Genomic DNA, 55,483 nt, shown 5'->3' on the forward strand with positions numbered 1-55,483 from the left:
GAAATGACGAAAGTTCACCCTGCCTTTTATTTAAACGTTATTCACAAAGATTTTAGTTTATTAACACCCCCCGGACCCCCCATTTCAACAATAGTGATAGCTAATAAATATTCTTTCATTGACCAAAGGAAATGACGTTAATTTATCGTCATTTCGCAGGAGGCACGACGGAGAAATCTGTTGCAATGAAAAGGAACTTGATCTGAATTACTGCCGATAGTCATGAGATTTCTCCACCTTTCAAAGATGCTTTTCAATTAAAATATAGAATAGGTGATCGTGACGTTAATATCCCAAACTCCAAGGACGGGTGAGCCTGAATGTATAGTTTTCTCAATGCCTTTGGCAAAAACACAACCGGGGATTACTCTACTTTATACCGATATATAAATCTGGATAAATTACCATCAATGTCAGTGCCTTCAACTATGGCTTTATAGGTTCCTTTGTTATCGCCATTATAAAATTCCAGGGCCATTGTTCCATCCTTATCAGTAAATACTCTTGGGTTCCAATAGACTGTGCTGCGATAATCAGCTCCGGCAGTACGGCTTGCAGGTGTTAGATATTTAGGAGTATAGAATTCTCTTTTTTTAATATATCCCTGTGGGTTGAAGGTCAAAACATTGCTTTGAGGAAATAGTTTTCTCAGATCTTCTGCAGTAACTGCCGAACCTTTTGCAGTTTTCTTTGAATTTATGACAAGTACCCCGTTCGTATTGTAAGTACGGCTCACCAATCCAAGATCATCCTTCAGGAAAATCTCAACATTTTCAACATCCGCAGACTGTATGTTATTCAGATAGTTGGCATCTACTGGCATTCCATCATAAAATATCTGCACAGGTACTTTTAGCCCGCTATTAAAAACTCTGGTTACATAAAAGTTATTGTCTGAATAAGTAAGTCCTGTAGCCGAACTTTGTAAACAATTCAAAAATACCACACAGCCTTGAAAACGATCTGATTCAATCAGATGATCAGGAACCGTTGCCAATCCTGATAATGCAGGATGATCCAAATGGCTTGCTTTCTTGATGGCAGTAGCTTTAACTACAACCTCCTGCAGCATTTGGGTGATCATGCGGTATTGTCTTTTACTATTGTCCAGGTAAGGTGAAAGCACGCTGTCGATATTTAGTTTTTCTTCAGCAGCATTTTTATTCTTGATTATGGAAGGGAATGCACTGCCATTCAGCATGATCATCATATTTCTTGCTGCTGTTGGGCTTCTGGCGCTTATCGTAGCTTCTGCAGAGTCAGGTATGATAACCTTTTCGAATTTGAATTCGCCTTTCAGGTTGGATCTTGTTTCGGCATAAAAACGACTTTCCGGAACAACAAGTTTCAGGCTCCCATTAGAAACGGGCATGCCATTAGATGTTCTGAGTGTTCCGGCAAATTCTATTCCCTGCTCAGGCAGGACACTGATCACAGGTGCATTTCCGGCAAGGATCTGTTTGTATGAGAATTTACGGTACCCCTGGGTCATCATTAACAGGTCGAGGTCAGCCGTTTTTTTATCATTGATCTGGTGGAAATAGTAATTTGGTTTTTCTATAAAACCCTGCAGCTCGGAAGAAATTAAGAAAGAACTTAAAATGGTAGTTTCATCATCTTCATTATACGGTACCTTTGATTCATTAATGACGGAAATTGAGAAATTACCCTCCACAGGAATGTTATTAGACTTAGCCAATACATTCATTTTAACGGCCTGTCTTGTTCCATAGACTTTCTTGTCTGAACTCAGGTTCAAAGAAGAAATATTAGCATGTTTTATGAATACCAGCCGCTCGGCCAGTGGTTCTCCTTTTGTAGAAAACACTGTAATTTGTACAATACCATCCGGAAATTTATTCTTTGGAATAGAGGCTCCAATGGTCATGGTGTTTAATGCTGCCTGTGCAGCGAAAGCTATAACACCTTTACTTCGTGCAACCAGATAATAATTCTTGTCCTGATTTGCATTGTAATAGGCCTGATTCGCACTGATCTGTATCATAATGCTGCTGGGCGTTGAATTGAGAACCGATATGGTGATTCCTGAGGATTTAACGGCCGGCAGAGGAATTGTTTTCTTTATTCCATTTGCAAAGGTCAGATTGGCTGAATAAGATTTTCCTGATTCCGGCAATAGAGAAAATGCACCCATCCCCAGATGCTGGGATTCCAGTTTACTGATCACTTTTCCGGTATTGTCTAATACTTCGCCCTTTACGTCTACTCCTAGTCCCTTTTCCTGAATAGCCTTGAATGCAATCTTTGTATTGATATTTTCAATTAGCTCTCCTCCTTCAGGAAAGAATTGGATATCAGTATCTGCAAATGCATTTTTAAGAGGAAATATAGATGTGATCATCCTACTTGGATCTACCTCAAGCACAGTTTCAAGAACGCCGGTGTCTAAAGCAGCTTTTTGATTTGCAGATAATTTTAAGGCTAATCGTCCTGATTCATCAGTTGTTTCCCTCCCCCGTGCAATAGTCTCAAATTTGGAGATCAATCTCCAGCTGACCTTTTTATTGGCGAAGGCCTTTCCATCGGGGTCCTGGTATAAAATACTGGCATTTATCGATGGTGATGTCCCAGCATTCTCACCGTTCAGAGAAATGTTGGTAATGATCTTTCTGTTTATGGCATCACCAATAGGAAGGTTTTTAGTGAAGAATAGATCTTCGCTGAAGTTCAGCATCCAATAGGTGTATGCCCTTATTCTGTAATTGCCTGATTTATAGGCCAATGGATCGAGTGTAATACTGCCATAAGCAGAGGTGTTTACTACAGGAAGCTTCATGGCACGCACCAGTGTGTCATTTTCAGATATCAGATCCACGTATAGAACCTTACTCAGATCTGATGGCTGGTCTTGCCCGGTAGCCACATAGGCCTTAAACCAGATCGTATCACCAACAGCGTAATATGGCTTATCAAAATGGAGATAAACTTTCTCATAAGGGTATTCCTGAATAATCTTCTGTGATTTATCTATTAGATTATTCAGACTGATCGTATCCTGTGAAAACAGCTGACCTGCCTGAAAAACGCAAAGAAAAGCAATAAATAGTGAACGTATTATTTTCATTCGTTTGATTAAAGGTGGAATATATTGCTAATATAGTTTATAAGAACTTTTTTACCATGCTATGTTGAAGGTTTAACATTATTTAGCAAAGAAGTATTTGAAGAATGATGCCTGAGGTCTGACTTTAAACCTCAGGATTTAGCTTAACAACTTCAGTCCCTTAGTTTCTGAAGCCCGAATTTACAGGCGATCTCATTCAGATCATTGCACACTTCCTCAATCAGAGGAATACCATGTTTACGACGTTCTATTTCAGCCTGAAGTTCAGGCTGACCAGGGATAATAACTTTTTGTTCTTCGTTGATAGGTTTGGCAGAGCTGAATCGTTCAATCCAATTGTCGAGATGTGACTTGAATTCATCAATAGGTCTAAAGCCATCAACACGCATAGCGCCCAGAAAATGCCCGATCCCTTTTCCAACCGGATCACTGGACGGTTCCATGAAAGCCACGAATGGAGGCACCCATGGTCCATAGTTTGCTCCTGAAAGTACTGCAGAGAGAATATCAACTGTGGCGCTCAGGCCAAAACCTTTATGACTGCCATGATCTCTGTCGCTGCCCAGGGGCAGGAGTGACCCTCCCTTTTTTAATTCATGAGGGTCAACTGATGGATTTCCATTGGCATCCTGAATCCAGCCTTCAGGTACAGGTTTTCCCATACGCTGAGCGATCTCCAATTTGCCATTTGCCGCGGCAGAAGTCGCCATATCAACAATAACCGGAGGATATTTCCCGGCAGGAAAAGCATAACACATAGGGTTTGTTCCCAATAAGCGTTCATTAGCGAAAGTAGGGGCAACCAGCGGACTAGCATTGGTCATTGCAAACCCGATCATGTCTTTTTCAACAGCCATCATCGTATGATAACCTGCAATGCCAAAATGATTTGAATTTCTTACTGAAACCCAGCCAGAACCGTATTTCTCAGCTTTTTCGATCGCCACTTTCATTGCAAAAGGAGCAACCACAAGGCCCAGACCTGCATCGCCGTCAACTGTTGCCGTAGTTGGTGTTTCATGAACAATTTTAATGTCAGGCTTCGCATTGATGCGACCCTTTTCCCATAAACGTACATAGCCGGTAAGACGGGCAACACCATGAGAGTCAATACCCCTCAGATCTGATTTAATGAGTACATCGGCTGCCAGATCTGCATGTTCTGCAGAACAGCCCATTTTTTCAAAAATGGATCTTGTAAAGTCTCTTAACTTACTTTCTGTAAAGGTATGATAGGTCATTTATCTTTTTCTACTCCTCTAAGATCGTGAATTTCAGATCCAGAGGTTTGAAATTTTCAATAAGTGTTTGAATGAAATTCTTTCCATGCTTCACATAGAACAATCCAAAATTTTCGGAACGTTCCTGAAGTCCGCCTTTAGGGAAAAGCTTTGTTTTCACCAGGTCGATCTGTGAAAGGGCATCAGAAAAATTTCTCTTCTCTGCCTTCATTAGTTTGACCTCCAGATTTTTAATCGCCCGGTATAATCTTGCTTTTACAGCTTCTGAACTAGGACTAAGGCTCGGATCAATTTTATAGGTGCGGAGTTTGATCTTTTCAAAGATCGAACTTAGCTCCTGCCATTCATCATGAAGGTTTAGCGAATGTTCTGTATGGTTCAAAACCCATTCTTTTTTCAACTCTTCGACATTTTTAAAGATGTCTTTCATGCCAAGGTCAAGTCGGTTGAGTTTGTTCTCCAGGTTTAGAGAACTGAACATGGCTGAATTTCTTAAAAGTAGTACCGGGAAATCTACACCGTAATGATCGAAATTCTGTTTCAGCTGCAGCCAATAAATAACTTCTGCGCCTCCGCCAATATAGGCCAGGTTGGGCAAGATCACTTCCTGGTAAAGGGGACGCATCACTACATTCGGACTAAAGCGCTCTGGATGTTCATTGATCTCCTGCTTCAGGCTTTCCTCGCTGAAGCTGATCTCTGAATTCAGGATACTGTATTTCTCGTTTTCAAAAACAATACGCTCTCTCAATCCATCAAGCAGGTAGAAAAAGTTGATCTCTCTCGGGTTTACCTGTGCTTCAATTCCTTTTTCTGCCAGTTTGTTATTGGCTTCAGTAATATTTTTGAAGCTGTTCTGCTGGATGATGTCATCGGCAATGATCGAAGAAAATTGCTTTTTTAAGCGTGAATCATCTGCATCCAGGATGAGCAAACCATAATTTTCAAATAAAGTATTGACAAGGTATCGGCTGGCATCTGCCAGATTTTTGTGCTCAGTATATGCTTTTCTGATCAGATTGCTCAGGTATTCTGCATTTTCAGAAATGCCAAGAACAGCCTGATATTCTTTGATTGCTTTTTCAATACCAGCAGTTTGCAGCCTTCCTGTTGCGCCGGCAGCTTCGTGTTCCCAGCTGATCTTTTTTCCTGAGATATAGGTGTGATTGATCTCAGCAAAATCATGATCTTCCGTTGCCATCCAGTAAACGGGTACGAAATTTTTATCGGGAAAATTGCTTTTTAATTCTTTTGCCAGGTTGATGGCAGTCACGATCTTAAAAATAAAGTAAAGCGGACCTGTAAATATATTTAACTGATGGCCAGTGCAAACGGTATAGGTATTGTCATTTAGGAGCAGTTCAATGTTTTGCTGAACTGAGGAGTGAGCAGGATGGCCAATTCTTGAATATTGCTCGTTCAATACCCCTACCAGTATATCTCTTCCTGCAAGTGTTTTTTTTCTGTTTATTAAATTTCTGAAACCCTGTATATCGGCCCTTTCAGAACTGAAGGGCGCTAATTCCGGATCATTAGCCAGATAACGTATCAGGCCTTCGGAAAAACTGCGGGTTTCACTGTAATCAATATAAGTCGCCTTCATTTGGAACGAAATTAGAGGAATTTACGGAATTCCTCTTAACAGATCTATATTTTGACAATCTGACCATACAGATCGAAATCTTCTGCCCGGTCAATCTTAACCTGAACGAAAGTCCCTGGTGTTGCATAGCTAATCCGTGCATCAATTAAAACTTCATTATCAACCTCTGGAGAATCAAATTCAGTCCGGCCGGTCAGGTAATTGCCTTCTTTTTTATCGATAAGTACTTTATAGGTCTTACCAACCTTATCCTGATTGATATCAAAAGAAATTTCCTGCTGAATATTCATTATATCTTCGACACGTTGTTGTTTTACTTCTTCTGGAACATCATCGTTTAATAGATGGGCATGTGTCTTTTCTTCATGTGAATAGGTGAAACATCCAAGACGATCAAAGCGGCTTTCGGATACCCATTCTTTCATTTCTTCAAAATCTTTTTCCGTTTCTCCGGGATATCCGCAGATAAGTGTTGTCCGCAGAGCGATATCAGGCACTTTATCACGGATCGAATTAACAAGATCTATTGTTTTTTGTCTGGTAATTCCACGTCGCATAGAGCTCAGCATATTATCGCTGATATGCTGTAAAGGCATATCCAGATAATTGCAGATGTTGGAGCGCTCGTTCATAACATCCAGAATATCCATTGGGAAGCCCGAAGGGTAGGCATATTGTAAGCGGATCCATTCTATACCGTCTACGTCCGACAAGTTGCGCAGCAGATCGGCAAGATTCCTTTTACTGTAAAGGTCTAGTCCGTAATATGTCAGATCCTGAGCAATAAGGATCAATTCTTTTGTGCCGTTTTTAGCCAGGTATTTAGCCTCTTTGACCAGGTCATCAATGGGTTTGGAAACGTGCTTTCCTCTCATTAAAGGGATCGCACAAAATGAACAGGGCCTGTTGCAACCTTCAGCGATCTTAAAATAAGAAAAATGAGAGGGGGTGGTCAGTAAACGTTCGCCTACCAGTTCATGTTTATAATCTGCACCGATCGAGCTTAACAGATTCTGAAGGTCATTGGTTCCGAAAAAGGAATCAACATTTTTTATTTCAGCTTCAAGTTCAGGTTTGTAGCGCTCGGAAAGGCATCCGGTTACGATAACCTTTCCTACCTTGCCCTGATCTTTTAATTCGCTGTACTGCAATATAGTATCGATGGATTCCTGTTTTGCATTGTCAATAAATCCACAGGTATTGATCACAATAATATCATCCTTATTCAGTTTTTGGGCTTCGTGTACAACATCCATCTGATTACCGCGCAACTGACCCATCAGAACTTCGGAGTCGTGAATATTCTTTGAACATCCAAGTGTAATAACATTTACCCTTGGCTTAACCCTGCTAACCTCTTTACTGCTTTTTGTTTTCATTCTTATCTTCCCTGTTATTTAAATAGGGAGTCCACAAACTCTTTTTTATTAAATAGTTGAAGGTGTTCTATGCCTTCACCCACACCGATGTATTTCACCGGAATTTTAAACTGATCGGATATTCCGATAACGACCCCGCCCTTTGCAGTGCCATCTAATTTTGTAAGTGCAAGCGCATTCACTTCAGTTGCCTGTGTAAATTGCTTGCATTGTTCTATTGCATTTTGACCGGTAGAAGCATCCAGAACTAGAAGTATTTCATGGGGAGCACCCGGAACTACTTTTTGCATGACCTGTTTGATCTTGGTCAGCTCATTCATTAAAGCGACCTTATTATGCAAACGGCCGGCAGTATCAATAATTGCAACATCATCGCCATTGGCAACGGCCGATTGTAATGTATCGAAAGCTACAGATGCCGGATCTGACCCCATTGGCTGAGCAACTATACGTACGTTCACCCGCTCTGCCCAAAGTTTTAGCTGATCTACTGCTGCTGCTCTGAAAGTATCTGCAGCTCCTAAAACTACTTTATTGCCTGCAAGTTTCAGTTTGTGGGCTAGTTTTCCGATGGTGGTGGTTTTACCGACGCCGTTAACACCTACAACCATGATGACATAAGGCTTATGATCGCCATATTCAAAATTTCTGAAGTCATTGCTGTTATTCTCTGAAAGCAGGCTTTGTATTTCTGCACGAAGTATCTCATTCAGCTCAGAGGTATTGATGTATTTATCACGTGCAACACGTGCCTGTATTCTCTCAATGATCTTTAATGTGGTTTGAACGCCTACATCTGAATTGACCAGGATCTCTTCCAGCTCATCAAGAACATCATCATCAACGGTTGATTTCCCGACAACAGCTTTGGTGATCTTGGAAAATAAACCTTCCTTGGTTTTCTCTAAGCTCTTGTCCAGTTCAACCTGTTCCTGTACGTTGCTTTCTTTCTTTTTGAAAAAGTCAAATAATCCCATAGGTCTGAATTTAACTAAACCTGCAGATGCAGGCAAAACATTTGTATTGCAATGAAAGATTCACTAGCCTGCCTGCCTCAGGCAGGCTTCAAACCCTTTCAAAAACAATTATACTCTAATGAAAAAAGCCACCCGGCGATTATACGCGGGCGGCTTCTGTTAATACAATGTGAAAATTACTTAGAGGTATTAATTCCTGCAATAGCGTCTTTCACGTGATCGTTATGAACGATAATTTCTTTGAATGAATAAGCACCAGTTTTTGGTGATTTGTTCATTGTAATTACTTTAGAGTACTCTTTACCAGCACCTGTTTTCAGGGTTGCAACTACTTTCTTTGCCATTTCTGTATATTATTTAAGTTTTAGGTTGTAAGTTTTAGGTTGTAAGGTCTTTAATAAAATACTTATAACTTAAACTTATAACTTATTACTAATTATTTAATTTCTTTGTGAACAGTCACTTTTCTCAACACCGGATTGAATTTCTTCAACTCCAGACGTTCTGTAGTGTTCTTTTTATTTTTTGTTGTTACGTAACGAGACATTCCAGCCATGCCACTCTCTTTGTGCTCGGTACATTCTAAAATAACCTGAACCCTATTACCTTTCTTAGCCATTGTATTATTTTTTACGTTGTAAGTTGTAGGTTATAAGTTGTAAGTTTTGTGATATTCTCTACTTAAAACTTATAACTTAATACTTATAACTATTATATGTATCCTTTTTTAAGGAATTTATTAATTACAGCAGTGATGCCATTTTTACTGATGGTTTTGATCGCTGAGGTAGAAACCTTCAACGTGATCCATCTGTCTTCTTCAGGAATGTAAAACTTTTTTACATGCAGGTTAGGATAAAATTTACGTTTGGTTTTTACGTTCGAATTAGAAACGTTGAAACCGTTCATCGCCATTTTTCCTGTTAAATCACAAATTCTCGACATGACTATATGTGTATCTTATTATTTAATTCAATTCTCTAAAGAGTTTGCAAATATCAGGAGAAAAAATCAGATACGCAATACTTTATTAATAAATTTAGTCTTTCAGTTTAAAAGCAGCCGTAGTTCATGATTTTATGTAATTTTTTTGCATCTATATTAGGCTAACAGGTCTGAATATGATATAATTGTATTCTGAAATTTATTAAAAACATACCGAACAAAAATTAAAAAATGGATCTCCGTATTAATTCCTTTGACGATTACAAACGCGTTTATGATTACAGTGTAGCTGAGCCTGAAAATTTCTGGGGTTCTGTTGCTGACACGTTCTACTGGCAGAAAAAATGGGACAAAGTTCTGGACTGGAACTTTACAGAACCCAATGTGAAATGGTTTATTGGTGGAAAGTTAAACATAACGGAGAATTGCCTGGATCGTCACCTGGAGAAGAATGCTGATAAAACAGCTATGATCTGGGAGCCAAATGATCCTGAAGAACATTACCGCTCATTTTCGTATAAAGAACTTCACTTTAAAGTGGTTCAGTTTGCAAATGCACTGAAAAACAATGGTGCTAAGAAAGGCGACAGGATCTGTATCTATATGCCAATGGTACCTGAATTGGCCATTGCCGTTTTGGCTTGTGCACGGATTGGTGCGATCCACTCAGTTGTTTTCGGCGGATTTTCTGCCCAATCTATAGCAGACAGGATTAACGATGCTCAGTGTAATTTGGTGATCACCGCAGATGGTGGCTTCCGGGGCAGCAAGGACATTCCACTTAAAAATATAATTGATGATGCCATTGTACAGTGCCGTTCTGTAAATAGGATCATTGTTTTGACTCGTACCCGTACTCCTGTGTCGATGATCAAGGGACGTGATGTATGGTGGGAGGATGAAATTAAAAAGGTTGAAACTCAGGGTAACCCTGATTGTCCGGCAGAACCAATGGACTCAGAAGATCCTTTGTTCATCTTATATACATCCGGTTCAACCGGAAAACCAAAAGGGGTAGTTCATACCTGCGGAGGTTATATGGTTTATACAGGATATACTTTTAAAACTGTGTTTCAATACCAGCCAGGTGAAGTGCACTTCTGTACTGCCGACATTGGATGGATCACCGGACATTCGTATATCGTATACGGGCCATTGTCACAGGGAGCGACTACCCTGATGTTTGAAGGTGTTCCTACCTGGCCTGATGCTGGACGTTTCTGGGATATCGTTGATAAATACAAAGTAAATATTTTATATACTGCTCCAACGGCTATTCGTTCATTGATGAGCTTTGGAGAAGAACCTTTGCAAGGGAAACACCTTAGTTCATTAACAAAACTTGGTTCTGTAGGTGAGCCGATCAATGAAGAAGCATGGCATTGGTACAATGAGAAGATCGGTAAAGGTAAATGCCCGATCGTAGATACCTGGTGGCAGACAGAGAACAGTGGTATACTGATCTCTCCGATAGCCGGCATCACTCCAACAAAACCTGGTTATGCAACACTTCCATTGCCTGGTGTTCAGCCTTGCCTGGTAGATGAAGCAGGTGCAGAACTTATTGGGAATGGGGTAAGCGGTAATTTATGTATCAAGTTTCCGTGGCCGGGTATTATCCGTACTACTTATGGAGATCATGAGCGTTGCCGCCTGACTTATTTCTCAACCTATAAAAACATGTATTTTACAGGTGATGGTTGTTTGAGGGATGAGGATGGATATTACAGAATTACCGGCAGGGTGGATGATGTGATCAATGTTTCTGGTCACCGTATTGGTACCGCTGAGGTTGAAAATGCCATCAACATGCACGCTGATGTGGTTGAAAGTGCCGTTGTTGGATATCCGCATGATATCAAGGGACAAGGAATATATGCTTATGTGATCCTTGGTACTTCCACTCACGATCATGATCTTACAAGAAGAGATATTCTTCAGACCGTTGCACGTATCATCGGTGCAATTGCCAAGCCAGATAAGATTCAGTTTGTATCAGGTTTGCCGAAGACCCGCTCAGGAAAGATCATGAGAAGGATATTAAGGAAGATTGCAGAAGGTGATATCGCCAATCTCGGAGATACCTCAACCTTATTGGATCCTAATGTTGTTGAAGAGATCAAACAGGGTGCCGCCGACCTGTAATTTTTAAAACCTTTTCGGTTGCTGTTTGTTATTCTTTAACACAAATTAGAAAACAGCATCATGGATAAGTTAGAATTAAAGGGAAAGTGGAATGAGTTAAAAGGCAAAGTGAAGCAGTCTTATGCCGACCTTACAGATGATGATCTGAAGTATGAAGAGGGAAAAGAAGATGAACTCTACGGAAAGTTACAACAGAAAACAGGTAAGACACGCGAAGGTGTGATCGACTGGCTTAAAAGCTTATAGAATACAATGAAACCCCCGCTGATCATATCAGCGGGGGTTTTTTATCCTCTCCCTTTGGTTGGTGTTCTCCTTTAGCACAAGCTAATGTGCCTGAAAAAATTAAATCAAACTAAAACGAATGTCATTCCGAATCCTGCCCTTTAGCAGGTGAGGAAACTTTGTGAGTAAGGCACAAAATTGGCTCTAGGTTTAGGTTAAGAAAGAATCTTTCTAAGACGCAAAGACGCGATTGCAGAATATAAAACGAATGTTCATGAATAATCTGTAAACCTTTGCGCCTTAGCGTCTTGGCGAGCCACCCTGTCGGTAGGTTTTCCTGCGGTCGGTGTTTTTGCAACGTACTGTCGGTCGAGTTAAGCGCAGCGACGGATTTGCAAATGAAGAGGAATCTTCGGACTCCTCTATGGAGATTTCTCTTTAGTTGAAGTTTTCATCAACAAAAGCCTCACAAATGGGGTGGTTGCTGAGAACACCAACCACTGGAACCGTAAGGAACCACCGGAAAATTTCGTATTTTCGTACCAATGAAAAAATCAAAACCAACCATACTGGTCGTGAACGACGACGGAATTACAGCTCCCGGAATAAAGGTCCTGATTGAAGTTATGCAAACTATTGGCAATGTAGTTGTTGTGGCTCCTGATGGCCCGCAATCAGGTACAGGGCATGCTATTACCATTGCCAAGCCATTACGCCTTGATAAGGTTGATCTGTATGAAGGTGTGGAAATGTATAAATGTTCAGGAACCCCGGTAGATTGTGTGAAGCTTGCTGTGAACAAGGTTTTTAAGGGGAAGAAGCCTGATCTTTGTGTGTCGGGAATCAACCACGGACTTAACAATTCCATCAATGTGCTCTACTCCGGCACCATGTCGGCAGCAGTTGAAGGAGCTATAGAAAGTATTCCTTCCATCGGGTTTTCATTTGATGATTTTTCATATGAAGCCGACTTTAGCAATTGTATAAAATATATTGAATCCATAACCAAACAGGTATTAAATCACGGGTTGCCATTAGGGACTCTTTTGAATGTGAATTTCCCGAGAGGGGAAGGCATAAAAGGCATCAAGATCTGCAGACAGGCAAATGCCAAATGGGCTGAAGAGTTTGACGAGCGTACCGATCCGAACAGAAGAAAATATTACTGGCTGACAGGAGTATTTCAGAATAACGACCATGGTGAAGATACCGATGTATGGGCATTGGATAATGGCTTTGTATCGGTAGTTCCGGTACAGTTTGATATGACTGCGCACCATGCTATTCCGCTTTTAAATACATGGGATTTTTAATTATTCCTGCCCATGAATTATTACCTAATTGCTGGTGAAGCTTCAGGCGATCTGCACGGGTCAAACCTGATGAAAGCATTGAAGCAGCACGATTCCGAAGCTGAATTCCGATATTTTGGGGGCGATCTGATGAAGGCTGAAGGTGGAACCCTGAAAATGCATTATTCAGAAATGGCTTTTATGGGTTTCATTGAGGTGATCGCGAATTTGGGCACTGTCCTGAAGAATATCAAATTGGCCAAACAGGATATCCTGGAAAATAAACCGGATGTACTAATCCTGATCGATTTTCCTGGTTTTAACCTGAAGATCGCTGACTTTGCAAAAAAACAGGGTATCCCTGTGTTTTACTATATCTCCCCGAAAGTTTGGGCCTGGAACCAAAAGCGGGTTCTTAAGATAAAAAAGATTGTCGACCGTATGTTTTGTATCCTCCCATTTGAGGTAGAGTTTTACAGAACATGGGGTATGGAAGTTGATTATGTTGGAAATCCAATTCTTGATGCAATTGAATCTAACCAACCTGATTCACAATTCAGGCTTTCTAATGGCCTGGATGAAAGGCCTTTGATTGCCCTGCTTCCAGGGAGCAGGAGGCAGGAGCTGGACAGGGTTTTACCTGAAATGCTGAAGACCGCCGATCGCTTTCCCAATTGTCAGTTTGCCATTGCCGGGGCGCCATCGTTCTCTGAAAAGGATTATCAGAAATATCTGGGCGATAAAAAGATACCTGTCATTGTTAATGCAACCTATAATTTATTAATGAATGCTGAAGCCGCGGTAGTTACTTCCGGTACAGCTACCCTTGAAACAGCGCTTTTGAAAACTCCTCAGGTTGTTGTTTACAAAGGTAATCCAATATCAATCGGCATTGCCCGTATGCTGGTCAATATCAAATACATTTCACTGGTCAATCTGGTAATGAATGATGACGTGGTGAAAGAACTTATTCAGGAAGATTGTTCCGGTAAAAAGATCGGTGATGAACTTGATCTTATTTTACATGATCAGAAGTATCGGGCAGCTATGATGCAAAAGTATGATAAGCTGGCAGTTCGTATGGGTGCCCCGGGTGCCTCCGGTCGTGCAGCAGAACTGATGCTTAAGTATCTGCAGGGATCAGCCAGATAATTGCCTGAAATTCGTTTTTTATTTGCCTTCAATTTCTGCTTGAATCAATTTCGACCGACTGTTGATTTCCTGTTCTAAAACTATCAGGCTATTTGCCGGCTTAGGTATAGTCATTTATTTTCCTAAGCAACCTTTTTAATCAGGCAACCTAAACTCCATTTTATCAGTAATCATTATGCCGCATTCAATAATAACTTTGCATCGGAAAATCTTCGTAAATTAATGTATTCATTATGCGGATGATTTTGCGGCCATTTGACGCAATGCAGAGCTATTTATAAAATTGAAATGTTCAAGAGGCTGTTAATTCTGATTCTGCTTATGCTTGCCCTGCAAAAGGTACAAGCTCAGGTAGTTACAGAATGTCCGCAGAATATAGGTTTTGAATCTGGTACCTTCGCGAACTGGGAATCTTATTATGGTGAAATCTCCGGTACAGGAGAACGCTTCATCAATGCAGTCAGACCTCCAATAGTTTCACTTAATTTTAGCGGTTCAGTTCCAGGGCAGCATACCCTGATCAAAAGGACAGACCGCAGGGATGACTACGGTAATTTTTCATTGAATGCCCCAAATGGCAGTGAATATGTAGTGCAATTAGGCAACGATCTTACTGGAAGAGGGGTCGAACGTATCAGTTATACCATCAGTGTTCCCTTAAATGTGGAGTCATATTCTATCATTTTTAGTTATGCGGTCGTATTTCAGAATCCGGGTCATGATGAGGATGAGCAGCCAAGATTTACAGCGCGTGTTTTTAATCCTTTGTCAGATCGTCCAACGGATTGTGGTTCCTTTGAGTTTGTGGCCCAGGGAGGCTTGCCGGGTTTTAAGGTATCATCCCGCGATCCAAGGGTACTATATAAACCATGGGCACCCGTTTTGGTCAATCTTTCCAGTTACCGCGGACAAACAATACGCCTCGAATTTACTGCTAATGACTGTTCCCGCGGGGGGCATTTTGGATATGCCTATATCGATTTTAATGAAAATTGTTCCATACCTGTAACCGGGAATATTACCTGTCCCGAAACCAGTTCCATTACCCTGAAAGCACTTTCGGGATTTTTCGGGTACCGTTGGTTTGACGAAGCTACTCAAACTGATCTTGGAACATCGGATAGTCTGGTTATTTCACCAGTGCCACCAATTGGGACAAAGATTGGCATTGAGATGGTGCCTTATCCTGGCTTAGGGTGTACGCAGACCCTGTATACGGTCATTCAGGGCATGGAAATGAATATCCGTGACCCATTACCCCGATGTCTTGCTGTGGATCTTACAGACATTGCATTAAAAGTGGGTAATAGCTCCGATCTGTCTTATACATACTGGAGGAATAGTCAGGCGACCGTACCTTTACTTTATCCCAATGTGGTCTCTGAAAGTGGAATATATTATGTTAAAGGGCGCAGTTCCTCAGGATGTGAGCTGATCTTACCTACAAAGGTGACCATTGTTGAAGTGCCCGCTGTTACTTTTAACAAAACATTGACCGCTAATTACCCTGAAACTGTGGATCTGACTACTGCCTATACTCCTTTGCCTGACCTGATCTATTCATATTGGATGGACCGTGCAGCTACAATACCACTTCGGACTCCGGACAGGATCTATAAGGGTGGAACTTATTTTATTCAAGCTGCCAGCAATGGAGGCTGTATCAGTATAACACCTGCTGTTGTTGAAATTTTTGTACCCGAAATTGCAATACCCAATGCCTTTACGCCCAATGGTGATCTGGTGAATGATGAATTAACGGTATTGATAAACAGCGAGATCAAGGTCAGGGAATTTAGAATATTTAACCGCTGGGGAGATGTAGTTTATACTACTCCTGATATCAATAATTACTGGAAGGGATTAAAGGAAAATACCCAGGTGCCTACCGGCGTGTATTATTGGGTATTTGAAGGAATTCGGAATTCAAAGCTATATTCAAAATCAGGCTATATAACACTGATCAGATAGCAATTTAATAACCATGAAACCCTGACAATCAGGGCTTCATGGAGTTTTAATTATTTTACATTGAAATTTACCTGGTGGTCGCCCCAGATCAGAGAAACTACACCTGTTTTGGCGATCTTGAAGGTCATGCGCTCAGAAAAACTTGCTGATTTACCAGGCTTCACCACAACACGCATTACATCACTAGCCTGGTTGTATTCTGTTCCGCTAATGTTTGATTTGCTGTTAAAGATGATGGTCCATTCTTTTTCTCCGGGAATAGTCCAGATACCATATTTACCAGCTTTCAAGGCTTTACCTTCAACCTTTACATCTTTACTAACTTCCATCCAGGTAGCTTCGTTAGCGCCTGTACGCCATACTTTACCGAAAGGAGCAATATCTTTTCCGATGGTTCTTCCTTTTACTGCCGGCTGGCTGTAGTCGATGGTGATCTTTACACCTGCAGTGGTGGTTTCAGAAACTTTAGCCGCTGGGCTAGGTCTTTGTGCACATGCTGTGAATGCACTGAAAAGACCTGTGATCATTAATAAAACGATTGCTTTTTTCATGTTTATTTATTGGTTTTTAACAAATATATACAAGGAGAATAATATTATGGAAATACAATGAGATTATTACATGGAAATGGGTTTCTGATTCATTCTGACCAGAAAAGCTGATCCTCTTGATCTTTTATGCTGAATTATATGTTAACATATCACCAGGAAATCAATCCTATTTAAACTTTTGGTACTTGCCAGCCATTATTATAGCGGGCTTTCATCAACTGATTAGCTTCAGCATCTGTAAATTGATTTTTTGCGGCATCCCAATACACTTTTTTACCTGTTTTATAGGCTATATTTCCCATTTGCGCATTGATCGCTGCAATACTTCCTGTTTGGATGCCGCATTTTAGGCGAGAAATATCATTGTTTGTAATGGCATCGACAAAATTGACAGCATGTGATTCATGAGCGTTTGTAATTGGCTTACTATGAGGAACTTCCTCTGTTTTATTGACACGTTTACCATCTTTATTTTCTGTTTCCGGGATGACTTTCCAGCCTCCGCGATTGACCACCAGTGTTGCATTGTTTCCTATAAATGCGATGCCTTCCGTAGAACCATAATTGCCTCCGTCTATGCCTGTAGCATGTTCCCACAGCATGTTAAAACCTTCATATTCATATACTGTTTGTAATGTGTCGGGAGTTTCGGAAGCATCATCGGGATAAGCGAACTTCCCACCCGAAGCCATCACTGATTTGGGTGCTTTTACACCCATTGCATATAAGGCAATATCAATTTCATGAACACCCCAATCAGTCATCAAGCCACCGGCATAATCCCAAAACCACCGGAAATTAAAGTGAAAACGGTTTTGGTTAAAGTCACGTTTTGGTGCAGGTCCTAACCACATCGTATAATCTACTCCTGCCGGCGCCGGACTATTGGCAACCTGCGGTACCGGTTTCATCCAGCCCTGATAGGCCCAGCACTTCACCAAACGGATCTGCCCTAATTTGCCTGATTTTACATAGTCGATAGCTTCGGCATATTGCGATCCGGAACGTTGCCACTGACCTACCTGCACTATTTTTCCATATTTCTGTTGCGCCCTGACCATGATCTGGCATTCTTCGATGGTATTGGCGATGGGTTTTTCTACATACACATGCTTGCCTGCTGAAACAGCATCAACCATATTCAGGCAGTGCCAATGATCCGGAGTGCCGATAATTACCACGTCAATGTTCGGGTCTTCAAGCAATTTGCGATAATCTTTGTATTGCTTCGGACGCTTTCCGCGAAGTTTAAATACATCTTCCGTCCGCTGATCAAGTACACTCTGGTCAACATCTGCCAGTGCCACACAATTTACCTGAGGAAGTTTCAGATGTGCATTCATATTTGACCAGCCCATTCCTTTACAGCCAATGAGACCGAAATTGATTTGATCAGATGCTTTGATAGTTCTGGTAAATAAGCCAAAATCTGAAGCGCTCAGTATATGTGGCATGCTGATCCCTGCTCCAATGAGCATGGTGTTCTGAATGAATTTTCTTCTGGAATTGTGCATGGTTGCTTTTTGCTTATCTGTTTAAGACCTATTGTGCTTGCTTTTAAAGATATTCCTAAATGCTTAATTATTAAATTTAGAAATATTCTTCGTAAAAATTTAAGTTCAGGAAAATTGCAGAAGAATGCGAAAAGGGATTGATTGATTAACAAATATCATATCCTGATAAAAGGATGTAACATAAAATATGGGCTAATTCTATTAACGGAGGGGTTTATCATTTAACATTGAATGTATAAATCTGCCTCCCAAATCTGCCTAGATAATCTAAACCTTCAACAATAGCTTGGTATTTTCCAGACTTATCTGGAGTATAGAACTCAAGTGTCAATGATTTACCTTTGTTAATGAACAAATCAGGATTCCAATAAACAGTAGATCTTAGATCTTTAATATCCCCTTTATTATCAGGTGAATTATAATCCGGTGAATAGAATTCACGAGTGATCGTATATCCTACGGGTGTAAATTTGATAATTCCCTTTGGTTCTTGAATGATATCTGCAGGTAATCCTGCAAATAATTTAGTAGTTACTAATATTACTCCTCCGAAACCATTATTGCCATATATTGCTCCATTTGCCCCACCCTTTAAGACTTCAACCATGGCTATATCACTTACATTTATGGCATTTAAATCATCTCCCCAATCTGCCCCATCTACAAACAATCGCATCGCAGGGCTTTTATTTAACAAATTATTCCTGGATAACGATGCAGTTGTTTTTTTGCTTCCGGGGTCATATTTTATATTTAGTCCCACAATTTTACCTTCTAATGCCGACCCTAGTTCACTACCTGACAAATCCTCCTGCCTGAACACGAAATCTGCAGGTGTTGATCCCAATTTGCTGGAGCCTTCAATATTTTTGTAATTCCTTACTGCTTTCACGACCACTTCATTCAGCATTTTGGTCCGAATCATTATTTCCTTCTTATTAAACCCCTCCAATTCATCTCTGTTATCCTTCAAATAGGTCAGAAACTCATTATTTACTTTATTTTCAATCCCAAAATAATTAAAATTGGTGCCTGCTTCCTGAAATGGAGTTTTGTCAAGCCTTATCTGCATATTGTCCTTTTCTTTTGAGCTTCTGGCTTGTAAGATAAAGCGTGTACTATCTGCAAAAACTAAGTTTTCAAATTTAAATCTACCTTCATGATTTGTTACGGTATCGAGAAAAATACCACCTTCAGGTGTAAATAAACTCACTTTTCCACCTGCCACTGTATTTCCTCTCATGGTAACTATGCCACTGATATTTATACCCTTTTCTGCCTGATATGAACTCCTGGCTAAAGTATCATTATTAAATATCTGCTTTAAACTGATATTACGCCATCCCTGAGTAAGTAACAGATTGTCAAGATGCTTTCTTCTTAGGATAGAGGTGTCCTGAAAGTAATAGTTAGGTTTTTCAACAAATCCTTTCAGTTCAGACTTGATCAAAATATTTGATAAGATTGTATTTGCATCCAACTCTGAAGTTGGAACATGATTCAGATCTGTTACCGAAATAGAAAAACTTCCAATTATTGGCTGACTGCCTATTGCAGAAGCACTCAATTCCATCACCACTTTTTCTCTTTGCTGGTAGAGTTTTTTATTTGAAGAAAGAATCAGTTTAATTTGATCCTGATGCTGAATAAATACCAATCTCTCGGCTCTTGGAATACTGTGTTGATCAAATAAGGTTAATTGACTGATACCTGTCGGTAACTCTTGTTTTGGAAAAGTTACATCAACAAACTGATTACTGATATTGAATTTGGATAGGTTATAAATCTGTGAACCACTCTGCGCTACCAGGGATAACTGCTGATTGCGGTTTTTATTGAAAATACTATTACTTCTGCTTACCCTTATAAACAAATTGTTATCGTCTTCTTTCAAAACAGTGAGCACATAACCTTCCTTCTCAGCTTTGGGTAGCATGATCCTAAACTTTTCACCATTCAACGCAATAACTGCTGTATGACTTGTACCATATGGAGTTAGCCTGAATTTCCCCATTCCGGCGTGTTCTGATTGGAAATCAGCAACTCTTGTACCCTTCTCATCAAGTACATAGCCGATAAAATCAATGCCAAGTCCATTAGGACCGGTAGCTTTGAAGGCCACATTTGAGCGTATGCTGTCGACTAAATTTCCACCTTCAGGGAAGAATTGAATCTGGATTATATTTGAGGTGCTTTTAAAAACAGAAGATTTATTAATGCTGTTTTCAATTTGATTCGAACTTCCAAAAAGTGTATCTGATTTAACTGATTGGGTGATGATATCTTCAAAAAGTATATTACCAACGTATATAGTTTGGTTATAAAAGGCAGCTTCTCCGAAGTTTCTCATCCATTGTGTGTATGCTCTAATTCTATAATTACCGGTTTTTAGGGTGTCAGATAGCCAGATGTCCCCAGTAGCAAGACCTGCACTTATTGGAAGCTTAAGTGATCTTATAATGCTATTTTGACTATCAATTAAATCCACATATAGAATCTTACTCAATGTAGAAGGACGCTTATCGGCATTTATTAGATACGCCTTAAACCATACCGTCTGGCCCGATGCATAATAAGGCTTGTCTAAATGGAGATGAACCTTTTCAGTTGAAACTGAATTAAGAATCTTGTTTGAATAGTCTAATTGTTCTTCTATTGTCTTTTCCTGACCAAAGCTTTCACCAGTAAAAATTCCAAGAAGAAAAGTAAAGAGGAGGCGATATAGTTTTAACAGATTCAATGATCAGGTAATTTGATATAAATTGAATTTAGCATTTTTTTACTAAAGGTAGAGACGCTGCGTTAAAACTGTATAGCAGTTTGATTCGTTGTTCTGAAAAATCAATTTTGGTAGTCGGTGGAAACTCAACAGACAGTTCGGTTGATTATTTATTATGATCTGAGGAGTCAGGAGAATCCTCATTATTTGAAAATCCGTAGAGTGCTACGCTAAACTCGACGGATAGAGCGAGATTTCATTTTATTGGAAATCCGAAGCCGCTGCGCTAAACGACGTAGAGTGCGAAAATATTCAGAAATCTTAAGAATCGGTTCTGGTAATTGCTGTTTTCAGCTTAATTAAAGTCTTATGTTATCTTCGATCTTAGAAAGTAAAATGTCTATATCAAAAGGTTTTGCCAGAAAATCATTTGGTGAACCTGTTTTATCAAGGATATTGGCAAGATCATGTGAACCGGACATTAGGATGACCGGTAGCATAGCTGTATGAATATTTTCTTTGATGTCTTTGCAAATTTTCAGGCCATTCATATTAGCCAGCATTACATCCATTAATAGTAAGTCGGGTTGAAATTCTTTTATCTCTTCAAATACCCTCTCTCCGGAGCTTAAAGGTTTTGCCTCATAGCCGAACTCTGTTAAGAGGAGTGTTAGAATTTCGAGAATGTCTGTATTATCATCCAAAATCAGGATTTTTTTTCTCATATTAAAATGTGAACTAATCGTTCAATAAATTGCTATCTGGCTCCGTATTCTTTTAAAAATATAGATAACCTTAATTAAAAATGTGTTTATGCCAGATTTTTAGCTTCTGTTTTTAAATGTATCATGAAATTGGAACCTTTCCCCGGTTCACTTTCAACAATTATTTCCCCTCCTGTTGCATTTACAATTTTCTTAGCGAGATAAAGCCCTATCCCATGTCCTTCAACGCTCTGGTTCAACCGGCCATACATGTTAAATATTTTGTCTAAGTCATCTTTAGAGATTCCTATGCCCTTATCTTTTACCGATATAACAATGTTGTCACCCTGTTTCCATGTATGAATTGTAATTTCGGGAGCTTTGCCACCATTGAATTTTATAGCATTTGAAATCAGGTTGAATAGAATGCTTCTAAGGTTCTTTTTTGAAAAACGGATTTGTCTGATTTCCAGATTTTTTGTAATTACTGCGGATGATGCTTTGATCTTATCTTCTAAGCTCCATTCTATATTGGCTATTACATCATCAAAGTCAACCATTTCCATTGCGGTCATCTCACTCTCAACCTTGGCAATAGTGGCTATTTCTGTAATCAGTTCGCGGAATTTTTTTACAGAATTATTGATGACCTTTAAAAAGTCCATCAGCTTTGCATCTGTCAATGTTATTTTATTCATAATGCTGATACTGGTTTCAATATTAGCTAGTGGAGCTAATAGATCATGAGACGCAGCATGAATAAAATGATCAAGGTCTGTGTTAATTCTGAGCAAAATTATATTCTTTTTATCAATTTCAAACTGCTTGTTTTTCAACTCTGTAATGTCATTGAAAGTAATGATTGCACCAATGTTGTTATTGGTAGCTTGTTCTACATATGGCATAGTCATAATTTGATACCACTTGCCATTATTAGTCTCGATCTCTTTAGTAATGATATTCCCATCTTTTAATACCTGCTTAACATCATCAATAATGGTTTCAAATTTTATGTTTGTTGATATGTTACTTAGAGGTCTTCCAATATCCGTGCCTAAAAGGTTTATTTGCTTTACAGTGCCGGGTGAAAATTTCATTAACTCAAGATTCTTGTTAATAAATAGCTGTCCGTTGATGTTACTCCGGAAATAATTGTTCAGGTCATCATTCATTTCCAGCAGCTCTTTGTTTTTCAACTGGTAATCAGAATTAATGGTATGCAATTCTTCATTTACTGATTGCATTTCTTCATTGGTACTCTGCATTTCTTCGTTGGCCGAAATCAGCTCCTCGTTAAAGGATTGCATGTTTTCATTTAATGCATCAAGCTTTTCGTAGGAAGAATTAAGCTTGTCTTTTAATTCCTTGACCTCTGTTTCCAGGCTTTTAGTATATTGATCAAGATAAATGGTCTCATCGTATTCGATATCATTTTTTATATCAACGCTGTGATCTTTTGTAAAAATTACCATTAATAATTTATGTTCATCTTTAACTTCCAGGGGACTAACAGACAGATTAACTTTGAGAATTTTTTTGCCTTGTTTTATCTTGACTCCCCTGACTTCTACTTTTTTATTTTCTTTTAGTGTATTGATGCTTAGTGTTTTATAAACAATCGCCAAAGGCTTCGGTAAAAGTTCTGTGAGGTTTGAAGTGAAATGTTTTTGAAGTAAATAAGTTGAAGTATCGCCATAGAAACTTATTACCTGATTATTTTCATTCACACAAACTGTCAGGTAATCAAGGTCTTTGGCTAAACTTGTATGCATTGCTTCAGCCAATGCAGTATTTATATTTTTGTCAATTTCTGCAGTAACGGAATGAGAAGGGGTATGTTTAATATCCAACAGATTCGGAAGAGAAAATGCATCAAAATTAAAACCTCTTTTCACTTTTAGATTTTTATAGATCTTCCATTTCTTATTAACCACCTCTAAGTTTTTTAGAATGGGCATAGGATTTTCACTGGAACCTAGAAATAAGTATCCATCCACTTTAAGTCCGAATAGGAGCATGGTAAATATTTTCTTTTGTAGTAGCGGTGCCATGTAGATGAGCAAATTCCTGCAACTAATAAACTGCATATTACAATAGGGTGCATTTTTAACCAGATCATGTTGTGCAAAAATTACCATTTTGCGTATTTGCTGACTGACTTTGTATTTATCACCCTCTTTAATGAAATATTTTTGCAAACGCTCAGATGAAATATCTTTAGAAATAGTAGCATTATACAATCCTTTTCCTGCATGAAGTAAAGCAGTACTGTCAATGTCTGTGGCAAATATCTTTACAATGGTATCTTCAAATTTTCCTGTAAGTTGCTCATGTAGTAATATGGCCATTGAATAGGCTTCTTCTCCGGTTGCACATCCTGCAATCCATATTTTCAATTCTTCTCCGGGAACGAGCTTTTTTAAAATATCTGGAAAAACCTCTTTCTCTATGAATTCAAAAGCTTCTTTATCCCTGAAAAATGTGGTAACGCTGATCAGAAACTCTTTTGCAAGAGCTGCAACTTCTTCAGGTGTTTTTTTAAGAAAACTCAGGTAATTAGCTAAGGATTTAAAATTTCCGTGAGAAGCCCTTCTTTTGGTTCTTCTGAGTATGGTAGTTTGTTTATAATCAGAAAAATCCAGTGGTGAAGTTTCTTTGATCAGGTCGATGATAGCTTTTAAGTATTTTTCGTCTTCATGACTGCCGATTAATAACTCTTCTGTGTGATTAACATAGTCTTCAATAGCAGTAGGCATCAGTTCAGGATCCAAAACAAAATCAACTAAGCCGGTTGCAATTGCACTGGACGGCATACTGCCAAATTCAGAATTTGCAGGGTTACGGGCAATTACCATACCGCCTGCTTTTTTTATGGCTTTGATCCCTTCTGTGCCATCGCTTCCCAATCCCGAAAGAATGATACCAATTGCTTTTTTACCATAATCAGTGGCAAGTGAATCAAAAAAAGTATTGATCGTTAAATGAGGACCTTTTATATTTTCTTTATCACTCAGGTATAAATTTCCATTACTGATGGTCATGAATTTATTATGAGGAATTAGATAAACTTTATTACAAATAACCTTCATCTCATTTTCAGCTTCCAGGACAATGAGCTTACTATGCCGGGCTAATAATTCAACCATGCGGCTTTTAAAATTGGGGGAAAGGTGCTGGATAATGACGTAAGCTACACCGTCTAATGGAGTGTGATCGAAAAATAAATTAATTTCATCCATCCCACCGGCAGATGCGCCAATAGCAATGATGTAATTTGGGACTGATGAATGCATATTTAAGAAATTAGATAACAGGTAAACGACGTAAAACTCTTATACAAGAGGCATAAACGATGAATACAATACTCATCGGTAGAAAAGAGAGAGAAAAATTAATTGTTGGATATCTTTGGAAGTGTACAATTACAAAGCCTATCCTGAGTTAAATATAATAATTTCTTACAATTATTTCTAAGCTGTATTCTTTAGAATATGGTGAAGTGATGTCTCGTAAATTAGATTTTAATTTGGAAATAAGAGGTAGAAATTGAAGTTTTGATTTGCCATTCTACAGGTAATAACAGTCAAAAACCTGTATGATTTTTTACTGAATGAAAATAAGCAAATATTCAAGATGAATTTTATCGTTTAAAGAACTTTAATTTAATTTAATTTAAAGAAATTTTGCCAACTGATTTATGACTTACAAACGTTTATTAGAATAATACACCAGTCTTAAAAAAATCTAATTAGTTTTTTAAGTGTATCTTTCGTAAAACTCTCTCTTCAGTAGCAAGCAGCACCGCAGTTTTAGTACTAAACATATTGTTAAAACCATATATGGATAATAGAAATAAATCTGATGAGCTAAGCATTGCTAATACAGAACTTGCTTCTCAAAACGAAGTGCAGGAAAAACGGGCAGCAGAGTTAGTCGTAGCTAACAAAGAACTTGCTTTTCAAAATGCAGAGAAAGAAAAGCGCGCTGCAGAGTTAAGCATTGCAAATAAAGAACTTGCCTTTCAAAATAATGAGAAAGAAAAGCGTGCAGAAGAGCTAGTTATTGCAAACAAAGAACTTGCCTTTCAAAACGAAGTAAAAGAAAAGCGTGCCGCAGAGTTAGTTATTGCTAATAAAGAACTTGCCTTCCAGAATGAAGAGAAGGAAAAACGTGCTGCCGAGTTAGTTATTGCTAACAGGGAACTGGCCTTTCAAAACGAGGAGAAAGAAAAACGTGCTGCCGAGTTAGTGATTGCTAACAAGGAACTGGCCTTTCAAAACGATGAAAAAGAAAAGCGTGCAGCAGAATTAGTTATTGCAAACAGGGAACTGGCCTTTCAAAATGATGAGAAAGAAAAGCGTGCTGCCGAGTTAGTGATTGCAAACAGGGAACTGGCCTTTCAAAATGATGAGAAGGAGAAGCGTGCAGCTGAGTTGGTCATTGCCAACAGAGAACTTAAACATGCGGAAGATGATATTCGCAAACTGAACGACGAGTTAGAGCAAAAAGTGATTGAACGAACTGCTCAGCTGGAATCAGCAAATAAAGAACTCGGATCATTTTCCTATTCAGTATCTCACGATTTAAGGTCTCCAATCAGAGCTATCAATGGATATGCAAAGATTTTGGAGGAGGATTATGGTGATAAATTTGATTCAGATGGAACAAAAGCTCTGGACTCAATAATGTACAATTCAAAGAAAATGGGGCAACTGATTGACGATCTGCTTGCATTTTCAAAATTGGGAAGAAAACAGGTTACAGTTTCAGAAATAAATATGGCGGCTCTTGTTTCAATGGTAATGGATGAATTATTATTTGATGAAGATGAAAATATTCCGGAATTTAAGATGAATGTGCTTTTGCCTTCAAAGGGAGATCAATCACTGATCAAACAAGTTTGGATCAATCTACTTTCCAATGCCATAAAATATTCAAAATATAAACCTAAAACCTGTATTGAAATAGGATCATATGTAAAAGAAAAGCAAGTTGTTTATTTTGTGAAGGATAATGGCGCGGGATTTGATATGGAATATTATGATAAGCTTTTTGGGGTTTTTCAGAGATTACATTCACAGGAAGAATTTGAGGGGACTGGCATTGGTCTTGCCATTGTTCAAAAAATAGTGAGCCGGCATAATGGTACGGTTTGGGCAGAATCAAAATTAAATGAAGGGGCTTGCTTTTATTTCAGCCTTCCAGCCTGAATCCTGAATTAAGCTTACCGATTAATAATATTAAAAAAAAAGTATATGAATTACGATGGTGTTGAAATTTTATTTGCCGAGGATAGTATAGATGATGCAACGCTCACCATTCGTGCCCTTACCAAAAGTGGTTTTACAAACAAACTTCATCATGTTAAAGATGGGGCTGAAGCTCTGGATTTTATTTATTGCAGAGGTATTTATGCTTCGCGCAATATAAATGAAAAGCCAAAACTGCTATTGCTCGACCTTAAGATGCCAAAACTAACAGGAATGCAGGTACTGGAAAAAGTAAAATTGGATCCAGGCTATAAATCCATTCCAGTAGTAATTCTAACTTCATCTAATGAAGATCCTGATGTGAAAAAATGCTATGCTTTGGGAGCCAATAGCTATATCGTAAAACCGGTTGACAGCAATAAATTTTTTAATGCTATTAAGGAGATTGGGATGTACTGGATGATAATTAATGAGCCAGCTCATTGATATAAAGCAATTTAAAATAATCCAGTCAACAGGATATACTATTGAAATTAAACCGGGATATATAAGATTTCTGAGATTAGATTCTTTCTGAATTTTTTAAAGAAAGACTCACAAAATTTACGGGAATATTCTTTGAATGAGAATAGTGCATAATCATTAATTTTTTGATACTTGGATGGGAATAAATTTATGTGTTACGCTATGCAGGTATTCAAATAGTATGAAATAATGACTGCTGATCTTAAAATTCTTATTCTTGAAGACAACAGAAGTGATGCTGATTTGCTTCAACGTGAATTGAAAAAATCAGGATTGATTTTCACTTCTGAAATTGTTCAAACCCGTGTGGATTTTGAGATCGCTCTTCAAAACTTTAATCCTGATATAATTCTATCCGATTATTCGCTTCCTGCTTTTGATGCAGTTAGTGCTTTCCACATTACACAAAGTATTTCTCCTCTCATTCCTTTTATTATTGTTTCTGGTGTCATCGGTGAGGAAAATGCTGTCGAGCTTATTAAGAATGGTGTTACCGATTATACGCCAAAGGATAAATTATTTACATTAAGCACAAAAATTAACCGGGCACTAAAGGACACAGAAGAAAGGAAAGAAAAAAAAGCTATTTCTGAAAAATTAAAAACACAAACGGTAGAATTAATCATTGCTAACAAAGAACTTATTCTTCAAAACGATGAAAAAGAAAAACGGACAGCAGACTTAATAATCTTATCAGAAGCATTAGAAGCCCAGAAAGAGGAATTAAGGAGAGCAAATGAGGATCTTTATGAAAAAGCTCAGCTATTACTTCGGCAGGAAGAAAAACTGATCAGAATAAATGACGATCTTTTTCTCTTAAATCAGGACCTTGAGAAACGGGTTTTTGAAAGAACTTGCGAACTGGAAAATCTGAATCATGAACTTAAAGATCTGAATTTATCAAAGGATAAATTTCTTTCTGTTATTTCTCATGATCTCCGTAACCCCATAACAGCATTGATGATCTCATCAGATAAATTAGGCCAGGATGCTGAAAAATCTATTTTTGATAAGGTCCAGCCTTTGGCGAAGATCATCCATCGTACCTCGAACCAAATTCTTCAGCAGCTGAATGAACTGGTTGAATGGGCCCAGATGCAAAGGGAAAAAGTAAGTTTTAATTCTGAAAAACTTAATTTGTTTCAAATAGTGGATCAGAGTTTCGAATTGTTAAAGGCCAATGCTCTTCAAAAAAACATTGTTCTTGAAAATAAAGTCCCTTTCGATATCTATGTTAGCGCAGATACATTAATGCTTCGTTCTATTCTTCAAAATCTGGTTACAAATGCTATTAAATATACCCCGAAAGAAGGATTTGTAACAGTAAGTGCTCAACTCAAAGATAAGATGGTGGAGGTTTGTATCACAGATACGGGAATAGGGATGGAAGAAGATGTTTTGAAAAAACTGTTTACAAACTCTAATTCAAGTTCAGTTTCTGGTACAAATAATGAAAAAGGCTCAGGACTTGGTTTAATACTCGTAAAGGATTTTGTTATACAACACGGCGGCACTATCCGCGCTGAAAGCGAGATTGATAAAGGGACAAGAATGATTTTTTCTGTGCCTGGATATTAAGCTACGGATAGTGCAGTTGTAGCTAACTCTAATTCTATTCTTTTTTTCTAGCAATCAAATAGACGATAGATGTCAGAGCAGAAACGGGCATAAAATAATCTGGATAAACTCCAAAATTAAATGCTGCGCTTGTTCCAACAATTGTCCATAAAGCAGGAATAATCACTATGTATTTTGAGAATTTTGGTTTTGTAAGGATCAAGAATCCAAATGTTAAAATCGTTGATGGACAAGGCAGTCCAATTGTAATTGTACGTATAAGCGAACCTTCCAGGACATAAATCAGAATAGGGTAAAGAACAATACCGAATATTATAAAAAAATAAGCGATATGATCCATAATTTTTCCATTATACTCAAATTCAAATTTCTTTCTGTAAAATGTCTCAATCAGAAAAATTAGTCCTTGTACCACAAAGAGTCCACCAAACACATAAGCTGTCTTATTGATTTCAGTAAAATAAGCGAAATGATAAGCTATTCCTATCCATAGCCACAATGCTCCCAAAAAACCACCAATTAGCTTATTTTTTGATTTAATCTTCGAATGTAAAATAATTGCTGATAAAATTCCTAAGATGAGTATTATCAACTGTACAGGAAATATTTCTAAGTTATACTTTTCAAAAATTTCAAAAAAATGTTCTGTTGTAAATGGAATCTTCATAACCCTTTTCCTTTTAAATTCAACAACAATTTAATGTAACTATTTTTAGAAATCTTATTAAAATGAGAGTAATGCGAATCTGCTGTTAATCCTAATTATAAAGTATGACAAAATCATCATAAACCCACTATCCGTAGTCTAATCACACTATCCGTATTTTAGCGAAGCGCTCTACGGATTTTCAATAAAAAGGAGCCGGGAGAATGCTGCTTATAAATAAACAATATCAATCAAACCTCTTTCATTTCCTTAAATCATAGAAATCGGATAGTGCCAGGACGATGAACGACCGCCGCAAATAATAGTATATCAGTAAATTGTATATCGAGTGTACGAACTGCTCACCGTTTTGTTTACATATGCTTGAAAATTATCATTTATGGTAGTGCATTATAATGCACCTTAATGCGAAAATACTTATCAGGAACTATGAAATGTGTAAAAAGTGCAACATAATGCTCTTTTAGTTTTTTTTTATTAAATATTATAGCTATTTTTGATTAAATAGAGCAATATAATGCACCATTCAGAATTGGTTACTGTCCTTAAAGAAAGAAGGGAGGCCCTGGGTATCACCCAGGCGCACCTGGCTGAGCTTTCCGATGTAAGCTTGCGGACATTAAAAGCCCTGGAGGTTGGGAAAGGCAATCCCACGCTGGAAACTATTGCTAAGCTGATAGAAGTATTGGGCATGGAACTTAAGTTAGAGATAAAAGCACCGCAGCACGATAAACAATGAGAAAAGCAAATGTTTACCGGAATGGAGAACTGGTCGGCAGTCTTACAGAAGAAAACGTGGGTCATTATATCTTTGAATACGATAATGACTGGCACCGCAACGATTCAAAGCCTGCTGTAAGCCTTACGCTGCCAAAATCCCGGAAAAGGTACGAAAGCAAGTACCTGTTCCCTTTCTTTTTTAATATGCTGAGCGAAGGCGTGAACAAAAAACTGCAGTGCACCCAGTTAAAAATTGATGAGAAAGACAGCTTCGGCTTGCTGATGGCCACCAGCCAGTATGATACTATCGGCGCTATCACTGTAAAACCAGCTGACCAGGTATGAACTTAAAAGAAATAAAACATTGTCCGGGAACTCTTGCAGAAGGATTTGATACCTATAGCCCGCTCTGCCTGAAGAACATGTTCAATAAAAAGAAGGTGAGCCATATCTTGCCTTATGAGGCTCCGCGCAATGAGGAAGTGGAAGAGCAGTTCATTGAAAACCGCAAGCGCATTTCTTTATCAGGCGTCCAGGAAAAGCTGAGCATGGTCTTAGAGAAAAATTATCTTCGCTTAACCCATCCTGGTGAACAGGGGACTTATATATTAAAGCCAATACCCAGGGATCTGAAAAAGGTAGATCAGGTGCCAGCTAATGAGCACCTCACCATGCAGATCGCCCGGCAGGTTTATGGGATAAAAACAGCAGAGAACGCACTGGTCTTCTTTCAGGATGGTACTCCCGCTTACCTGACCAAACGGTTTGATGTGAAAGTGGATGGTACAAAATGGGGGAAAGAAGATTTTGCTTCGCTTGCCGGCCAGTCAACTGATAGTGCCGGTCCCAATTTCAAGTATGATTATAACTATGAGGCATTAGGACTGCTTTTTCAACAATTCGTTCCGGCATGGAGAATAGAGATAGAGAAGTATTTCTCTTTAGTCTTGTTTAATTATCTTTTTTCAAACGGCGACGCGCATCTCAAAAATTTCGCTTTACTCGAAAGCGCATCCGCCGACTATTTATTAAGTCCGGCGTATGACCTGATCAATACCCGGCTGCATGTAGATGATACTGATTTTGCCCTGACGGCACTTTTTGCAGATAAATTCCAGTCCCGGGACTGGAAGAACCAGGGCCATGCCTCGGCTGAAGATTTTAGGGAGTTTGGCAGACGGATTGGCGTGCAACCCAAAAGGATAGATAAATTGTTAGCGCCTTTTCTTTCCAAAAAAGAACAGGTAGAAAGCCTGATCTCTAGCTCATTCCTAAATGAACCGGCCAAACGAGCTTACCTGATGCACTATCAAACCAAAAGAAATTACCTGAACACTTAGATCAGCTAATGGTCTGCAATAGCAAAGCTATGCTGCGAAGAAAAATCGTTCAAGGGCTTTATCCGGTATATTCCACATTCTCTTGAGGAATTTTCGTGAATGGAAATTGTGGTGCGATTAGCGGTAGGTTTTTGGTAAACGAGTCTGCAGACTCTTGTGCATTTAAAGATCCGTAGAGCACTGCACAAAACTACCGATAGTACAGTTTTTTTTGTAATTGAGGAGTCAGGAGACTCCACTTCATTTGAAATCCGTAGAGCGCTGCGCTTAACTCGACGGATAGCGCGAATTTCAATCACACTTTCAATAAAAAAGGCTCCAGTATTACCTGAAGCCATTTTCGTGGAGAATATCGGATTCGAACCGATCACCTCTTCACTGCCGAACAAGGCGTTTAAAGGTGTTTTAAGAGGGTTTGTCTTTTTCATTTGCGAGTAAATTTGCAGTCAAATGGCACTGTTTAAGGCACACTTTTTATTACCTAAATCTTGTTGATTATCATCACATTAAGCCTTCATCTGCAAAACTAAAATATGCATCTTTTGTCAGGATTATATGATCTAATACTGGTAAGTCTAAAAACTGTCCTGCTGCTTTTAATTTCCTTGTAAGTTCTAGATCTGCATGACTAGGTTTTAAATTTCCAGATGGGTGATTATGTACCAGGACAATCGAAGCAGCATTACATTTAAGAGCTGTTACATAAATTACTTTTGGATCACAGATCGTACCTGCTGTTCCACCTACACTGATAGGTACAATTCCTAATACTCGATGTGCTCGATTCAGGAGAATGATTTTAAACTCTTCTATGAACTCGATTATTTCAAAGTTCCAATTACTCTGCAGTACCTGAAATGTTTCAATAGAGGAGCTGATTTTAGGTCTATCACTCGCTTTAACCATTGTTTTATAGCTTACTTGCACTTCTGCTACTTTTAAATTTTGTTTAGTTTCCATATTTTTTTGATTTATATGGAACTCAGTCATGCTTTAAGATCAACTTAGCAAAGGAGGAGAGGAATAAATGGACAGTGTATGGTTATGTGGGTTTATGCCTAGCTCCTTTAAGCGTGTTGAGATTGAAGCATAAATTTGAGACATACTTAATGAAAAAATAAATAGTTCAATCTGTGTCTTTAGACTAATGGAGCAGGAAATGGAAGTTGAATGGATTAGATGGGTGGAATGAGATTTTTATATTACCTACACTTCAGTTGATTTTTAAGGTTTATACACCCCATGAAGGCAAGTGTAGGTTTTTGAGAATGTGGTTTGGTGAGTTTTGGAGAGTGGTATGGAAGTGGTGAGTTTGACCTCATTCTTTTATAAGGATTTACCTTTTAAAGAATGCGTTTGGAATATCCAATTCAATAAGTTGACAGTTCACTAAATTGATGAGATACAGATTCAACACTAATTACATATCGTGTTCTTCAATCAGTTCACCAATTTGTTTAGCGTACTCTGGCGTTATTCCCTCTGCATACCAAGTTACTCCTGATTCACCAAATTTAGCTGTTAAGTCAGCCACGAATGTGTTCCCACGATAAACTGAGTATGTACCTTCTGCAATTAGAATAATGGTCAGGTTTTCACCAACAAGGTTAACTTCAAATTGTTCCATAAACAAAAGTACTAACTTGTTTCAATTTGGTTAATTATATTTGAGTATGGGACGGTACACAGACAAGTTATACAAGAACATAAAGCACAATCTTAGTGGTTCTGGATGGTCAGGAATGAGGTATTTAGGTGTTGATGTTAATGGGATTCATCTTGTTATGCCGGAAGGTATGGAGATGAGTGAACCTTTTCAGGAGAGAATCTGGAATTTGCTTAAGGACTTACCAGATATTGATGAGCCAGTTGAAACAGTCTACATGAGTATAAGAAAGCATGGTTGGACACACTATTATCAAACTCCAATTAATCCAAGTGGTGTTGATTTTCTGACTGTTGGGATGAATGCGGAGACATGGACTACAAAGCCCGATTGGGAAATGCGGGTAAGGACAAATACTCTAACACGTGAAGACGTAGTAATTAACGAAGCGCAGACTAATCACCATCCAATTGGCACTTCAAGACTTTATATCGATCCTGAGTTATTTACGCAGATCTTCCAGGGTTTGGATGTAAATGAAAGCGATAAGAAAGAAGTGGATGACAAACCTGATCCAGACCAAATCCGGAAACGTATGAGACGGATATGATTATTTTTCTTCGAATAATTTCTCATACTCCTCAACGTCTCCTACCTTTTTGACTGTAGCTTTTTCCATCAGATTATCTGGTATTGCTTCTAACAGTTGCAATCTTTCATTAAGAGGTAAATTTTTATCTACCCAAAGATTTGCTGTCTTTTCAGTCAATAGGCAAGGCATTCGATCATGAATACTCTTCATGAATTTATTTGGAGTCCGGGTTATAATAGTACAACTATTTATTATCTCACCTGTTGACTTATCAGTCCATGAATCCCATAGACCTGCCATTAGGGTAAATCGCTGTTGCTTCATACGTATGAGGTAAGGTTGTTTAATCTTACCCTTTTCATCAAGCTTTTGCCATTCATAAAACCCATCAGTAATAATTACACAATGTCGTTTACCTAATAAGTGTTTCCAGGTTCCTGACTGTTGAAGATTCTCTAAACGTGCATTGAAGGTGCTAAACTTTGGTTTCTCTTTAGACCAAAAGGGTATTAAACTCCAGTAAAAATATTGTAGTTCATCAGGTTTTTCATCTGTAAACACAGGTAATTCAACTGTAGGAGGTAAATTGATTCCTCCAGGCTTTATTAACTCCTCTGCATACTTTAGCTGTAGCTCCTTTGCAATTTCTACAATATCTGAAGTTGAAACTCTACCACACATGGATTTAAGGATTAATAAATGAAGTCATCCTTATAAAAGTAACTGCTGTAAGTGAAAATTCAATGGTTATTTAAACTTTGGTTCTTTCCAGTAGTATTTAAACACCTTGATTGAAAACTCATGTAGTCTTTCTCTTAGTTCTTCCATTCTGGTAGATTGGAGTTTCATTTCTTTATGTGCAGCTTTAATTCCAGCAATAGGATCTCGTATTACAAAGTGCTCCAACTCGTGAAAATGCTTTGATTTACCACCATAAATGGCTTTAAACTCTTCAGGAGTATACCAGACATGCCTATTCTTATCATAAATCCATAAATTCTGCTGTAAAGCTTCTTCATGGAGCCTATCTGTTGAAGAGAAACCGAAACTCATAGAATTGCAATCTAATAACCCTGATAATTTAGTTACACAATCGAATGTTGTGTGTGGTTTTGGATGTTCTTTTCAGTTACCATTCAGAGTTTTCCCAACGTTCCAGATTTGCTGTCAATGCAATAGAAATCGCTTTCAAGTCTTCATCTGAAATAGATTCACCTATGACAACCTTCCACTGTTTAGTCTCTTCATCTTGCTGAAGCCTATAGAGTGGTTTCTTGTCTTCTTCTTGAGCCAAATCAAATGTTTCATCGTCATCATCCGAAAAGTCTTCTACATTGACTTCATAAAAGTCTGCGAACACTCCATTGGAGAGATCCATTTGAACCTCTAAAATACCTGTTGGGTGCATAGACGTAGGAACGTCTAAATCATACATGAATGCCATAATCTAATACAGTTAATATTAATTAATGTTCTCTAGTACTTTCTTGCGAATCCAATAGTGCTGAAATCAGCTTTTATTGAACGTTACACTTAGTACTCATATACAAACATAATAATAATACTAATATTTTTAGTATTTTGAATAAATTATTAGGTGGGATGGAATTTAGGGTGATGCTGCAACCTCATTCATTTACAAGGTTTCCTTTTAAAGAAGTAGCTTAAAATCGAAGTGTTCCAAGCTTAAGATGTTGTATATTTTGTCTACTACGTCTCTAAATATATAGTATCTGCAAAAATTATAAACATCTTTTAGTACTCTAATCAAAGTTATGTGAATGAGGCTTCCACATAAACTTTTAAATGTGACTAGCTTTTTAGATTAGAGATAAATTAAGCTACTCATCTTCAAAATAGTCGCTGTCAATCTTTTTTAACTCATAGACTTGTTGGGTGGTGCAACCTAAATTATAGTCAATCATTAACTGCGTGAGCTGTGTACCATCAATTAAAACAATCTTAGTTTCATTACGCGGTGAATACGTTAATGCTTCCTTGGTGAAGTTTGACGTGGTTATAAAAATACCCTTCTTTGCGCCTTGTCCTGCTAGTGCACCTACGAACTTATGCAGTTCAGGTCTTCCTACAACGTTGCCCGGTTGCCATCTCTTAGCTTGTATATAGATGATATCCAATCCAAGTTTGTCTTCTTTAATAGTACCATCTATGCCTTCATCTCCACTCTTTCCTATAGCACTGCCTGCATCTTTGATTGAACCTCCATAACCCATCTTTACTAGCAATTCAACAACTAGTCTCTCAAAAAATGTAGGTGACAATTCAAGAACCTTCTTAAGAAGTTCAGCAGCTAATGCTGTTCTAATTCTTTGATAAGCACTATCTAAATTCTCTTCTGGCGTTTGTTCATTTGCTTCAGTTGAAGAAGGAGTAGTATCTACTCCACTTTCGGAACGGCTGGTATTTTGAAATTCAAGGAAGGAAGGGAACTGTCGTAAGTACTTCGCATCAATTCGTGGGGGATTATCACGAAGGGTCTGAAGACCTATAGGAGTGATTACGAAGGTAGCTCGTTTAGGTGAATCTAATAACCCTGCCTTTTTAAGATAGGTCTTTGCCCAACCAACTCTATTATCAAAAATTGATTGATTACCACTTGCTAATAGCTCTTTCCGTTCTGCCTCTGAAACGTTAAACTTCAATGCAAGATTTTCAATTAAATCTCTATACTTATGCTCTTGATTATCAGAAACCAGTTGAAGCAACGGTAACATTATACTTTGGTAGTCAGGTATCATATAGCTTTCTTAACAGATTTTTTAGTCTTTTCTTTTGTAAATAAATCAGCAGTATACTTTTCATAAAGTTCAAATAGGAACTCCATTCTTTTTGCTTCACTTGTAAATGGTTGAGAACGGTATGCCATATCAACTGCTTTGTCAAGGTTATTGTGTGCACTCAATAGTTCAGATGGCATTGTAATTGGGTCATAGAGATCCGCTAAACTACTGTTCTTAAATTTAGACCTTATGCTAATTATGCTCTTTGCAGCCTTTTCAATGGTTTCAACTTGCTTTAAAGTCGGTGATAAAGGCCATGGATAATTATTGTAAACAGTTAATACACTATATTGATAATCAGATTTAAGTCTTCCTGTAACTGTTCTCATCCAAGCCATATGCATTTTAGAAGTGAGTATACCAAAATGATAAAAACTAGCATCAATAAGTATTCTGAGTTTATCACTACAAATTATACCAGGATGCTCAAAGCCTATAGGAATGTAGTTTCTCCTTTCTGAAGACACCTGTGGGATAATTAAAAAATCACTTGTTGGGTAACATTCTGTATGAAAATTAAGTGGGCTTGATGCTAGTTTTTGTGTAGGAGCACTTGAACTAGCACTTCTAAACTTGATTACTCTTTCTATTCTCTCTTTAACAAGTGGTAAGTCTCTTAACGTTGATGGTTCTAACTCCTTTAACCATAGAATATATCTTGGGTTGCCGTTGATAAACTCCTCTGAACCGATGAAAGGTTTAAAATAGTTTGCAGATTTTGGTTCCTTTGCAATAAACTCATTCATTTCATCTTTTGAAAAAATGTAATGTCCACCATCAATAGGCTTATTACCTGTTCTTAAAGTAGCTACGTCACAAAGTGGTCGACTTCTATTCTCAATACCAAAATCAGGTCCTTCAACTAGATAGGGACTTATATTCTTTACTTCAGTAATAAATGATTCTCCACTGACATGATCATAATCGAAGATGTATTTAGGTTTAATATCATATGCAGCGAATCCAATAATAACTACATGAACAGCAGCATTACCTTTAGCTTCATTTTTCCAGTTGAATGTTCTATGTGCGAATATTATCTTTATTTGTAACTTGTTAAAGAGTGGATTCCAAAGTGTTCCAACTTGTTCACCCTGAGTAATTGAGTTTGTTGACACAAAAGCTACCTTTACCTTCGACTTCTGTATATAATATGCTGCCTTGATATACCAGAAAGCCACATAGTCTAATATACCTACTCCTGGTAACTCTGTTTGAAACTGTTTCACATCTTCTCTCTGATCTGGATTCATCCATTTAGATCCTACAAAGGGAGGGTTTCCTATAATGTAATTGAGGTTTTCTAATGAAACTACATTGTTCCAATCAATTCTCAATGCATTTCCATGGGTGATATTAGCAGACTTCTTTAAAGGTAACCTCACAAAGTACTGACCAAATTCATTACTAATCAGCATGTTCATCTGATGATCCATAAGCCACATTGCCACTTCAGCAATACGTGCAGGGAATTCTTCATACTCAATTCCATACATCATGTCTACATCAAGCCAGATAATCTCTCTAACATCAAGAACACCCTGACCAGACTTATTTAAAATGCGTAGAATGTCAATTTCTAAAAGACGTAGCTCTCTATATGTTATTACCAGGAAGTTGCCACATCCACAAGCAGGATCTAAAAACTTAAGTTGACTAATCTTCCTATGAAACTCAATAAGTTTGTTCCTGTTGTTCTTTACTGATTCAAATTCAGCCCATAATTCATCTAAGAATAATGGCTTGATAAGCTTCATGATGTTTTTCTCACTGGTATAATGTGCTCCAAGATTTCTTCTCTCTTTTGGATTCATTACACTTTGGAACATTGATCCAAAGATTGCAGGTGAGATCTTACTCCAATCAATATAACAGCAATCAAGTAATGATTTACGCATTGCTGTATCAAAGCTTGCAGATGGTAGTACCTCTTCAAATAGCTTTCCATTTACATATGGGAATGCATTTAACTGTTCATCAAGGTTTTTGAAACGCTTATCGTTTGGAGTATTTAAGGTCTGGAATAGTTCCTGAAGCTTGGATGCCAGATCACTTCCATCTTCGTTGGTTCGATCTTCGATGTAGTTTTGAAACTGCTGCTTCTCAAAGATTGTGGTGTCTTCAGCGAATAAACAAAAGAGAATTCTTACCAGGTACACTTCAAGTGGATGCCCTTCATAGCCTATCTCTTCTAATCTGTCATGAAGCCTACCCATCAATCCAGCAGCTTTGATGTTAACCGGATCTTGTTCTTTATAAATCCTCTTCTGGTAACCAGCTATGAATCCAAAATGCTGAACGAATTTTACTAACTCTTTTAATTTAAATTCTAATGTTATTTGTTCTTCAGTGTCGAATAGTCTGAAGTTTTCAAAGTCAGAAACAAGAATGTATTTTGGAAGTTCATGTTCTTTTAAACCGTGAATGTATTCCTTAGCTTGAATGAAAGCTTTATCAAGGTTCTTACCCTTGCTTTTCATTTCAATGAGAATTACACCTTTCCAGAGCAGATCAATGTAACCATCACCTTCATTTAATTTTTTAACCCTGTGCTCAAATGTGCCTACACGCTTACGTGTAACGCCAAAAATGTTAAAGAATGCTTCAATAAATGATTTTGCTTCTGCTTCTTCATTTGTGGTGTCTTCCCATTCTTTGGAGAATGTTACTGCACGATCTTTAATTTCATTCCAGCTTAAAGCCATTTGTTGATAATAGGTTTAACCCAAATGTAATTTAATATAAAGTAAGTGCAAAAGGTTAATGAGATGTAGATTTTTCAATCTCTGTGTGTAAGTATATAGGTGCTCTAAGAATTATATACATCTATCAATGAAGTTGATCTGGGTTGGGTATGTTTCGTAGTCTCAACTTCATTCTTATAAAAGCAGGAATTACTGGGAAGTGAGGCATTAAGGTGACGGACGATCAGATTCAAGATTTCAATAGCTTGCTATGGCACCCGTTAGACGCGCTTTAATTATATTTCATTGCGAATTCACATCAGCAACACTTCAAGTATTTGAATGCATTAGAGTATTAGTTAAATTTCTTTACTGGTTATTGCATTAACAATACTTGGTGACACTACATCTTCAGACGAAAATGCTGTTGGCTGATGAGCAAAAACGATTTTCATTGCATCAATAAATACATGCCCTCTGCTAGTGTTTCCATATTCCTCACCTGTTAAAATGGAAATTGCAACGGTCAGCGACATTGCCTTATGTTTGTTCACAACATAATTGTGTCTTTCTGCTCTAAAGTTCTTTAAACACCAAGTTATGGCGAATACTAGTATAGATATTAAAAGACCTTTTCCTATAAAATAAGAGGCCAACAGATAACCTGTAAACTGTATGAACTCCTTATGTTTTGATGCCTCTGTAATAATACTTATTGCATGATCGTCATAGTAAATAAACCAAACCAACAGAACGAAAAACCCTATTAACCCTCCTAAAGACCCTCCTAGCCACCAGTACCCTCTGTGTTTGTTATTAACAGATTCACGTTGAAAATCGATACTCCGTCTAATTATATCAATTTGATTAATGAGTTCGGTGGATTGCCTTAGGGTGCTGTCAATCTGTTTCAACTTCTCATCTAATCCCTTAAAGACATCGCTTTTCTCTGAAATCGCAGTATCCAGCATTTCTTTGATTCTCTCTTCACCCGGTATACCTGTAACTATATCAAAAGTATGCTTGTTGGTTCCCAGGATTGGTCGTGGCTCCTCGTCATGAATTTCAAATTCTACGATGTGAAACATCTCGTTAGCTGAGTTGTAATGTCCTTCGAGTTGAACAAACCTCGTATAAGTATCGTTGAGAAATGTGAATACATACCATCCATTCCCTCCAAGATCATCCTTATTAGAATAAACTTGTTGGTAATGCTCTCCATCATTCGATATACTAAGTGTAAACTTGTACTTTCTTGAGTGAACAGTGGATTTACCTTGCCCCAAGTTATCCCAAAGCAAAAATCTTACTACTCTAACCTGTAAAGATGAACCTAAATCAATGGTGTATTTACATGGCCACGACGCGTGCGCAAAACCAGAATTGCTATTGTAGTTTGTTACATCACCATTAGTCGCAACATCTGGGGTTGTCCACACATCTTTCTCAAATGGTAGTTTACCAAGTGCAAGGTTTGCCATATAAAACAGTTAAAATTTAATTAATTAAGTTAACTAAATTTATTAATTAACAACATTTTCTTGTGGACCATCCGCGAACGGAGCAGGCATCTAAGGAAAGAAGCACGGCTAGACGAAAGAATGATTAGATAACCTAGTTAGTTCTCATGTCTGATCTCTCCTGAAACCTTTGTCAGTCGAAGCGCTATTCCAATGATAAGTAATAAGGGACTTAATAAGTTCCAGACAAGGTCTTTAGTGGTTTCGTGAGCTAATTTGGACGCAACCTGAAACTCACTAGCGTCGCTATTATAATATTTTATCCTATCAATTATGACCTCTTCGTGCCTCAAGAACATATCAAGTTGAACATTGGCCTTAGGTACCGAATCAAGATTTATAACTTTAAAGGTTACTGTGTCAATTTTGTCTACGATTATTTGCATTTCTTTTTCCCAAATGCACATCGTTTTCCAGTCTCTATCTAACTCATCAAAATTTGCTGGACCATTGTACGGTTTCATGATTCCTTCACAGATCCATGATGTATCTCCTCGATTGAAATAACTTTTTATGAGTTGTAAATTCATAATCAGTGCTGGTCGGAGTGTGGAAACTTTGATTTCGCTTGCTGTTCGCTCTGCACTTCTGGTAGGTGCGACTAAACCTATTACAGTAAGACTAAGCCAAACATAATCCATATACTTCCACTGCTTCTTTGATAGGTTTTTAGGATAAACCAAAAAGTAGTGTAAGAAAAATGAAATTGACAGAAGCAGTGCTACTGAATAATAAAAATTCGATAGAATAAAATTAATAGAATCCATTCTTTGCTTATATGCTACTGACTAAGATAGTAAATATAACATTTTGCACTTTTTGAACGAATATCATACAATATGCGACCGTCTGCGACTGAACGAAGGTCATGGGAGTAACATAGATCACCCATTAAACGGACAGTATGTGTTCTCCTAGTTAAATTATTATATTGCTAAGTGATTAACTCAGATTGGTAATAGTTTTATTGTGTAGACAATGAGTAAAAAGAAAACCCAGAAAAACAAAACACAACCTCTTATTGACATATCAGTTGATGGTTTTGATCCTCTGGGACTTAAGTCTGTTGGGGAAATTTCAAAGAAATCGGTTGAGTTCGGCTTAGACGCAGCTAGAGAGTTTCTGAAGCTAACTTGTAAACCTCTACTCGAAGAATTGGGTTTGGTGATGAGAGACCAATTTACAAGTTGGAAACTTAATAACATAATAAAGCTTTTAGAAAAGGCTAAGGGTAAAATGCATTACGATCTCGAAAATGAGAAGTTAGTACTTGACCCGCGTGTGGCATACCAGATTATTGACCATGCATCAGTTATTACAAACGATACGTTGCAAGATATGTGGGCTGGTCTTTTTGCATCATCATGTCGTACTTATGAAGAAGATGAAAACATCTTATTCATTGAGCTTTTGAAAAGGCTTACCTCCTCGCAAGTAAAATTATTAAACCATCTATGCTTGCTTTCTCCTAAAACAATCAATTTAAATGAGTTCGCTCAAGCAAGAGATAGTGGCATGATAACACTGGGTGCAATCAAAATAAAACCAAATGAAATTCTTGCAATAATGGAGACAGATAGCATGTTAAAAGCAGAGACAGAATGTACAGCCCTAGAAAGTTTAGGGTTGCTAACATTAGTAGGCCAGAGAAATATGTTCGTTTCGTTTCTTCAGAATATGAGTTCAAGTCAACTTGGAGTGAAACCAACTCTATTAGCTATAAGCTTGTATGTAAAATGCCAAGGGTCTCCACATTCTCCATATAATTACTTTATGAAGGATCTCCAATCCTTTTATCATAGTTTTATTAAAGAAGTAATCAAGATTGAAGAAAATGAAACTTTGGAGTTTTTAGATCAAGAAGTTCAATATGCAAAACAGTTTGATGGAGATTTGGTGTACAATCAAAAAAAGTTAGGATTCAAAGATCCAAGCTGGCGCACCCTAACGGTTGATGAACTAACAAAGCGATTACGTGCTATTGTTGTTTTTAAAAATTTTACAAAATTAAACGACTCTTATGTAATTGAAGTTGATAAAGTTAACCTCGGCACCTTTAATTACTTGGATGGTTTCAAATCGAATTAGTATCACTGCGACCTTCTGCGACTGAGCAAACCATCTAAGGAGAGGAGCACGTTAGTGCGGTCCTTAGTATGTTCACACAAGGAACTGGCGAAACTATTGATTTAAAAGGCAACTGAGGTGGGTCTCAATAGTTATGACAGTTGTGAAGTGGTTTGCGAATCCGCAGGTCGCTATTCTAGAGAAGCAAGAAGACATAACAGGATATGGTGAAACCATCGTGGAATGGGTTTAGGAGCTTCTATGGAAACTGCTTCTTGCTCATAGCAATGCTTATGACAGACTGTGAAGCTTAAGGCTTGCCCTGGTTGTTAAACCAAGGCAACAGCGATGGAGCATAGCGAATGAATCGTAGCGAAGCACAATTCATGAGAGAGGTCTGGCGTAAAGCATTAGCGAGCATAATCCAGTTTCCATGCCGATCTTCCTGTGGCTGACGTTGATACCACCACAGGCCACCCATAGTACCACCTGCACGCAGTACCTTTTAATAAATGCACTGAAGAACATAACTTCCAACACTTCAGGCAACACTATGCCTTTCCTCGGCTAAGCCACCTTTTGAGAAAGGCAGAGTTGGTGGCTGAAATATTTTTTATATATTTAAATAAGAATCATCTTTGTAGGCATAAAAGATCACCAATTTGCCATCTTCCAATAGATATTCTCACAGCAATGATCGAGAGTTTAAATCGAGTAAATAATTTAGCAACTGAAGAATGTGTAACAAAACTGCGTGTAAAGCCATTTATTAGATGGGCAGGTGGGAAACAGAACTTAGTTGCCAAACTCTCTTTACATCTTCCTAAATTCAAATTTAACCGTTATTTTGAACCTTTCCTTGGAGCTGGTTCAATGTTCCTTTACAATGGTTTTACCAATACTGTTTTATCTGACATCAATTCTCACCTTGTGAATGCTTACAAACAGTTAGCCTCAAGTCCTGAGGAAATTTTTGACCAACTACAATATCATCTGAGATTATTGAATCCTGATTACTATTATAAACTCAGAACCATTTTTAATCAAAATAGAGATTCTTTTAATATTGATCAAGCTTCATTATTTATATTCCTAGTCCATACATCATTCAACGGGATCTACCGTGTCAACAAAAAAGGTGAATATAATGTACCAGTAGGTAAACTCAATCCATCACTACCTAGCATTGAACATCTAAAGGCCATCCAGGCGTCATTACAGGGTATAGAACTTATTGACTGCATGTATGAGGATGTATTAGATCGTATTGGTTCTGGTGATTTGGTTTATTTGGATCCACCATATCCACCTTTAAATGATACCTCCTACTTTCAACACTATACTATTGACAAATTCCTATACCAAAAGCAATGTGAGTTGGCAGAGAATGTTAAATTTCTTAGTGACAAAGGTGCATTTATTTTAATGTCAAATGCGGATACCCCGCTCATCAGAGAGCTTTATAGCTCCTGGAACGTAATTGATATAGATGCTATGAGGTCGATCAACTGTAAGCCTAAAAGAACCTCTGTGAAAGAATTGATTATTAGCAATTATTAATTTATATGAATTTCAGGATTCCCCAAATATCAACCTACATTAGTCTCACTGACCAGCAGAAAGCGCATTATTCAAAGACAGTAAAAACCTTCATTTACAATGTCCTCAGTATTATTCTGCCATTTATCCTATCTCTTTTCGCAATTGGTTTACTCAAACGATATGATAAAGTGTCGAGTTTTCTATATGAAGGTGAATTTCTGCTATTCTCTGTTGGATTGCTAACTAATGCAATGTACATGTTTAATGAAAATAGAGCATCTATAAAGAACTACTTTGATAAATTGCTCAATCATGCCTGCTGGTGGCTACTTCTCTTTTGTGCAACATTTTACGCGATAATGTATGCATTCAATGAACTAACAAGCTATCAGTTGGACAACGACCTTATTGGGATTTTTACAGGAACAATGTTTGTAATTTCAGTTATTGTTAGCTTTAGAAGTACGTTATTAGATTCATTACGTACCTATCCGCGAATTGATGTTGATCAAGTGAATCGTAGTGCTATTGATAATATAATGGAGGAGATGTAATGGATCAGCAAACTTATACTTTTCAGTGTCTTAAGTGTACTCAACCGATTGGTGAATTCTATATTGGTGTAATAGACCATGATGCATTAATTTACATATCCTACGCGGACATAAGGAGACTTGAGACTGGTACAGAGGAGAGGGAAGTGGAAGTCTATACTGGAATACAACGTGAGCTTTCTACAAAGCGAGCAAAGGATATAGGTAAGTATGTAAATATGGTAGACGCAACGTTTCCGACTGGAGTTATCTTACATATCGACCCTAAAGATATAATCTCATACGACCAAGGTACAGGGATGATGACCATACCCTACAAAGACAACGTCGCCAAAGTTCTCGATGGGCAACACAGAATAGCTGGACTTGAATACTATACACGGAGTCCTGGGAGTTTCCAAGTAAATATCACAATCTTTGTTGGTATGGAGCTTGAGGACCAAGCGATAGTATTCGCTACAATAAATAAAACACAAACAGCAGTGAATAAATCTTTAGTGGCAGATCTATTTGAGTTTGCTACCCATCGAAGTCCTCAGAAAACTGCCCACAATATCATTAGAGCCTTGAATCAGAAAGAAGGTAGTCCATTTAAAGATAAAATTAAAATATTGGGTAAAGCTGATGACAGCCTAAAGGAAACAATTACACAGGCGACATTTGCTGAAGCACTGATGAAGATGTTTTCCAGAGATCCTATGTCTGATCGCGATATTTACAAACGTGGTAACACACCACTAAGATTTACTGGTAAAGACTTAGAATCTAAGCCATTACGAAATCTTTTTATTGATAAACAAGATGGTGTTATTGCCAAGATTATAATGAACTATTTCCTTGCTGTTTCGCAACGATGGCCACGAGCTTGGGAAGTTGTAGAACCGACAACAATCCTGAATAAGTCCACTGGGTTCATCGCATTAATGAATCTGTTCAAGGATATCTATGTTACATTTGGCAATGTAGGCGATGTGATTGAGGTAGATCAATTTTTTGAATTGTTCAAGAAGGTCAACCTTTCCGATGCTGATTTTACACGTGAAAACTTTGTGCCCGGTTCAAGTGGACAATCAGCATTATATAAAAAGTTTAAAAACGACATGGGTCTAATCTAACATGGAAGTTCACTTTCCCAACTTAGATGCTAGAGGGTCACGGTAAAAAAATTAATTAAAAGTTAGCTTCTCTTGTGATTATTCTTCGTCAATCTTTTTTCTTTGCAAATCTTAATCATGCTCATACGAGAAAATGATCGCAAATAGAGCCTGATGCTCATTTTCCGCTGGATCCTTCAGTTCTTTATCATTCAGTTCTGCGTATACTGATATGTCTACCATTCAAAATCTCGTCTACATTACGTTCTCCTTCAATTGCATCTGGTTTAGTAGTTTTTCTAGAGCAATAAGGGTTCTCTTCGTTCATTAGACGTCGATTTCCCTCATACCATAATGTAATAGCTAAAAGCACTTTTCGCTCATTGTCAGTTAAATCTTCTAGCTCTTTAGCATCTAATTCAGCGTACAATTCATCAATGTTTCTACCAGCCATGATTCGTTCCTGCTCAAGTTCATCTAGTTTAAACTGTTCTTCGTCTCGTATCCTCTGTTCTTCTGTTATTTTCTCAGCTAATTTAGCCTTGTAAGCAAAGTACTCACGAGCTATCAAATAAAGAATTGTTAAAGCTATTGATATATATATGAAGGTTTTCATTGTTCAGTGAATGTTGCGTTAACAATTTGCAATACCCTTGCGCCTTCGACTGAGCACACAGTTGATATTCTGTTACCTGATTTCATGAAGTACCGAAGGTCAGATTTAAGATAGGTAGACAGGTCATCTGGATGTATTGACAAGGCGTAGTAGTCACCATCATCACCTTGAACCTCTAACGATCCATGATAGAAGTTAGCTGCTTTGATCACTCCACTGATGGGTTCTGTAAATCCCATGTATCCTAACGACTTCTGAGTCTTTGGATCAGGATAAAGGTCATCCATCGTCACTGTGAATGTTTTGGATTTCTTGGCAGGTAGTTTGACTTCTACCTTTTTTGTGGTATCGACTGTGTCGACTTGGGCACAACTGGTGAGCATGACACTCACCAGTATTAGCAACATGATCTTTATTTTCATGTATTAAACTTGATTTAACGATTTTACCTTTTAAAGAATGTGGTTGTGATTACCCAAAACAAGCTCTGAACAGAAAGACCATCAACATCAGTGGTAAAACTATCTTTATGATAATACCAAAGAATAATGCTCCTCCTGTTACTGCTCCTTCAACTGCTTTTTCCTTACTGTCTGTCATGAAGTAGGCGACTGCGCCTCCTATGACGATGAAAATTATTAGCCACTCAATCATGACCCAGGTTATTGATTGTTCAGACTAATCATATGCCCTATATATTCGTCATTTTGGCTTGGTGTCATGGTATTGAAGGAATTACAGATAGCTTTGACGTGTTCCGTAAGAAAAGGGTATGTGTTAGTCTGATTAGCTAGGTTGAAAGATTTGGCTTCGGTAAGTGCAAGATGGGATAGTTCATGGGTTTGAAGCAATCGACTAATATTGCACTCACGGTGTAGATGGTAAATCAGTCTTAGTGCCTTGCCATAAATTGAACTTTCTCCTTTGTAATGCGGAATTGGAGGTTTGTTAACCCGGATGAACAGGGCAGGTTCTTTTGATTGTGAATTTGGTACTACAAAGATAGTGACGTCTTGGCTTCCTAGTGCTGCTCCAATCTGTGCAGACATTAATACCGTAAGCTGTTCGGTTGTATATAATGACATTTTGTGAGAAAACCGTTGAGTCCCTCTTCGGCTGGTTAGTAAATACAATAAGCGCAGGACAGTAACCTTGAACTGTAAAGAGAGGGACCTAGGAGACCCTGCACAACAGAAAGGCTACGCCCCACGCTTATTAGCATGGAGCGCAAGTCTAACTGTCCTTGTTTGTGCATTTGAAAATTTCCTAGGTTTTCTCTCTTACAAGAACTTTAGCTAACGCTTATAATCTTAAATCAATGATGCTGATGTCTGTTTCTTCTCTTAAAGTTATGTTTCATGCAATTTACGAACATTGCTTGAATTTTCAATTAACAAATAGATATGCTCTTTGTCCTGAACTTGAATAACCCGGTTAAAGAACTCTTTACAATTAGGTTTTAACTGCCAGTGTTTGCATGAACCAGGTGAGTAATCTTCACGTAACTGAATCTGCTGCATAAGCTCTTTCTCAAAAGGACAGTTAAAGAAATCAAACTGTATTCGATATTTAAAATCGAAGCTACATTCCAGATGCAGATAGCAACTACTTGTCAAAAAGGTGTGCATAGCAAGGCAACTTTCACTGTTATCCATTTTGTGATTTTTCTCATATACTGTCCTTTCTGAAGTGCTCTGTAACTTCGAATAAAGAGTTTTAGCAAGCTTCAAAATCTCATGATAAGTGAGCTCAATAATTGAATTTTGATAGTGCGAGGAGTCTTTATATGGGTTGGCAAGTGCTATTACCCATCTTTTTTCTATCTTCCGAGTCTCCTTTTTAAAAGGTGCAAGATGTTGTATCGTAGATTTTATCTCAGTCATAAAAATTAGGTTAAGAAGCCTACCAGACCGTAGTCCGGTAAGCTCCTGTTAATGGATTAATTAGATTGATGTGGTTCTACTTCAATAGAAATGAAGTTGTTTTCACCGTTTAGAAGTCTGTTCACGAAGTAGTTTTCCACTTGTCCCGGATTGTTCACCCTGACGCTGTCTTCAATGGAGATTTTCCCTTTGTCAAACATGGTATGTTTAAAAAGCACTCTTAAACAGCGTGTATAAAGCCTAGCTCCAAATTTAGCAATGGCATCTTCTGAAAATGTCAGGTATATCATATTATATCCTGCCCTGTTCCTTGTGAGTGTGATGTTAAAGAAGAAAGTCATGAACTCTTTAATTAAGTTACTTTCCTTACCGCTTTGCATATGGTTTACTTCGATAACCGTGCGGTATTTCTGGTGCTCAAAGCTTTTGAGCAGTTCTCTTGACGCTTGTGTAAGCAAGTTATAGGCCTTTTCAACCTCTTTGTTCCTTAATTCTAAGTTTTGAGCTAAGATTGTAGCATCGTCTTCTGTTTTTACAGTCATTTTGATAAGCTTTAAATGTGATTAAATAGTTAATAAATAGTTGTGAAACAGATTTTAAATAGTGATTTGAGAGATCAGACAAGCTAATTTTCCTTTTAAAGAATGAGCAGAAGGAAGGATTAAAGAGTAGTTTTTTGCTCTAGGCTGGATGAGTAGGCATTCATCTTAGATAAAGAGAAGGTCAGTCTGGAAACTTGTTGTCAGGAAGGAATTTTGTGATCTCAGGTCAGATACTCTGGTCAAAAGTCACATTACAATCTGTTTTTATCGAAGTGAGGTCCGGCGGTAGTTATCAGAGCGCCTCTCTCGCTTAACACACTCTGAATATTATGTTTCAGGAAACAGAATTTCAATTTGAGATTGGAAACTGCTAATAAAACTGATATTTCAAAAACACTTTTTTATAAGTGATGGGGAGGGCGTAGATTATGCAACTGAACATTTTTTTAGATAAAGACAAAGTTGCTTTTGCAAAATTATAGTAGAGTTATAGCTTATTTTATCTGATACTTTTTCTCATATTTCCAAATTATAAAGTATTATAAATCAATGTATTAAATTGGAAAAGATGTATCAATTTCGTATATTTGTATTAATTCGGTAAACGGATATTCAATCACATCCTTCAAGTTTTACCACAAAGAAGATCTCACCTTCGCACCAGATATTTTACCTTTTAAAGAATCAATTACAATTAATGAGAATTAGCGATCGCTTCATCTTGAAGCCAGACTTTTATAACCTGGGAGAACTAGGATTGGACTACAAAGATTTACTTACATACATTACAATCAGATCATTTAATAATAGCAAAAGCAAATACTGCTATCCGAGTTTTAGAGCTATTTCAAAGCTTTCAGGACTATCTACATACTTCGTGGGTAAATCAATGAAACGCCTGAGAGATGCTGGTGTACTTAATGCATGGGTGGTTGCAGGCAGACGAAGGAAAGCCTATTGGTATATGTTCGAAAATATTTCTGGACTGAACAAAGTGCCTTACGAACTTCTTCTTGATTATGATTTAACAACTAATGAAAAATCAATATTGATTTTACTTTCAGAGTATTGTAAACAAGGTTTTTGCTCTGATTCAACTGCTGAGATTGCTGAGAATTCAGGAGTATCACATCGAGTTATTGAGACTTGGTATCAAACCCTTCTTTTAAAAGGATATATTGTTGAATCAATTTATGAAAATCCATTAAACAATACATTGACTAAGCACTTTGCCTTAACCAATATGTTGCAGTGGAATTTAAGACCCTATGATATTCCAGATGATGACATTTCAGATTTATCTATTGACGATTTGTTAAATATATACCACAATCATAGAAGAGCAGTGACCAGTTCCACAAGATAATGATAAGAAAAAAAGACAGTGGCCTATCTGCTACTGTCTTTCAATATCGATTAATTGAATTTCCTTACCCATTATTTAAAAGGTTAAACCTTGTAAATGCTAGGTTGAATCAAGAGATCAAAAGCATAAATTGTTCTCCATAAAAAAAGCCTGCTCTGAGAGCAAGCTTTAATGACTAATTAGTAAAGTAAAATTTAGTTTAATAGTTAGATTGATGGACAATTATTAACTGGTATATAACCCCATACTTACAAACTGTCCAAATCAAAAATCATGAAGAAATTCTAAAACTTCGTAACCCTTAATCCAGTTACCATTTTCATCTTTCCTGATATTCTTTCTTTCTGAAAGTTGCGCAGCTTCACGCAACAACTGTACATTAGGTTTAAGGTCGGAAAGACCAGTTTCAGCGATTCCCTTTGTAAGTATTGCCTCTATCTCATGACTAGTGTAACCAACTCCAACAGCAAATTCACGTTTAATAAATGCTAAGATTGGAAGCAGTCTCTTGAGCCCTTTCGCTTCTTCCTGCTTTTGTTTAATTCTAGCTATGTTGTAGTCATGTTGCTCTGCATTCTTCAACCCGAAGCTGTCAATCACAGCCATTCGATCTGGATAAGAAAATCTTAAAGATGCAAGATTAACAACCTGGGCAAAGTCGTTGTCTTTATACTCGTTTAGCAGATATCTGACTCTCTCACTGACAAACTCATCTACGGTTACAGACTTGGTTTTTTCTGATATCTCAGCCATCTGTTCATCGGTCAACTCATAACGGTAAAACTGTGAAGATTCCGTAACTTTAAAGTGCTCTGTCAAACGATACTGCTCGATAAGCGAAGTCGATGTCTGATAATAGCCCTTAACCCGTTCTTTGTAAATGAAGTTATCAACCATGAAATGATTCAACTTGCCACTATCTCTGAGGAACGCGTTAAAGCCATTAAGCTCCAATATTTCCTTTATAAAAGCGTTCATGTAAACCCTGTCTGATTTAGGAGTAAACTTGGTAACAAAGTCATGCAGTCCTTTCTTATCGTTTAAAATGGCATCAATCTCCTCTTTTGTAAAGTTTGTAAGCCTGGAGCTGTAGTTGGATATGTGATATATGTCTTTAAGAACCACAATATCTTCTTCCTCTGGTTTCCTGAACCTCCCACAAATTTGGATCGATTCTGTAGAAGGATCGATAACGGTGTGCTCAACTGATATAACATCCGAAAGCATAATAATAATCGGATTGCAGCGGTACATAGTGTAGTCAATATCTACCGCAGAGAAGAACCTGTTTGTTAGAAAATTAATCTTCGTAAACTTATCATTAATGGCGCTATAGACCTTTTCAATACCATTAAGACGTAATTCTTTTGCACTTTTTTCAGAGCAGAACACCGATGTATCCTTCTCTATACCCAGTCTGTTAATAAGCCTTTCCATCCTTCCTGTTGCCTTTAGAAAGATAAAACATTTCCGATTTTCTAACTGTTTGGATTCTTCCAGAGCATCCAATAGCAGTTTGAGCTGGTAGGCAACGTTGTTGGTTGTAAGTACACATATCTCTTCAGAAAAATCATAGTCAGGCTCAATGGTTACTAATTTGAAATCAGAGAAGCGTGGATCGGTGGGTATGATGGGTGTAGCAGATATGAAGGCTTTATGATGGAAGTCAAAAAAGTCATCTATTGGATTGATTACATCCTTTCTGAAGTCAATGTCCTGTATAGCTTTCTCACATTCATCAAATAATATAAAGTAATCCCTATACATCAACTCACCCAACGCCTCCTTGATCTTGGTAAAACCTTCAGGTGTGGTCAGGATTTTCTTATGACCTTTCCGGTTTTCCACGTATCGTTTAATATCAGCAGCTTCAACTCCTTCATATACACCAAGAATTACCTTGTGTTTACGTCTCTTGCCATTGTATTTGATGCATTTTCCAATAATCACAGGTTTGTTAGGTTCGACAATAATGCTGTTACGAGGGAATTCGATTTCAAGTGTAGTAGCTCCACATCCTGGAATTTTTTTATGGATAATACATTTATTAGGTAAACCTTTTGTTTTAAAGGGTTCAATTTGTCCAAGAAACTTCCCTACAGGAAGCTTATGACTTTCTTTAATCATGATTTTGAAATTTATTTTGTTGTAATAAAAAAGGGTGGAAGAGAACCCTCCACCCGATTGAGGTTTATACAGATTGAGCGTATACTATCAGCTCCTGCAAATTGAAGTTTATTTCTAAAACTCCATCCTGATAATCGTCCATGACCTTTGTCATTGGACCCTCAAGGATTACTTTCACTCCCGGTTGGGACTTTGCAGACCTGTTGAAGGTGTAAAACTTGTAGGGTCTGTTGCCTTTGTCAGTTTTTATCTCTGACTCTTTGATGCATTTCAAATTAGCATGCATATACCCGAAGGTTTTATCTAATTCGTTCGCATCGGCTGGACGTAGGGACTCTCCCCAAGTCAAGAAATCACCAGGTGTATCCCAGTAACCTCCTTTTGATTTGTCTAGGAACTCTTCCGGTCCTAAGGTTTTCACTGTTTTCGTGCTCCGACTTTGTGGAGCATCTTCCTTTTTGAAAAGATGTTTCATTTGAATAAAAATTTGTTATTAAAATTTGTTATTCAAATCTGTCTTAAATCCTTGAGGTAAAGTTTAATCCTGTGTTCCACTTTCTTTGTGGATAAACCCTTGTTTTAGCTTATTATTAAGGATAGATTGTAAGTATTTTTTATCTGCGATCGTCGGTTTCGATATGCCAAGGGTAAAAGGGTTGTTCCCTTTGCTCTGATAAAGATTTAAGGCTATTAAAACCTCGATAACAAATCCTAATTGCGAAAGTGTCCAGAATTGGTTGTCTGGTTTCTTGATTTTCGTATTGTCATTCAAATATTTAAGAAGAGGGATAGCAAATAATGTTATTGTCTCATTTGTAATCTGATCTACATCTTTATGTTCGTAGATGACACCATTAAGATTGGGTTGATAAATTGTGTATTTTCTGTCTGCAATTCGTCCAGTTAAATAGGAATTAAAGATCTGTGCTCCAATATCCATGGGTATTTCATTTCTTGTCATTGCAGAACGAAGAGTCTTAACTATCCAATCTGTTATTAGCTTATCATCAAAAACAACTTTCCAGTCTTTCACTAATTTCTTGACAGTCTTTCCTTTCGGCCCTTTAATTTTGTACTGCTTCTGGAATGTTATAATGTAATCCTCTCCCTCACTTGCAAAAACTGTATTAAAGTTATCGATAAACTGCTCTACACGACGGGTGCTTGCAAAATTGGGCAGTCTGACTAAATTCAATGTGGAAAAATGGTGGTCAGCTAAAGAAACGATATCATTAACCAAATCATCAGAGTATTTTATTTTATTTCTCTCTATAACTTTCTTTATATCCCCGGAGATCTCTAGTATTTCTTGCTCTGTAAAAGAATGTATCATTGTTATGTCTGGCAGTTAAAAATCACATCATGTGCAAATTGATCCGTTAGCATACAATTATATGATTGGGACCGATTTTGTCACGGGGATAAATTTAATAAGATCTTTAAGATATGTCTCAGTTTCCACTAAACTTGAATGTCTGTTGGCAGCACAAATCTCAGCTATAGTCCAACCTGCAAGGTATTTACGCACGTTTGAGAGATGTTTGAAGGAGTATAAGGTATAGTTCTTCTCAGTCAGACTCAGAGCCTTCAGGCAAGCTTGAAATCTATTATAAGGTTTATTCTCGCTAATCATTGTAGGTCCTATAATGTTGTTAATATCCCCAAACAAGTAAAACTCTGATGGGTAATCTTTAACCCCAATACCAAGTAATTCCTTCTTTAGTGTAGCGTCAATCTGTACAGGTATAGCCTTTTTGTTCTTAGAGATAGTTGCTGGTATCACAATGCGGTCGTATTCCATATTGATGTGTTTTAATTTCGTTTGCCTCAGCTCCTTCGGCCTTATGCATGTGTAGTAAATAGTTTTAACAAAGAGAAGTGTATATGGGTCGTTTTGTCTCAACCAAGACATGATCTTCGTAAAATCTTCATCTGAGAAGACCTGATGTAATTCAGTTTTGATTTCTTTCCTGCTTTCCAAGCCTGTAGCGGGATTCGCGTCAACATATTTATTCCTCTTCAAGTAAACAAAGAAGTTATTTAACGTGATTCTTGCGAAGTTATATGTGACTCCTGTCCATTGCCGAGTTTTTTCGCAGGTGTTTAGGAAGTCTGTTATATGAGAATCGTTTATGTTTTCTACCGTGACATCACCTAGATGATCAGTAAATAACATGAGCTTGCTTTTGTAAGAACCTATAGTCTTTGGTCTGTTGCCTTTGCTTTTATGGTATTCCAGAAACTTCTCTATCGCCTCTCTCAAGTGTAGTGTATGGTTAATGGCAACTGGTAAGTCTGTGGCAGTTTCCTGCTCGGTAATTGGATTCCATCCTTCGTTAAGATCATTTATACAAGTGGCTAGAAGTTCTGAGAATGCATCATGCTTTTGAAGATAATCTTTTATACGGTTAAGATTTTTTGATAGCCTGAAACGTCTGAGTACGTCAATCTTATGATCATGGAAATGAAACTCGACATACCACTTGTTTTTAGCTATTTCTGCAAGTTTGCTTGATCCACGAGGTATACGTTGAGGTAGCTTTCCTGTATGAATAAACGGTGTTGTAAATGAGGTTTCTGCATGGGAAATGCGAGCTAGTGGCACTGTTTGTGGCACTGTTTTAACAAAAACAGCCCTGGAGTTACCCAGAGCTTGTTCCGTGGAGAATATCGGATTCGAACCGATCACCTCTTCACTGCCAGCGAAGCGCTCTAGCCGAATGAGCTAATCCCCCGTTTTGGAATGTTCCAGTAGAATGGTTTTCCAGATACAATTATCAGCATTTTAAATGCATTTTACAATAGAAATTGGCAGATAATTGATTTGTATCCCTAATTCCAATCCTCTAACTGGATATTCCGCTCCATAGTACGCCACGATTCCGACACAAAGTACGCCGCCCATTCCGAAGCAAAGTACGCCACGATTCCGAGGGAAAGGTTACC

At 37.8% G+C, this 55,483-nt stretch carries 50 protein-coding genes and 1 tRNA gene; 17 read left to right on the forward strand and 34 right to left on the reverse strand.

The features are described from left to right. Window positions 1–364: 364 nt before the first annotated feature. The 8 genes from BLR27_RS15215 to rpmB all read right to left on the reverse strand — a co-directional run bounded on the left by BLR27_RS15215 (window position 365) and on the right by rpmB (window position 9,230). On the reverse strand, window positions 365–3,085 hold the full coding sequence (locus tag BLR27_RS15215; protein ID WP_090706312.1) for a hypothetical protein: 2,721 nt from the start codon (window positions 3,083–3,085) through the stop codon (window positions 365–367). Between the two features lie 152 nt (window positions 3,086–3,237). Continuing rightward, window positions 3,238–4,326, reverse strand: a complete 1,089-nt coding sequence (locus BLR27_RS15220; RefSeq protein WP_090706314.1) for an Ldh family oxidoreductase — start codon at window positions 4,324–4,326, stop codon at window positions 3,238–3,240. A 10-nt stretch (window positions 4,327–4,336) separates the two neighbouring features. Continuing rightward, a complete protein-coding gene (gene bshC, locus BLR27_RS15225; RefSeq protein WP_090706315.1) occupies window positions 4,337–5,929 on the reverse strand; it encodes a bacillithiol biosynthesis cysteine-adding enzyme BshC in 1,593 nt (530 codons plus the stop codon). 44 nt (window positions 5,930–5,973) lie between these two features. Then, on the reverse strand, window positions 5,974–7,308 hold the full coding sequence (rimO, locus tag BLR27_RS15230) for a 30S ribosomal protein S12 methylthiotransferase RimO (RefSeq protein ID WP_090706318.1): 1,335 nt from the start codon (window positions 7,306–7,308) through the stop codon (window positions 5,974–5,976). Between the two features lie 14 nt (window positions 7,309–7,322). After that, on the reverse strand, window positions 7,323–8,285 hold the full coding sequence (gene ftsY / locus BLR27_RS15235) for a signal recognition particle-docking protein FtsY (protein ID WP_090706389.1): 963 nt from the start codon (window positions 8,283–8,285) through the stop codon (window positions 7,323–7,325). A gap of 176 nt (window positions 8,286–8,461) precedes the next feature. Continuing rightward, complete coding sequence (locus tag BLR27_RS15240; protein WP_090706320.1) at window positions 8,462–8,629, reverse strand: DUF4295 domain-containing protein; 168 nt, start codon at window positions 8,627–8,629, stop codon at window positions 8,462–8,464. Window positions 8,630–8,721: 92 nt separating this feature from the next. Then, entirely contained in the window at window positions 8,722–8,904 is a 183-nt protein-coding gene (gene rpmG, locus BLR27_RS15245) for a 50S ribosomal protein L33 (RefSeq protein WP_079703649.1), read from the reverse strand. A gap of 92 nt (window positions 8,905–8,996) precedes the next feature. Next, window positions 8,997–9,230: a 50S ribosomal protein L28 gene (gene rpmB / locus BLR27_RS15250; RefSeq protein ID WP_079703650.1), complete on the reverse strand. Its 234-nt coding sequence runs from the start codon at window positions 9,228–9,230 to the stop codon at window positions 8,997–8,999. Between the two features lie 231 nt (window positions 9,231–9,461). On the opposite strand from rpmB, the gene acs reads away from it, so the two are divergent. From acs to BLR27_RS15275, 5 genes are all read left to right on the forward strand, one after another. After that, on the forward strand, window positions 9,462–11,375 hold the full coding sequence (acs, locus tag BLR27_RS15255; RefSeq protein ID WP_090706321.1) for an acetate--CoA ligase: 1,914 nt from the start codon (window positions 9,462–9,464) through the stop codon (window positions 11,373–11,375). 60 nt (window positions 11,376–11,435) lie between these two features. Beyond that, window positions 11,436–11,621, forward strand: coding sequence for a CsbD family protein (locus BLR27_RS15260; RefSeq protein WP_090706323.1), 186 nt, complete (start codon window positions 11,436–11,438; stop codon window positions 11,619–11,621). A 524-nt stretch (window positions 11,622–12,145) separates the two neighbouring features. After that, window positions 12,146–12,913, forward strand: a complete 768-nt coding sequence (surE, locus tag BLR27_RS15265) for a 5'/3'-nucleotidase SurE (protein ID WP_090706324.1) — start codon at window positions 12,146–12,148, stop codon at window positions 12,911–12,913. A 12-nt stretch (window positions 12,914–12,925) separates the two neighbouring features. Continuing rightward, window positions 12,926–14,044, forward strand: a complete 1,119-nt coding sequence (gene lpxB / locus BLR27_RS15270) for a lipid-A-disaccharide synthase (protein WP_090706327.1) — start codon at window positions 12,926–12,928, stop codon at window positions 14,042–14,044. 288 nt (window positions 14,045–14,332) lie between these two features. After that, on the forward strand, window positions 14,333–16,015 hold the full coding sequence (locus tag BLR27_RS15275; protein WP_090706328.1) for a gliding motility-associated C-terminal domain-containing protein: 1,683 nt from the start codon (window positions 14,333–14,335) through the stop codon (window positions 16,013–16,015). Window positions 16,016–16,065: 50 nt separating this feature from the next. On the opposite strand, the gene BLR27_RS15280 is transcribed toward BLR27_RS15275, so the two are convergent. The 5 genes from BLR27_RS15280 to BLR27_RS15300 form a co-directional block, all read right to left on the reverse strand. After that, complete coding sequence (locus BLR27_RS15280) at window positions 16,066–16,566, reverse strand: DUF2911 domain-containing protein (protein ID WP_090706330.1); 501 nt, start codon at window positions 16,564–16,566, stop codon at window positions 16,066–16,068. Between the two features lie 170 nt (window positions 16,567–16,736). Further along, window positions 16,737–18,080, reverse strand: a complete 1,344-nt coding sequence (locus BLR27_RS15285) for a Gfo/Idh/MocA family protein (protein ID WP_221406360.1) — start codon at window positions 18,078–18,080, stop codon at window positions 16,737–16,739. A 217-nt stretch (window positions 18,081–18,297) separates the two neighbouring features. Continuing rightward, entirely contained in the window at window positions 18,298–20,820 is a 2,523-nt protein-coding gene (locus BLR27_RS15290; protein WP_090706331.1) for a TonB-dependent receptor plug domain-containing protein, read from the reverse strand. Between the two features lie 338 nt (window positions 20,821–21,158). Further along, on the reverse strand, window positions 21,159–21,524 hold the full coding sequence (locus BLR27_RS15295) for a response regulator (protein ID WP_090706333.1): 366 nt from the start codon (window positions 21,522–21,524) through the stop codon (window positions 21,159–21,161). A gap of 86 nt (window positions 21,525–21,610) precedes the next feature. Next, window positions 21,611–24,796: a chemotaxis protein CheB gene (locus BLR27_RS15300; protein WP_090706334.1), complete on the reverse strand. Its 3,186-nt coding sequence runs from the start codon at window positions 24,794–24,796 to the stop codon at window positions 21,611–21,613. A gap of 546 nt (window positions 24,797–25,342) precedes the next feature. On the opposite strand from BLR27_RS15300, the gene BLR27_RS15305 reads away from it, so the two are divergent. From BLR27_RS15305 to BLR27_RS15315, 3 genes are all read left to right on the forward strand, one after another. Beyond that, the gene (locus BLR27_RS15305; protein ID WP_090706336.1) at window positions 25,343–26,713 is read left to right on the forward strand and encodes a sensor histidine kinase; all 1,371 of its coding nucleotides are present in this window, start codon (window positions 25,343–25,345) and stop codon (window positions 26,711–26,713) included. A 45-nt stretch (window positions 26,714–26,758) separates the two neighbouring features. Beyond that, a complete protein-coding gene (locus BLR27_RS15310; RefSeq protein WP_090706337.1) occupies window positions 26,759–27,199 on the forward strand; it encodes a response regulator in 441 nt (146 codons plus the stop codon). Between the two features lie 228 nt (window positions 27,200–27,427). After that, a complete protein-coding gene (locus tag BLR27_RS15315) occupies window positions 27,428–28,816 on the forward strand; it encodes a hybrid sensor histidine kinase/response regulator (RefSeq protein WP_090706339.1) in 1,389 nt (462 codons plus the stop codon). A 34-nt stretch (window positions 28,817–28,850) separates the two neighbouring features. On the opposite strand, the gene BLR27_RS15320 is transcribed toward BLR27_RS15315, so the two are convergent. Further along, window positions 28,851–29,483: a DUF6064 family protein gene (locus tag BLR27_RS15320; RefSeq protein ID WP_090706341.1), complete on the reverse strand. Its 633-nt coding sequence runs from the start codon at window positions 29,481–29,483 to the stop codon at window positions 28,851–28,853. A gap of 517 nt (window positions 29,484–30,000) precedes the next feature. On the opposite strand from BLR27_RS15320, the gene BLR27_RS15325 reads away from it, so the two are divergent. From BLR27_RS15325 to BLR27_RS15335, 3 genes are read left to right on the forward strand one after another with little or no spacing between them, the layout of a single operon-like run. Then, complete coding sequence (locus BLR27_RS15325) at window positions 30,001–30,222, forward strand: helix-turn-helix transcriptional regulator (RefSeq protein WP_090706343.1); 222 nt, start codon at window positions 30,001–30,003, stop codon at window positions 30,220–30,222. Next, window positions 30,219–30,548 (forward strand): HipA N-terminal domain-containing protein, encoded by a 330-nt coding sequence (locus BLR27_RS15330; protein WP_090706344.1) that lies wholly within the window; start codon window positions 30,219–30,221, stop codon window positions 30,546–30,548. Before BLR27_RS15325 ends, BLR27_RS15330 begins: the two co-directional genes overlap by 4 nt. Beyond that, the gene (locus tag BLR27_RS15335; RefSeq protein WP_090706346.1) at window positions 30,545–31,543 is read left to right on the forward strand and encodes a type II toxin-antitoxin system HipA family toxin; all 999 of its coding nucleotides are present in this window, start codon (window positions 30,545–30,547) and stop codon (window positions 31,541–31,543) included. Before BLR27_RS15330 ends, BLR27_RS15335 begins: the two co-directional genes overlap by 4 nt. Window positions 31,544–31,548: 5 nt before the next feature. Here BLR27_RS15335 and BLR27_RS18425 read toward each other — a convergent pair whose 3' ends face one another. From BLR27_RS18425 to BLR27_RS15345, 3 genes are all read right to left on the reverse strand, one after another. Next, window positions 31,549–31,971: a hypothetical protein gene (locus tag BLR27_RS18425; protein WP_143007759.1), complete on the reverse strand. Its 423-nt coding sequence runs from the start codon at window positions 31,969–31,971 to the stop codon at window positions 31,549–31,551. 73 nt (window positions 31,972–32,044) lie between these two features. Next, window positions 32,045–32,503 carry a JAB domain-containing protein gene (locus tag BLR27_RS15340; RefSeq protein WP_090706392.1) on the reverse strand — a complete coding sequence of 153 codons (459 nt, stop codon included), beginning with the start codon at window positions 32,501–32,503 and terminating at the stop codon, window positions 32,045–32,047. A 460-nt stretch (window positions 32,504–32,963) separates the two neighbouring features. After that, window positions 32,964–33,170 (reverse strand): hypothetical protein, encoded by a 207-nt coding sequence (locus tag BLR27_RS15345; protein WP_090706348.1) that lies wholly within the window; start codon window positions 33,168–33,170, stop codon window positions 32,964–32,966. A 46-nt stretch (window positions 33,171–33,216) separates the two neighbouring features. Between BLR27_RS15345 and BLR27_RS15350 the strand changes: the two genes are divergently transcribed. Beyond that, complete coding sequence (locus BLR27_RS15350) at window positions 33,217–33,759, forward strand: hypothetical protein (RefSeq protein ID WP_090706349.1); 543 nt, start codon at window positions 33,217–33,219, stop codon at window positions 33,757–33,759. On the opposite strand, the gene BLR27_RS15355 is transcribed toward BLR27_RS15350, so the two are convergent. The 7 genes from BLR27_RS15355 to BLR27_RS18575 form a co-directional block, all read right to left on the reverse strand. Then, window positions 33,760–34,422 carry an SOS response-associated peptidase gene (locus BLR27_RS15355; RefSeq protein ID WP_090706351.1) on the reverse strand — a complete coding sequence of 221 codons (663 nt, stop codon included), beginning with the start codon at window positions 34,420–34,422 and terminating at the stop codon, window positions 33,760–33,762. Between the two features lie 66 nt (window positions 34,423–34,488). Beyond that, window positions 34,489–34,794, reverse strand: a complete 306-nt coding sequence (locus BLR27_RS15360) for a hypothetical protein (protein WP_090706353.1) — start codon at window positions 34,792–34,794, stop codon at window positions 34,489–34,491. Window positions 34,795–34,870: 76 nt separating this feature from the next. After that, complete coding sequence (locus BLR27_RS15365) at window positions 34,871–35,176, reverse strand: hypothetical protein (protein WP_143007760.1); 306 nt, start codon at window positions 35,174–35,176, stop codon at window positions 34,871–34,873. Window positions 35,177–35,582: 406 nt separating this feature from the next. Then, a complete protein-coding gene (locus tag BLR27_RS15370; RefSeq protein ID WP_090706356.1) occupies window positions 35,583–36,500 on the reverse strand; it encodes a restriction endonuclease in 918 nt (305 codons plus the stop codon). After that, on the reverse strand, window positions 36,497–39,247 hold the full coding sequence (locus BLR27_RS15375) for a DNA methyltransferase (protein WP_090706358.1): 2,751 nt from the start codon (window positions 39,245–39,247) through the stop codon (window positions 36,497–36,499). The genes BLR27_RS15370 and BLR27_RS15375 overlap by 4 nt, the downstream gene beginning before the upstream one ends. A gap of 338 nt (window positions 39,248–39,585) precedes the next feature. Beyond that, window positions 39,586–40,707: a discoidin domain-containing protein gene (locus BLR27_RS15380; RefSeq protein ID WP_090706360.1), complete on the reverse strand. Its 1,122-nt coding sequence runs from the start codon at window positions 40,705–40,707 to the stop codon at window positions 39,586–39,588. A 137-nt stretch (window positions 40,708–40,844) separates the two neighbouring features. Continuing rightward, window positions 40,845–41,513: a hypothetical protein gene (locus BLR27_RS18575; RefSeq protein ID WP_090706361.1), complete on the reverse strand. Its 669-nt coding sequence runs from the start codon at window positions 41,511–41,513 to the stop codon at window positions 40,845–40,847. Between the two features lie 211 nt (window positions 41,514–41,724). On the opposite strand from BLR27_RS18575, the gene BLR27_RS15390 reads away from it, so the two are divergent. From BLR27_RS15390 to BLR27_RS15405, 4 genes are all read left to right on the forward strand, one after another. Next, entirely contained in the window at window positions 41,725–42,834 is a 1,110-nt protein-coding gene (locus BLR27_RS15390) for an Abi-alpha family protein (RefSeq protein WP_090706363.1), read from the forward strand. Between the two features lie 672 nt (window positions 42,835–43,506). Then, complete coding sequence (locus BLR27_RS15395) at window positions 43,507–44,373, forward strand: DNA adenine methylase (protein WP_090706364.1); 867 nt, start codon at window positions 43,507–43,509, stop codon at window positions 44,371–44,373. 5 nt (window positions 44,374–44,378) lie between these two features. Then, the gene (locus BLR27_RS18580; RefSeq protein WP_090706366.1) at window positions 44,379–44,909 is read left to right on the forward strand and encodes a hypothetical protein; all 531 of its coding nucleotides are present in this window, start codon (window positions 44,379–44,381) and stop codon (window positions 44,907–44,909) included. Next, window positions 44,909–46,024, forward strand: a complete 1,116-nt coding sequence (locus BLR27_RS15405; RefSeq protein WP_090706368.1) for a DGQHR domain-containing protein — start codon at window positions 44,909–44,911, stop codon at window positions 46,022–46,024. Before BLR27_RS18580 ends, BLR27_RS15405 begins: the two co-directional genes overlap by 1 nt. 187 nt (window positions 46,025–46,211) lie before the next feature. Here BLR27_RS15405 and BLR27_RS15410 read toward each other — a convergent pair whose 3' ends face one another. From BLR27_RS15410 to BLR27_RS15435, 5 genes are all read right to left on the reverse strand, one after another. Beyond that, on the reverse strand, window positions 46,212–46,619 hold the full coding sequence (locus tag BLR27_RS15410; protein WP_090706369.1) for a hypothetical protein: 408 nt from the start codon (window positions 46,617–46,619) through the stop codon (window positions 46,212–46,214). Beyond that, window positions 46,616–46,912 (reverse strand): hypothetical protein, encoded by a 297-nt coding sequence (locus BLR27_RS15415; protein WP_143007763.1) that lies wholly within the window; start codon window positions 46,910–46,912, stop codon window positions 46,616–46,618. Before BLR27_RS15415 ends, BLR27_RS15410 begins: the two co-directional genes overlap by 4 nt. Before the next feature lie 178 nt (window positions 46,913–47,090). Next, window positions 47,091–47,273 carry a hypothetical protein gene (locus tag BLR27_RS15420; RefSeq protein ID WP_090706373.1) on the reverse strand — a complete coding sequence of 61 codons (183 nt, stop codon included), beginning with the start codon at window positions 47,271–47,273 and terminating at the stop codon, window positions 47,091–47,093. Between the two features lie 695 nt (window positions 47,274–47,968). Continuing rightward, window positions 47,969–48,502, reverse strand: a complete 534-nt coding sequence (locus tag BLR27_RS15430; protein WP_090706377.1) for a hypothetical protein — start codon at window positions 48,500–48,502, stop codon at window positions 47,969–47,971. Window positions 48,503–48,558: 56 nt separating this feature from the next. Further along, window positions 48,559–49,044 carry a BAR domain-containing protein gene (locus tag BLR27_RS15435; protein WP_090706379.1) on the reverse strand — a complete coding sequence of 162 codons (486 nt, stop codon included), beginning with the start codon at window positions 49,042–49,044 and terminating at the stop codon, window positions 48,559–48,561. Window positions 49,045–49,741: 697 nt separating this feature from the next. On the opposite strand from BLR27_RS15435, the gene BLR27_RS15440 reads away from it, so the two are divergent. Beyond that, window positions 49,742–50,410: a helix-turn-helix domain-containing protein gene (locus tag BLR27_RS15440; RefSeq protein WP_090706380.1), complete on the forward strand. Its 669-nt coding sequence runs from the start codon at window positions 49,742–49,744 to the stop codon at window positions 50,408–50,410. Window positions 50,411–50,674: 264 nt separating this feature from the next. Here the strand turns inward: BLR27_RS15440 and BLR27_RS15445 are convergent, their stop codons facing one another. From BLR27_RS15445 to BLR27_RS15465, 5 genes are all read right to left on the reverse strand, one after another. Next, entirely contained in the window at window positions 50,675–52,537 is a 1,863-nt protein-coding gene (locus BLR27_RS15445) for a hypothetical protein (RefSeq protein WP_090706382.1), read from the reverse strand. Window positions 52,538–52,601: 64 nt separating this feature from the next. Next, on the reverse strand, window positions 52,602–53,012 hold the full coding sequence (locus tag BLR27_RS15450; RefSeq protein ID WP_090706383.1) for a hypothetical protein: 411 nt from the start codon (window positions 53,010–53,012) through the stop codon (window positions 52,602–52,604). 63 nt (window positions 53,013–53,075) lie between these two features. Beyond that, the gene (locus tag BLR27_RS15455) at window positions 53,076–53,870 is read right to left on the reverse strand and encodes a hypothetical protein (protein ID WP_090706385.1); all 795 of its coding nucleotides are present in this window, start codon (window positions 53,868–53,870) and stop codon (window positions 53,076–53,078) included. Window positions 53,871–53,927: 57 nt separating this feature from the next. Continuing rightward, window positions 53,928–55,226 (reverse strand): tyrosine-type recombinase/integrase, encoded by a 1,299-nt coding sequence (locus BLR27_RS15460; protein WP_090706387.1) that lies wholly within the window; start codon window positions 55,224–55,226, stop codon window positions 53,928–53,930. Next, window positions 55,199–55,272, reverse strand: a tRNA-Ala gene (locus tag BLR27_RS15465). Before BLR27_RS15465 ends, BLR27_RS15460 begins: the two co-directional genes overlap by 28 nt. Window positions 55,273–55,483 lie beyond the last annotated feature (211 nt).

It is taken from the genome of Daejeonella rubra (assembly GCF_900103545.1).
In the GTDB taxonomy this organism is placed as follows: Bacteria; Bacteroidota; Bacteroidia; order Sphingobacteriales; family Sphingobacteriaceae; genus Daejeonella; species Daejeonella rubra.

What these genes read in the sequence shown, in the direction of transcription:
- BLR27_RS15215 (WP_090706312.1), bottom strand. Translation starts at nt 3,085, where the DNA reads ATGAAAATAATACGTTCACTATTTATTGCTTTTCTTTGCGTTTTTCAG.
- BLR27_RS15220 (WP_090706314.1), bottom strand. Translation starts at nt 4,326, where the DNA reads ATGACCTATCATACCTTTACAGAAAGTAAGTTAAGAGACTTTACAAGA.
- bshC (WP_090706315.1), bottom strand. Translation starts at nt 5,929, where the DNA reads ATGAAGGCGACTTATATTGATTACAGTGAAACCCGCAGTTTTTCCGAA.
- rimO (WP_090706318.1), bottom strand. Translation starts at nt 7,308, where the DNA reads ATGAAAACAAAAAGCAGTAAAGAGGTTAGCAGGGTTAAGCCAAGGGTA.
- ftsY (WP_090706389.1), bottom strand. Translation starts at nt 8,285, where the DNA reads ATGGGATTATTTGACTTTTTCAAAAAGAAAGAAAGCAACGTACAGGAA.
- BLR27_RS15240 (WP_090706320.1), bottom strand. Translation starts at nt 8,629, where the DNA reads ATGGCAAAGAAAGTAGTTGCAACCCTGAAAACAGGTGCTGGTAAAGAG.
- rpmG (WP_079703649.1), bottom strand. Translation starts at nt 8,904, where the DNA reads ATGGCTAAGAAAGGTAATAGGGTTCAGGTTATTTTAGAATGTACCGAG.
- rpmB (WP_079703650.1), bottom strand. Translation starts at nt 9,230, where the DNA reads ATGTCGAGAATTTGTGATTTAACAGGAAAAATGGCGATGAACGGTTTC.
- acs (WP_090706321.1), top strand. Translation starts at nt 9,462, where the DNA reads ATGGATCTCCGTATTAATTCCTTTGACGATTACAAACGCGTTTATGAT.
- BLR27_RS15260 (WP_090706323.1), top strand. Translation starts at nt 11,436, where the DNA reads ATGGATAAGTTAGAATTAAAGGGAAAGTGGAATGAGTTAAAAGGCAAA.
- surE (WP_090706324.1), top strand. Translation starts at nt 12,146, where the DNA reads ATGAAAAAATCAAAACCAACCATACTGGTCGTGAACGACGACGGAATT.
- lpxB (WP_090706327.1), top strand. Translation starts at nt 12,926, where the DNA reads ATGAATTATTACCTAATTGCTGGTGAAGCTTCAGGCGATCTGCACGGG.
- BLR27_RS15275 (WP_090706328.1), top strand. Translation starts at nt 14,333, where the DNA reads ATGTTCAAGAGGCTGTTAATTCTGATTCTGCTTATGCTTGCCCTGCAA.
- BLR27_RS15280 (WP_090706330.1), bottom strand. Translation starts at nt 16,566, where the DNA reads ATGAAAAAAGCAATCGTTTTATTAATGATCACAGGTCTTTTCAGTGCA.
- BLR27_RS15285 (WP_221406360.1), bottom strand. Translation starts at nt 18,080, where the DNA reads ATGCACAATTCCAGAAGAAAATTCATTCAGAACACCATGCTCATTGGA.
- BLR27_RS15295 (WP_090706333.1), bottom strand. Translation starts at nt 21,524, where the DNA reads ATGAGAAAAAAAATCCTGATTTTGGATGATAATACAGACATTCTCGAA.
- BLR27_RS15300 (WP_090706334.1), bottom strand. Translation starts at nt 24,796, where the DNA reads ATGCATTCATCAGTCCCAAATTACATCATTGCTATTGGCGCATCTGCC.
- BLR27_RS15305 (WP_090706336.1), top strand. Translation starts at nt 25,343, where the DNA reads ATGGATAATAGAAATAAATCTGATGAGCTAAGCATTGCTAATACAGAA.
- BLR27_RS15310 (WP_090706337.1), top strand. Translation starts at nt 26,759, where the DNA reads ATGAATTACGATGGTGTTGAAATTTTATTTGCCGAGGATAGTATAGAT.
- BLR27_RS15315 (WP_090706339.1), top strand. Translation starts at nt 27,428, where the DNA reads ATGACTGCTGATCTTAAAATTCTTATTCTTGAAGACAACAGAAGTGAT.
- BLR27_RS15320 (WP_090706341.1), bottom strand. Translation starts at nt 29,483, where the DNA reads ATGAAGATTCCATTTACAACAGAACATTTTTTTGAAATTTTTGAAAAG.
- BLR27_RS15325 (WP_090706343.1), top strand. Translation starts at nt 30,001, where the DNA reads ATGCACCATTCAGAATTGGTTACTGTCCTTAAAGAAAGAAGGGAGGCC.
- BLR27_RS15330 (WP_090706344.1), top strand. Translation starts at nt 30,219, where the DNA reads ATGAGAAAAGCAAATGTTTACCGGAATGGAGAACTGGTCGGCAGTCTT.
- BLR27_RS15335 (WP_090706346.1), top strand. Translation starts at nt 30,545, where the DNA reads ATGAACTTAAAAGAAATAAAACATTGTCCGGGAACTCTTGCAGAAGGA.
- BLR27_RS18425 (WP_143007759.1), bottom strand. Translation starts at nt 31,971, where the DNA reads ATGAAAAAGACAAACCCTCTTAAAACACCTTTAAACGCCTTGTTCGGC.
- BLR27_RS15340 (WP_090706392.1), bottom strand. Translation starts at nt 32,503, where the DNA reads ATGGAAACTAAACAAAATTTAAAAGTAGCAGAAGTGCAAGTAAGCTAT.
- BLR27_RS15345 (WP_090706348.1), bottom strand. Translation starts at nt 33,170, where the DNA reads ATGGAACAATTTGAAGTTAACCTTGTTGGTGAAAACCTGACCATTATT.
- BLR27_RS15350 (WP_090706349.1), top strand. Translation starts at nt 33,217, where the DNA reads ATGGGACGGTACACAGACAAGTTATACAAGAACATAAAGCACAATCTT.
- BLR27_RS15355 (WP_090706351.1), bottom strand. Translation starts at nt 34,422, where the DNA reads ATGTGTGGTAGAGTTTCAACTTCAGATATTGTAGAAATTGCAAAGGAG.
- BLR27_RS15360 (WP_090706353.1), bottom strand. Translation starts at nt 34,794, where the DNA reads ATGAGTTTCGGTTTCTCTTCAACAGATAGGCTCCATGAAGAAGCTTTA.
- BLR27_RS15365 (WP_143007760.1), bottom strand. Translation starts at nt 35,176, where the DNA reads ATGTATGATTTAGACGTTCCTACGTCTATGCACCCAACAGGTATTTTA.
- BLR27_RS15370 (WP_090706356.1), bottom strand. Translation starts at nt 36,500, where the DNA reads ATGATACCTGACTACCAAAGTATAATGTTACCGTTGCTTCAACTGGTT.
- BLR27_RS15375 (WP_090706358.1), bottom strand. Translation starts at nt 39,247, where the DNA reads ATGGCTTTAAGCTGGAATGAAATTAAAGATCGTGCAGTAACATTCTCC.
- BLR27_RS15380 (WP_090706360.1), bottom strand. Translation starts at nt 40,707, where the DNA reads ATGGCAAACCTTGCACTTGGTAAACTACCATTTGAGAAAGATGTGTGG.
- BLR27_RS18575 (WP_090706361.1), bottom strand. Translation starts at nt 41,513, where the DNA reads ATGGATTCTATTAATTTTATTCTATCGAATTTTTATTATTCAGTAGCA.
- BLR27_RS15390 (WP_090706363.1), top strand. Translation starts at nt 41,725, where the DNA reads ATGAGTAAAAAGAAAACCCAGAAAAACAAAACACAACCTCTTATTGAC.
- BLR27_RS15395 (WP_090706364.1), top strand. Translation starts at nt 43,507, where the DNA reads ATGATCGAGAGTTTAAATCGAGTAAATAATTTAGCAACTGAAGAATGT.
- BLR27_RS18580 (WP_090706366.1), top strand. Translation starts at nt 44,379, where the DNA reads ATGAATTTCAGGATTCCCCAAATATCAACCTACATTAGTCTCACTGAC.
- BLR27_RS15405 (WP_090706368.1), top strand. Translation starts at nt 44,909, where the DNA reads ATGGATCAGCAAACTTATACTTTTCAGTGTCTTAAGTGTACTCAACCG.
- BLR27_RS15410 (WP_090706369.1), bottom strand. Translation starts at nt 46,619, where the DNA reads ATGAAAACCTTCATATATATATCAATAGCTTTAACAATTCTTTATTTG.
- BLR27_RS15420 (WP_090706373.1), bottom strand. Translation starts at nt 47,273, where the DNA reads ATGATTGAGTGGCTAATAATTTTCATCGTCATAGGAGGCGCAGTCGCC.
- BLR27_RS15430 (WP_090706377.1), bottom strand. Translation starts at nt 48,502, where the DNA reads ATGACTGAGATAAAATCTACGATACAACATCTTGCACCTTTTAAAAAG.
- BLR27_RS15435 (WP_090706379.1), bottom strand. Translation starts at nt 49,044, where the DNA reads ATGACTGTAAAAACAGAAGACGATGCTACAATCTTAGCTCAAAACTTA.
- BLR27_RS15440 (WP_090706380.1), top strand. Translation starts at nt 49,742, where the DNA reads ATGAGAATTAGCGATCGCTTCATCTTGAAGCCAGACTTTTATAACCTG.
- BLR27_RS15445 (WP_090706382.1), bottom strand. Translation starts at nt 52,537, where the DNA reads ATGATTAAAGAAAGTCATAAGCTTCCTGTAGGGAAGTTTCTTGGACAA.
- BLR27_RS15450 (WP_090706383.1), bottom strand. Translation starts at nt 53,012, where the DNA reads ATGAAACATCTTTTCAAAAAGGAAGATGCTCCACAAAGTCGGAGCACG.
- BLR27_RS15455 (WP_090706385.1), bottom strand. Translation starts at nt 53,870, where the DNA reads ATGATACATTCTTTTACAGAGCAAGAAATACTAGAGATCTCCGGGGAT.